Below are 57,671 nucleotides of genomic sequence, written 5' to 3' on the forward strand. Positions count from 1 at the left end.
CGGCAGCCAAAACAGCCTTTCTTACTTCACTCCTGTTTTCAGGTCGGCGTTTTTCAAAACTTTGGTCCAGGTAGGTGGCCATCACCACCCCGTCATCTGTGGCAATGCCAAATAGGGCGATAAAACCTACCCAGACTGCTACGCTCAGGTTATAGGTCTTCATCTGAAACAAATTCCTCATTTCTGTGCCCCAAACAGAGAAATCCATGAACCAGCCCTGACCATACAACCAAAGCATGAGGAATCCCCCGGCAAAGGCCATGGCAATACCCATAAAAACAAAAAGGGTGGTGAAAGCTGACCTGAATTGGAAGTACAAGAGGAGGAAAATGATGATCAGGGAGAGGGGAACCACTATCGCCAGTCTTTTCTCGGCCCTGAGCTGGTTTTCATAATTTCCCGAAAACTGGTACCGAACTCCTGAAGGTACGGTCAGCTCTCCTGAATCGATTTTTTCTTTCAGGTAGCGTTGGGCATCTTCCACTACGGTTACCTCTGCAAACCCGGGCATTTTGTCTAACAACACATAACCCACCAAAAAACTGTCTTCAGATTTGATCATATCCGGTCCTGGCCGGTAAGTGATTGCTGCCAATTGGCCTAAGGGAATAAACTCACCGCCAGGCATGGGTACCAACATGTTTTCTATGCTGGCGGGGTCATCCCGGTATTCCCTGGCATAACGTACCCGGATGGGAAAGCGCTCTCTTCCCTCCACTGTAGTGCTGACGGGCATCCCTCCAATGGCCGTTTCCACAAAATCCTGTACGTCCTTAATGTTCATACCATAGCGGCTGATCCTATCCCTGTCGATGTCTATCTCCAGATAGGGCTTCCCCACAATGCGGTCTGCAAATACCGCCTGCTCCTTTACAGAGGGGACCTCTTTAAGGTGTTTTTCCAGCTCAAAACCAAAGGCTTCTATGGTTTTCAGGTCCGGGCCAAATACCTTGATCCCCATCGGTGCCCGCATCCCGGTTTGCAACATGACCAAACGGGTTTCTATCGGTTGTAATTTTGGTGAAGAGGTCACACCGGGAAGATTTACCACTCCGATGATTTCATTCCAGATGTCATCCGGACTTTTGATATGCTCCCTCCACTGCCGGAAGTAATTTCCACCGGCATCCGGAATCAATTGTTCCCTACTGATCTTCGCCGGCTCATTGGATGCAGGATCATAGCTTTCTCCATTTTTCAGCAGGAAATGGTCATCCTCATTTACTTTAAACCTGAGCTTGTTCCCATTGATATCCGAAGCGTATTCACTTTTGTAATTGATGGTGTTTTCAAACATGGACAAGGGGGCAGGATCAATGGCTGTTTCAGCCCTTCCGGCCTTGCCCACCACCATGTCTACCTCGGGGATGGCATACACCAGCATGTCCAGTTTTTGCAGGATTTCCCTGTTGGCTTCCACTCCCGAATGAGGCATAGAAGTGGGCATCAGCAGGAAGGAACCTTCATCAAGGGAAGGCATGAATTCCTCTCCCAAGCCAGGAAAGGTATGGGAGAGGGCTGTCCAGCCGCCACTGTTTTTTATATCCCATCCCACCTTTTCGGTGGACTGGGGAACAAAGGAAAAAACCCGCTCGAAGCCCAGCCAAATGTTAAGTCCGAGGAGTATGATCAGCGCAGGGGCCAATAGAAATACCCCTTTATTATTCAGGCACCAGAGCAACATTTTGGAATAATTCCTGTAGAAGACAATAAATGTTCCCAGGACCAGGCCGATGATCAGGGCAATGAAAAGGAAGTTGACCAGCAGGCTTTGCGAAACACCCAGGGGAACCCATTCCATGGCCAGCAACCAGGCCACCGCCAGGACGGTAAAGCCTACTTTCATGATGTTGCGGTATGGCTCCGCCTTTTGGGGAAAATAATACAAGGAAAGGTTGATCAGGGCAAAGCCGGTAAGGACTATACCCGCCCATGTCCAGACGGTGAAAGCGACGAGCAGGCCAATGGTCAACAGGACGAAGTTCCAGATCAGTCCGGTTTTTTTGTTACTTTTTCTGATGGAAAATATCCAATGGGAAAAGCTGGGCATGATGACCAGCGTAAATATGACTGCCGAAATCAAGGCAAAAGTCTTGGTATAGGCCAGCGGACCAAAGAGTTTGCCCTCGGCAGCCTGAAGGGTGAATACGGGCAAAAAGCTGATAATGGTGGTGCTAACTGCCGTAAGGATGGCTGAGGCCACTTCGGTGGTGGCTTCATAGATGGTTTTTAATTTTGATTGATCTTCAGGCGCCTCTTCCAGATGGCGGAGGATATTTTCATTCAGGATAATCCCCAAATCCACCATGGTGCCAATGGCAATGGCGATACCGGAAAGGGCCACAATATTGGCGTCTACCCCAAAATACTTCATGAAGATAAAGCACATCAATACGGCCAGGGGCAGGAGAGAAGAAATCAATAGAGAAGCCCGCAGGTTAAAGACCATTACCATGATCACAATGATGGTGATCAATACCTGAAGGCTGATGGCCTGGTAAAGGGTACCCAGGGTTTCATAAATCAAACCTGTCCTGTCATAAAAGGGCACAATGCTTACTTTAGAGACCGTTCCATCTTCCAGGGTTTTGCTGGGTAAGCCCCCCGTGATTTGTTCTATTTCTTCTTTGACGGCATCAATGACGGCCAGTGGGTTTTCTCCATAGCGGGCAATGACCACCCCGCCAACGGCTTCAGCCCCCGCCTTGTCCAGGATACCGCCCATATTCCTGGGTTGGGGACCTATATTTACCCGGGCTACATCTTTGACCAAAAGGGGTACATTGTCGGTTACCTTTACTACGGCACGGTCCAGGTCATTGAGTTCTTCCACATAACCAAGTCCCCTGACAAAGTAATCTACCTTGTTGATCTCAATGGTATTGGCCCCTACATCGATATTACTGTTCCTGATTGCTTCCACCACATTCATCAGGGATACGCCATGGGCCTTTAAGGCATCCGGATCTACGTCAATTTGGTATTCTTTGATATATCCCCCTACAGAAGCCACTTCAGCAACGCCCGGTACACTGCTCAAGGCATAGCGCACATAATAATCCTGGATGGCCCGCAATTCATGCAGGTCCCATCCTCCGGCAGGTGCGCCTTCCTCGTCTATTCCCTCCAGGGTATACCAAAAGACCTGTCCCAAAGCAGTGGCATCCGGACCAAGCCTTGGCTGAACATCATCGGGAAGCAATCCTGCGGGTAAGGAGCTCAGTTTTTCCAAAACCCTGGACCGGCTCCAGTAAAATTCCACATCCTCATCAAAAATGATGTAGATGCTGGAAAAGCCAAAAGCCGAGCTACTACGGACACTGTTTACGCCAGGCAAGCCCAATAGGGCGGTGGTAAGGGGGTAGGTGATTTGGTCTTCTACATCCTGTGGGGACCTTCCCATCCACTCGGTAAAGACGATTTGTTGGTTTTCACCAATATCGGGTATGGCATCCACCGGCACGGGATCCCGGGGAATAAAGGACAAATCCCAATTAAAAGGCGCCGTGGCGACACCCCAGGCGACGATAAGTACCAAAAGGAGGACTGTAACCAGCTTGTTCTCCAAAAAGAATTTGATGATTCGATTGAGCATTTTTCAATAATTTGATGATGGAAAGCAAATACCGGGAGAAGCCCTGTGTAGATAAGGGCATAGGCATTGAGCGGCAGACAGCTCAGCATGGACCTACCATGGCGCCGACCGAAAGCATCAAATTATTATATCAAAAAGGATTGAATGAGTACTGGTATATCCTGCGGGATTAGGGGAGGGGCATAGTGCTGGTGGGGAACGGTTTCCACCAGTCCGTTATGGAATGATAAAAAGGATACAATCAAGTAAAGTACGGCCACCATTTCTGGCTGGGCCTGCTGGAAAACGGGAGCCTTGATCAATTCATCCTGGCCCTGCAGGACTAGTTTTTCCTCTTCACAGCAATCTTCCTTGCTATTTTCATCTTCCTCTCCGTGGCAGGCTTTGGTGTGCATATTGCATTTTTCGGCGGCATTAAATAAGGATACTTTTTCAATTTCTCCCATGCACAGGTGCCTATTCAACGTAAAACTCATTGAGCTGAGCAGTACCGTCAGGGTAAGAAAAAGGGTCGCTATTTTTTTAAAGGCCTTCATGCTGGCAATGAGTACCTTGTAAAGGTACATTTTATTTGACTACTGACCAAAAGCAGCCGGACCGCTTTTGGGAACCAGATAAACAAAAGTAAAAAACTTTTGTTAATTGGATTTACATAATTTTTATCAATATTTATAACCTGAGATGATAGAATAAAAAAATACCCTCCTGAAAAATCAGGGTAGGCTACATTTGCGAAAAACCATAAGAGAAAGGGGGATTTAGTATTTCTGAGGTTGACAGGAGCGTTTCTTGTTTGTATTTTTCTTTGGGCAGGTTGTTTTTAAAAGGTTAACCCAAATCCTCAGTATCATTGATTTTTCAGGGAGTGGAAGTATTTCATTTTATAAGTCCTTGACCCGAAACATTCGAAATGAAATGGCTGCCGGAACCAGGGCCCATACCAGCATGATGAGCAGACTGGCGATAAGTCCCCACCATTCGCTGAAAAATTGCCGGAATATGGCCCCACTGTAACCCATCAATGCGGCCGCTTCCGTCTGCATCAATACCATGATTCTGCCCAGGTCTACGGGATTGAGAAAAGTAATGAAAAGAACCACCTTCCCGATGGGATAATCACTGAAATTGTACATCATCAAAAGTACCAGGCCATCGAAAATCAATACAAAATAGACCCAGAGGAACAAGGCAAAACCCATTCCTCTGGCCTTGTCCCTCACCCATACCGCTACAAGAAGGGCGAGGCCAATGAATATCACTGTGAGCAGCAAAGCCACTCCCACCAGCATGAGTGCTACCGGAGTGGGATGCAAAATCCATAAGGGCAAGCCCAATCCCAATCCTACGGCAAGGCCAAAAGCAATACCTAAACCTAAAAAAATACTTGCCAGTATGCGGCTACGTTTTAAGGGTTGGGCCAATAGCAGCACCATAAATTCATACATATTGTAGTAATAGATGGTGGAAAAAATAACGGTGATCATGGGAACCAGCAGCAGTGTCAGGTTTAATACACCCAATATGGCCTTGTCACCCTGCCCTTCCAGTAAAAAGAAGCCCAGGGTAGCCAGCAGCAGAAAAACCGAATAAAGTACCAGAATCCAATTTTTGATCAGGTCTGAAACAATAAATTTGGTGATATTAAACATGGGTATCAGTATGTTTTAGTATTTGGGCAATGATCCGGTTCAGCCGGTTTTCTGCTGTCTCTGCCTTTAACTGTTCCAGGGGTTTAAAGAATTTGACCTCCCCTTCCATCAAATAGCAGACATGGGAGGTGATATCATCCAAATCATTTAAAATATGGGAACTGATCAATATCAGGCGGCCGGTTCCCAAGGATTTTTGTAGCTTTTCTTTCAGTATTTCATTGGCAATCGGGTCCAGACCTGCAGTGGGCTCATCCAATATCAACACCTTCGGATCAAAAAGGAAGGCAAGGGCTGCGCTTACTTTTTGCTTCATGCCTCCGGACAGTATTTCCAATCTTTTAGATCCCATTTGGTCAATTTCAAAGGCCCGATACAGGTCCATGTCCCTGCTCTTTTCATCTTTCCGCAACTTTTTCATCATATGGAATAGCTGGCTGACGGTCATGTTCGCAGGAAAGCGGCTCATTTGGGGCATGTATCCTATATGCTGGCGGTATAGGCTTTGTCCTGCTATGGGCCTGCCCTCAAAATAAACTTGTCCCTCTTGGGGTAAAACCATACCGAGAATGATCTTGATCAGGGTGGATTTACCGGATCCATTGGGGCCAATTAAAGCAATGGCCTGATTTTCCCTGAATTCCAGGCAAATGTCAAGTAAGACCTGGTTCCGGCCAAATTTTTTGTATAAATGGTCTATTTTAATCATTTGCCAGGGGTTTTATGCGGGGTCGCTCATCAGACAAGTGTTCGGGGATTATTTCCGGAAACATCCGTTCTGCCATGTCCAGTGCATTGACCAGAAAGCTGTGCAGGAGCATGTTGGCAGCCGGTATTTTATCCGTGATCAGGGCAAAGAGGTTGACCGGGCGATGGGGAAAATCACCTATGCCATCCTTATCCAGGTCATAACCCTTGTATTGTGCCCAGTAATTTCCTTCAAAATGATTCAGATTGGACCTTGAATTGGTCAGTACCTCAAAGGTGTTACCGATGAAATTATTGGCCAGGATTTCATTATCTATACAGTTTCCCTTGATATCCATGGCTTTTCCATTATTGATGAAATCGTTTTTTTCAATTTTTATCCTGCTGGCTCCTTCGGCGTATACGCCTATTGTATTGCGAATAAAGGTGTTTTGGGCCATGAGACCATCGCTGATTTCCTTCAGCAAAATGCCATAGGAAGAGCCGCCCCAATTCTCTTCAAAGGTGTTTTTTACCATTTTGATGTGCTTGCTGAACATCACAGCCACACCGGCACCGTTCCTTTGGAAGGTATTTTCCTCGTAGGTGTCGTAGTTGGAGAACATGAAATGCAGGCCGTACCGCATATTGTCCTGGCTGATGTTGCTGTGGATCAGGCTTTGGTCTACAAACTCAAAATAAATCCCATCCCGGTGATGGCTCAGGTGATTGTTGATTACTTCCATTTGGCTACCTTTCCAGATATGGATGGCATTTCCTGCATTTACCTCATCGTAGGCTTCTCCACGGATCGTATTGTTTTGTACCCGGCATTGAGAGGAATTTTGTAAATAAATTCCAAAAAATGTATTGATGAGGATATTTTTGTCAATGGTTACGTTTTTGGCCTCGACGATCCTGATGGCTGCCCTGTCTTTCAAATGGCTTATACCGATATTTTGAAGCGTCAATCCCTGGATCAGTACTTGATCAGCTCGTATTATGAAGATTTCATCACCTCCCTGGCTGTCGATTACAGGCTTATTAACACCTATGAGCGTTAGGGGGATGCTGATCACTAACTGGTTTTCCAGATAGGTGCCTTCGTATATGAAAATGGTATCCCCGGCACTAGCCAGCGCAACCGCCTCCTGTATGGTATCCAGGGAAGATCCCTTTTTTACGTGGAAGGTGCCTGCCTCAAGTTCATGGGTGAGCACTAAAAAAAAAGCCATTAGCCAAAGTAGAAAAAAACCTGGTTTCATCATTCCGGATAATTTGCGGGATCGAATTCAGAAAGTTGTTGTTGGAGGGCTTTCCATGTCAGGGATTCCTTGCCATCAGGGGGACTGTCCTGAAAACCCGCCAGATGGGCCCCCATAGGACTTGGGTATTCCTCCGAAATGACAAAATGGAGCTGTTTTACTGCCAATAAATTGCCAGGGTCATCATAAGCAACCCCTAAAATGTGGGCATATTCCTGCTCCTTGCTTTCATTCATATAGGGGAGCAGGCACTCCATGGCATCAAATTTATATACTTTTCCCTTGGTGGTTACCAGTTCCCCTCCGAACCTGGTGTCGGCTATGGTCATTTTACAATAGCCGCAATGGTCTTTTCCAAATGCTATGGGTTCTGGATCCGTGCTGCAGGCCGATAGGAAAACCGGAAAAAGCAGCAATGCAACGGCCATGTTGACGTATACTTTTGACTTGAAGTGTATCATTTACCGGGCTTTTAAAGCTATTTTTCTTTTCCAGATTTACTTTTGATAAATGCCAGTCCTCCAAGAAGCGTGGCCAAACCCAAAAACAACCCACCCCAATGGGGGTAGGATTGTACTTTAAAGTTAAGCAAATCCTTTTTTCCCAATAGCGGGGGCATATAGGTCATGCCTTCTACCTTAATGGGGGCTTTGGGGTCCAGGTTATGGCCATAGTCGTAGAGCCAAAGGTAAAAATCATAAAGACCTAGAATCCCCAGTAAAATCAAGACGATGGTCCAGCTTAAGAAACCGACGCTTTTATTGAGCCAGGCAAAGACCAATCCCAAGGCAATCATGAGATAATTGATCAGGGGGAAGTATTTCAGTTCGGGAATGGAGTCCGGATGAATGGGCTGCATGCCTATGTAGTGGTTTAGAATATTGATGTTCTGTATGATGTTTTTATCGGTTCCCGATACCTTATTGATCCAGATGTGCAATTGCAATCCACCAGGAAACTGCGCTGCATCCAATCGGATCTGCCATAAGGGGAAAAAGAACAATGCCGACAGACAGCCTACTGCCAATAGCATCAGAAATTTAGAAGAGGGTAATTTTTTCATAAAAGACGTATTTATCTGCCCAACAGGAAGGATAAAGCAAAAGCTACTACCAGCCGGTACGCCGGTAGTAGCTTTGAAATTATTGGGAGGCCCTGGCTTTGGCTTGCTCGTAGAAAGTATTGGCCGCTTCCTGATTGTCACTCAATTCTTCATTGAGCCCCCATTTGAGCGGAACATTTGAGCCCTGGGGAGACACCCGTGCATATCCGGACATTTCCTGGTGCAGGGCAGAGCAGAAATCGGTACAATAAAAGGCAAAAACACCAACCCTTTTTGGTTCCCAAAGCAAGGTCCTGGTTTGCCCCGGCATGACCAGTAGTTCGGCATTGGTGGCACCCTGCATGGCAAATCCATGAGGAACATCCCAATCTTGCTCTAGGTTGGTAAGGTGGAAGAATACCTTGTCCCCTACTTTGATGCCTTCAATGTTGTCCGGAGCCAGGTGACTCCTCATGGCAGTCATGTAAACGTGCACCTCATCTCCCTCACGCTCTACCCTGGAATTTCCCTCGCCCAGGGTAGCATGGGGATGGGTGTTGTCCTCAATGGGATAGAATTTTTTGGAATTGGCCATGAGCTTTTCTGCCTCTATGGCCTGGGCATAATGGGGCTCTGCCTTGGTCGGGAAATCCAAAATGAGTTTCATTTTTTCTCCGCTGATATCAAATAGCTGGGCAGAGTGCATCATTTCCGGTCCGGTAGGTAAAAACCTGTCTTTGGTGATTTTATTCATGGCTACCAGGTATTTGCCATTGGGTTTTCTGGTCTCTCCGCCAGGGATCACCAAGTGTCCCGGAGAGTAAAAGGTGGATTGGCGGTCCAGGATTTCTTTGGATTCCACATCCCATTTCACCACTTCGGAGGAGATGAAAAATGTGGTATAGGCATTTCCCCTACCATCAAACTCGGTGTGAAGTGGTCCCAAGCCTGGTTTCTGCACGATGCCATGCAGACCGGCCTCATAGTTGATAATGGGGATCCCATCAAACTCACCGTCAAAGTTTTCCTCCTCTATGGCTTGCATGATCTCGCTGAAGGAATAAACGGACATGTCTGCAGATAATTTACCATTACCGACAATGTATTCCCCGGATGGATCTATGTCACAACCATGGGGAGATTTGGGTACTGGAATAAAATAAACCATGTCCGGGCATTCCTTGGGGTCCAGAATTTTTGTGATTGTTTTTTCCTCAGAATTGACGATCCCGGAGCCTTCATCCATCAAATTGTGGTAATAGGAGGTTTCCCTTTCTGTAAATTTGCCGGCTGCAAGGTATTCTTCAGCCTTTTTCCAGTTTACAATCGCCATCAGGTCTTTGTCCATTTGAGAGGCATTTACCTCCAAGAGTGTACGGGCCTGTTCTGAGTTATAAGTAGTCAAAAAACTCCATCCATGGGATACGGCTTTCCCGTTTCTGGCCAGGTCATAATTGAATCCGGGCATTTCAATCTGGAAGGCCAAATCCATGTGTCCATGCTCCTGATCCAAAGAGACATAATTGATCAAGCCTTTGAAGTTTTCCTTGTAGGTATCAATGGGCACGTCTTCCTGCGGAATGGGTACACTGAATCTGGTTCCTGACACCAGGTATTCCGAGTTTTCGGTGATAAATGGGGAACAGTGCAGCCCGGCTACATCCGGAATTTCCAGTATTTCCACGGTTTCAAAAGTGGTAAGATCTATCCGGGCGATCCTAGGGGTATTGTTCCCATTCACAAACAGCCACCTGCCATCAAACTCTCCATTTTGCTGGGAAAGTTCGATGTGGTGGGAGTCATCCCAGGGAACGAACCCATAGGAGGTATTGAACATGTTTTTGGTTTCCTCACTGTATCCATATCCATTTTCCGGATATTGGGAGAAAACAGGAATTTCTTTAAATAGCCGGCCGGAAGGAAGTCCATAAACAGTGATTTGTCCACTGTACCCTCCCGATAAAAAGGCATAGAATTCATCGTATTCCCCCGGAGGGACATAGGCTTGCTGGGCGGCATCGCCATGGATGAGTTGACTGGAATCCCTGTTGTTGCAAGCTACCAGGCCGATCAGGAATACTGGCAGCAGGAGCAAAAGTGCATTTTTGTAAAGTATCATAGTTATTTGGGTTTAGGTTAATTATGAGTTGGCCTGGTCTTTATTTCCGGTTTTTTCTTCATCATTTTCGCGGAAAAACTCTAGTATATTTCTGGCATCTCCAACCGAAACGTTTTGATTGGGCATTCTGGTAAGGCATTCTTCCAGCATGGCCCTGGCTTCAGGGTCCTCTTCCAGCATGACATCTACATTGGTAATCATGTTCATGATCCATTCAGGTTTTCTGCGGTTGGTGACCCCCTGAAATCCGGGTCCCACCACGCGCTGGTCGGTCAGTTTGTGGCAGGCGGAGCATTTCATGTCATAAATTGATTTGCCCATTTTCACCATATCTGCATCCAATTCCTCTTCCAGATTGACTTCTTTGATCTCACCGATGCCTTTACCTTCAGCAATGGATTGAGGAACTTCAGGTTCCGAATCAGCAGGCGTGGATAAGGTGTTCCTCTCGTTGTTTCCTGAGCCACAGGAATAAAACAAGAGGGCGATGATTGACATTTTGATGAGGGTTAGATTTTTCATAAGTTGTTTGGATTTAGTTGTAAATATTTTTTGTGATGCTGGTCTTATTTATTGTCGTGTTTTTAGCATTGATTTGAAGGATAAAAAGTAAAATGGACAGGGGTAAAAAAGCCGAAAAGGCGAATAACAGTTCGTGGTAAAAGGGCAATTGGCCCCAATGCATCCAATAGGATAATCCCTGAGAAAACAGGAGGATTTCGGTGAATACAAAGCCTGTAAGAAACAGGATCAGTGCCATGATAAATTGATTTGATCCTGCCTTGAAAAACCCCATTTGGGAGGCGAAAAAGATCAGAAAGGCAGACACAAAACCCAATACCGTAAGATGAACAAAGCCCATCATCAAAGGCCGTAGGGTGGTGGCAGCAGCGGCTGCTTCAGGAAAGAGGACCAGACTTTGTATGCCGATTTTGGCCAGCCAGGATAGAAACCCAAACCCAAAGGCGAGATTTAGGCTGAATCGGTATTGTTTGAAATGAAGCCGGATACCCTCCCGGGATAAAGTTAAAAATATCCCTATGCCCATCAGTTGAAGGAGTATGCCCAGGTTGTTGATCCACCAGTAGGCATGCTCACCATAGGCCCAGAATAAAACCAGGCCAAAGGTAAGTACCGTAGAAGTGATAAATAAATAGAAAAACCAGGAGAAAACCTGGTAATTGATTTCCCATTGCTGCCGGAGTAAGCTGTCCAGCAACAAGGCCAGAATGGCAAAGGTAAACCAGCCATGGAATTGAAAATGCAGGTAAAACTGTATGGCTACCTGGTACAAAGCTGTATTTCTACCTCCCGATACGGCCAGAGGCCCCAACAGCCATACCCCAAAAGTGGAAAGGACCAAAAATACCAGTGCTGCATAAAACAACTTTTTAACGGCAGGATGAGTGATTTGCTGGTCTTTCCAAATCCGGTAACAAAACACATAGCTGGCCAGAATATGCAGGGAAGAAAAACTGATGGATACCGCTGCATAACCTTGCAGGGGAAAGCTGAGCATCATGCCTATCACGGTGGTTTGGGTAATTCAGAATAGTTTTGAATAGGTCTTGAATTTCGAGGCAGGAACAAAGCGATAACAAAAGAAGGCAAAAATGCCCATGTACACCCAGCCCAACATGGCCAGATGGGAATGAGCATGCAGCAGATTCCTGTATTCCATCCAATTGATCTCCCAGACAAAGGCAGCCCGTAGAACAAGACCAAAGAGAGCAGCAATCAAAAAATTTGAAAATGACAATAAAATCCAGAACTTTTTCATTCGGTAAGGATTTTTATTATATCCTAACAATGTAACATTTTACTTTTAAATGTACAAGTATGGCAATTTATAGCGTATGAACTGTACCAAATAGGGGGTATAATTTGCCCCCGTCCATGCTTCCTTGTATTTACCGCATTTTGTTCTGGATTTTATTTTATCAGGAAACAGGGATATTTTTCCCGTAAGCCAGTCCTTTCTCTTCCATTTCAATGGCCTTTGGGAAGAGAATATTGTTTTCAAGGTGAATGTGCTGATGCAAATCGGTTTTGAATTCATCCAGCAGGGCAAAGGTGACCCGGTAGGTACTGCAGGCATCTGCCGGAGGGGTGAAATCACCGGTAAGGGCAGCTATTTTCTCAAAGCGCTCTCCTTCATTTTCGTGCTCATCCATCATCATGCTGATGGGATTCTTCACCGTGCCAAAATGAGGTTTGGACTTTTCAGATGCCGGGCTTTCCTGGTCCTTTATCATTTTCTTCACGTAAGGAAACAAAACAAATTCTTCCTTCTTCATGTGGGCAGTCAATTCACCAGCACTTTGGTTGAAGAGTTCGGTGATTTCGAAGAGTTCCGGGTGGGCCTGTCCATGAACTTTACACAGTTTGTCCAGGTATTGCTGTAAAAGGGGTATTCGGTCTTCCACATAGCGGTGGTGCTTTTTTTCAATGTAATCAGCCAGCAGGTCAAGGGGCCAGAAATTGAAATCATGCATGCCCTCGGTGGAGGAATCCAGCATTTTATTTACCGCAGTCCACACTGTCCGGCTGCTGATTTTTTGCTTTTCGCAGGCTTCTTCTATGGATCTGTTTCCCTTGCAGCAGAAATCGATGCCGAAAGATTCAAACACCGTGGCCAGGCGATAATCCTTTGCCACCAAAGCGCCAATTGTTTCTTGATTTGTAGTTTCCATGTTGAGGTAAGATTAAGAAATATAAACGATAATCATACCCGGTACTCCTTTATTATGTTTTCAGGTTTACCGGTTTTTGTCTCATTGTGAAACAAAGGTAAGACAAAATTAATAAAAGACAAAAATGTCCTTTATTAATTTTGTTTAATTTTTAATTCAATGCAAGCTGCTGGGGGCCAAATTCTTCAAAGAAAATAACATGTTGCTGTACACCGAAAGCCAGCAGATCCTGGTATTGTTTTTCAATAAATCCGGCAGGACCGCAAATGTAGTATTGGGAATCAGGGTTGATTTTAGCTGCAGGTATTTTATTCAATGCTATTGGTCCTTCCAAAATGCCCTGTCTCTTGTCATTTTCGGTAATCCAATCGTAAAAAACATATTGCTCCAAATTGTTTTTATCCGCTTCTAATTGGCGGACTTGTTCCCCGAACGCATGAACATCCTGATTCCTGCACCCATGTATCCAGGTGATTGAGGTCTCATGGTTCTTTTCAATGGCACTTTGCAGCATGCTGATCAGGGGAGTAAGCCCTACTCCACCACTGATCAGCACCAGCGGGCTATTTGCCTTTTCATCCAAAGTGAAATTACCGGCCGGAGCGGTGAGTTCAAGCACATCTCCCACTTGCACCTGATCGTGGAGTTGGTTACTGATCATGCCATTGGTGTTGGGATATGCACCATACTCCCTTTTTACAGATATTCTGTAGAAATCTTGATTGGGACTACTGGAAATGCTGTATTGTCTGGCCTGGTTGATGCCTAAGTCAGGCAAAAAGAGCTTCAGACTAATAAATTGACCCGGCTGATGGGGGATAACCTTACCTTTATCAGCAGGGTAGAGATAAAAGGAACTGATTTCTGAAGATTCCTTTTCCTTTTTTACCACGGTAAACGGTCTCCAGCCGGTCCATCCCCCGGCTTGGGAGGTCAGTTTGCGGTACATGTCCTTTTCCAGACCAATCATCAGTTCCGCCAATTGCTCGTAGGCAGCTTCCCAGGCGTTTAAAATATCTTTGGTGGCGGCATCACCCAACACCTCCTTGATGGCGGCTAAAAGATGGTTGCCGACTATGGGATAGTGTTCCGGGCGGATTTCCAGACTCACATGCTTGTGTCCTATCCTGTTCAGGTCAGGTAAAAGGACTTCGGGATTGGAAATGTGCTCGGCATAAGCCAGTAGGGCCATGGCCAGGGCTTGCTGTTGTTTTCCATTCTTTTGGTTACCCATATTGAACATGTTCTTTAATTCCGGGTGGTGCTGGAACATCCTTTTATAGAAATGGCTGGTCAGCGACAGGCCGTGTTCTTTTAGAATGGGTGCAGTTGCAGCAATAATTTGTTGTTGATTTTTGTTGATCATTTAATCAATGAATTAGGGTTAGAAAATTTTTGATGTGAAATTGCAGGGCAGTTAGCCCTTCCAGAAGGGGCAAAGGTAGTCATTAATATAAAAGGATAAAAATACCCTTTAATATTCTATTTCGAATCAACTCTTTTTCTCTCCCAGTTGCCTGATAGAACGGAGCTTGAGGAGTATATTCTAGCTGGAAATAGTTTCTATTTTCAATACAGAATCGGGGGGTATCCCCGAAAACAGTACAGCATTTGCGAACCATCCCCGTTTATTACCATTTCAAATATCTCTAAAACCAGGTGCCATGACCATGTCGAAATTTGAATTTTTTGAGAGAAGGAAATTTGAAATTTTTCACGTCAAATGGAAGGTAATTATGGGCATGGTTTTCCTTTTATCGATTCTTGGTGCTTGCCGGGATTACGATGAAACACCCGTATTTCAGGCCGAAGGGTACCTGATTGGGCACCACCCCTGCGTTCGCGATGCTACAGTAACAACAAGTAAAGGAGAAGGCAAAGGCTATCTGGTGGCTACTACTGGTGCCAATCCCGACACCCTGATGCTGTTTGGTGTGGCAACCGATATGTTTGATGTTCCACTGGAGTGGCACAATTCTTTGGGTTATTTTTTTCCTGAAGCGGGTAGGCAAATTTTCAAAATGAGCTTTTCCTATCAGAAGTCGCAGGAAAACATTGGTTTGCAATATCCGTGTAACGCTTTTCTTCCTTTGTATCATTTATTGCGGTATGCGGATCCAGAATATATAGTCTTGAAGGCGGAAAAAATCAATTAAGCTTGGGTTCGAAGGCCTGAATAGGTCACCTGAAAGGATGAATCTTGTGATGGGACGGATCAGCTTGAAAGTAATTGCTTATTTCGGATTAAATACCCCATTTATCTCAGCGATGGAAATCCCCAGTAATTGCCGGGTGATTTTATCCAATTCATTTTCGTTTCCAGTAAAGTGGTATACATGGTGGAAATGCTCCATGCTTTCGCCCGGAGAAAGAAAGGCAGCGGGAGAAACACTCTCTAATTCGTAAAACGGCCCCATCTGGCTACCATCCTCCAATGGTCCGTCGTTGTAGGCGTTGACCACATCTCCTTTGAAGGGATCGGCTTCGGTGTTCCATTCCTGATTGAGGTAGGGTAATTCAGGAGCGATATCGAAGGTAGTAATCGTCAACACCTTGTGGAGGGGATCGTAGCTGCCTGCCATAGAAAGGGCTCTTTCGGGAAAGACACCTACTTTCCCTCTGCTTTGGCCATCGGCCTTTAGGAACAGGTGGTTGTTGGTGATGGCTATTCTTTCTTCCGGAATCGTTCCGAAATAGTTGGTGGTGAGGCCTGCTTTTGTTTCGTTTGGTTGGAGAGGTAGCACAATAGTGGTTTCCGGGCTGGGTTTGAACATGTCCAACACCCAGATGCAGGGAGCTCCGGTTTCTCGGGTCCATGGAAAGTCTCCGGTATTTTGAATGGAATTGATGGTTTCATATCCTACCATTTTGATGGAGGAGACATCGGCCGTTAATCCGGTGTTAGCTATAATACCTTCCTTTTCAAGAAGGGTAATGGTCCGTTGGATCTTCAATGCAAACTCGGTGCCCTGATAGTTGGTAATCGATGTGGATCTGGCCATGGATACGTCCCTGGGGCCCGCCTCGATTTTTTCCCAGGCTTCGTGGTCGATGGCTGCAGGGGTATGCCAGTTTTCAAATTCCATTTTTTTCCCTGGTTCGAAGAATAAAGAGAAGGTATTTCCTTCCGGTCCCAGCCATAGGCGGCTTTCGCCTCCATAGGCATTCATGTGCTTGTCCAGGGGGCCTTCAAATGCTTCGTAGTTTATCCAGCCAAAGCTTTCTCCATCGTCCCCTGCTGCGGTGGAAGTAAAAACCTTGCCCTGGTATTTGGGGGATACCAGGACTTTGGCCTGTTTGTCTTCCGTACTCAGCTCGATAAGTTGCGGATCGTATTTTTCCAAAAACGTTTTATCCTGCAAAAAATGAGTTGGTACATCTTCTGAGGTTTGATTACGGTTTTTAGGCGCTGAGCAAGCGATAGTAACGATTAAAATGCTGAGAAAAGCTAAAATAAGGGGGGATTTGTTCATTTCGGGTGAATTAATAGTCATTCTATACGCAATTATACCATTAAACCCAGATTATCCAATAGGGCTCGTAGTGGTTCCTTCAACTGACAGGAGGATTATTACTCATATTGAGTATATGAAAATTTGAATTTACAAATCGAAAAAACAAATTCCTGAACTGGCGGTGTCTTTCGGATACCTATTGAAAGTATTAAATGGTGTATATTTACAAAAAAGATTTGCGCCATGGTAGACTACAAACAGATAATCGCCATTGAACCGGGAAAGCGTGGAAGTAAACCATGCATAAGGGGAATGCGGATTATGGTAAGTGATATTTTAGGTTGGCTGGCCTCAGGAATGACGTTTCAGGATATCATTGCTGATTTTGACGAATTGACTGAAGAAGATATCTATGCTGCATTAAGTTTTGCAGCTGATAGGGAAAACAGGATATTACAATTAGCTGTATGAAGTTTTTGTTCGATCAAAATATTTCTCACAAAATATTAAAATTTATCCCCAACCAATTTTCAGCTTCCTTTTTTTGGTAGTTACCTACAATAAAAGGCAAAAAGTTAAAACCCTGAACTTACAACTCCCCAAACACCTCATCCAGATCCAATTCAAAACCAGGAAGAGCCTGTGACCTTACCCGATCCCCAAAAGTAAACAGCCGGGAAGGGCGGTATTTTCCGGCTTCCAGGGTATAGATCAGTAGGGTACGCTCGTCGGGATGAACCACCCAGTATTCCTTCACACCGGAGGTTTCGTACACTTCGTATTTTAATTGAATCTCTTTCTTGTTATTTCCCGGAGAGAGGATCTCAACGATCAGGTCCGGGGCTCCCATGCAGCCCAGTTCATCCAGTTTCTCCGGATCACAGACCACACAAAGATCCGGCTGCACCACGGTGTCAATATCCTCGTGTCGCCTTGATACTACCGGAAGCCGCACATCGAAGGGTGCCGGATATACTTTGCAAGTTTTTTCTTTCAAAAATTCATAAAACCTGTTAGCCAATATCATCGAGACTTCCTGGTGAATCCGCCTTGGGGCGGCGGCGGCCTGCCGGAAGACCTTTCCCTTGATCAGCTCCACCATCTCATCCAACTGCCAGGAGAGGTAATCCGCATAGGAATAGTGTCCATAACCGGCAATGGGTTCTTTGACGTTATCTTGGGGCTTTTCCATAGTTGCTATACCAATTGAGAACTGTTTCTAAAGATAAAAAGATTTGGGCAAATCCGCCAGAAGTAAAAACCTGACAATTCGGAATCGGCGTTGCAACTACCGAACAGCCCGATTCATCGCATCATCGAACCATCACCTGATCAAACAAACGGTTCGGTTCTGCTTTCCGAAACCTATTCACCGTGTGTTACTTTTGGCAATTACGGGGATTACAAATCCCCTGTATCTGTACCACGGAATTACAAATTCCGAGGAGCTGGGCTGTCCTACATTTTAGTGTCGAACGGCAGATGTACAATGCAGCCCCATAAAAGTGCTTCGTTAATACATGCCATCTTACCATGACATGATCAGACCATGTAATAGACAGGCTTAGGCACACAAGACAAGGTATTCAACCATCACTGGATGTTCCTTGTAATCAACGTTGACGCCCTGTGTAAAATACCTGAGAAAAACGTCGTACCTGCCAAAGGGTAAAAAATCAAACCCGGTGCAACTTATACGGATACACCCCATCGGCATTCCACTGGCAAACATACAGGTTTTTGTCCCGGTCCAGGCAAACATCGTGGCAATGCCGGAATACCGGCTGATCCTGTAGCATAAGTGTCAATTTTCCGTTTTCATATTGTGGTTCCGTACCTCCCGGATTGGAGATTACCCGGTTTTCCTTGTCCAGAATGGTCACAAATCCCCTGTTCAGTTGCATGTTATAATTGCCCTCCGTCATGCCAAAGCAGACCCCGGAATACAGGTTTTCTCCGTCCAGCACCGGCCGGCTGATAAAGGCTCCCGGCAGGTAATGTTCTTCCAAATACTCCCCGGAAAGGGTAAATCGTTTGAAGGTATTTTTGATGCGGGCAGAAACCAGTAGCGTAGGATCACCGGGACTGCGGTAGTCGATGGCCACTCCGTGCGCCTGTTTGAATTTATCGGGCTGCAGAAAACTGTCGCCTCCAAATTTCCGGATAAATTTTCCCCCCGCGTCGAATTGCAAAATGAATTGCGCCCCGTAACCATCCGCCACGTAGATGTCACCGTTTGGACCGATGGCCGTTTCCGTTGGCCGGTAGGGTAGTTTTTCATCGTAGGCACCAATGGTGGCGGGATGAGGTAGTTCCAGTAGCACCCGGCCGTCCAGGCTGCATTTGACCACCTTTCCCTGGCCGGTGTCTGTGATGAATAAAAATTGTTCCCCTCCTTCATCGGACAGGGTCAATCCATGGGCACCCGGAAAATCCAAGGTCCAGCTATCCACTAACCTTCCCGAAGGCTCGTAGATCAGGATGTTGTTTTGAGGATGATCGGTAAGGAGGATCAACCGGTTTTTCTGATCCTGCACCATCTCGTGACAGTTTTTGACCGGAAAGCGGCTGGACTCCGCCTGGCTCCATTTTTTTTCTACCCGATACCGGAAATCGCCATGGCCTAATACTTCCTCCTCCAGTTTGGGACGGCTGGGCAGGATATGAAACAGGGGTAGCCCCGATGCCATCAACGTGGTGCTTCCTGCGATTGATTGCTGAATGAATTTTCTTCGGCTGCGCATTGTATGTTGGTTTAGGCCAGGATATCATTTACCACCTGGCCGTGAACGTCCGTCAGCCGGAAGCGCCTGCCCTGGTGTTTGAAGGTAAGTTTCTCGTGGTCGATACCCAGCAGGTGAAGCAGAGTGGCCTGAAAATCATGCACGTGAACGGGGTTTTGGGCTACGTTATAGCTGAATTCGTCCGTTTCTCCATAGACCATGCCTTTTTTTACCCCGGCTCCGGCCATCCACATGGTAAAACATCCCGGATGGTGGTCCCGTCCGTAATTGTCGGCCGTCAGCCTGCCCTGGGAAAAGCTGGTGCGTCCGAACTCTCCTCCCCAGACCACCAGGGTGTCTTCCAGCAGCCCTCGCTGTTTCAGATCCTGGATTAGGCCCGCCGTAGCCTGATCGGTGCTGAGTGCCTGCCTTTTGATGCCTTTTGGTAAATTGCCGTGCTGATCCCAGCCCATGTGGTACAATTGAATAAATTTTACGTCCCGCTCAGCCAGCCTTCTGGCCTGTAGGCAATTGGAGGCATAGGTGCCGGGGGTCCGGGCATCTTCTCCGTACAATTCGTAGATGTAATCCGGTTCGTTGGAGGTGTCCACCGCATCCGGAACGGAGTTCTGCATTTTGTAGGCCATTTCGTATTGGCTGATTTTGGATTGGATTTCCGGGTCTTGCCAGATATCAAATTGCTGCTCGTTCAACTGCCGGATATGGTCCAGGGCCCGTCGCCGGTCATGGTCCTGTACGCCGTGGGGATTGTTGAGGTACAGCACCGGGTCTTTGCCCGATCGGAATTGGATGCCCTGATGGTGGGAAGGCAGGAATCCATTGCTCCAGGCAGTGGAATTCAGCGGTTGGGCGCCCGAACTCTTGGATAGCAGTACCACAAAGTTGGGCAGGTTTTCGTTGTCGCTGCCGAGCCCGTAGCTCAGCCAGGAGCCGATGGAGGGTCGACCGCTTAGCTGAGAGCCCGTCTGCATAAACATGACGGCGGGTTCGTGGTTGATGGCTTCGGTAATCATGGATTTGACGATGCAGAGCTCGTCCACCACCTGTGATGTGTAGGGAAACAAGTCGCTTACCCAAGCTCCGGATTGTCCGTATTGCTTGAAATCATAGATCGACTTCACCAGGGGAAAGGTGGATTGATCGGCCACCATACCCGAATTTCGCTGGGTGCCCTGCACGGAAGGGGGGATTTCCTTCCCGTGCCATTTGGCCAGGGAGGGCTTATAGTCAAAAGTTTCCAGCTGCGAGGGTCCACCGGATTGAAAAAGGTAGATCACGCGTTTTGCTTTGGCGGGAAAATGGGTTCCATTCAAAATGCCTCCCAGTCCCGGATCTCCCAGGCTTCCACCCAAGGCTCCCGTTTGTCCCAAGAGGCTGGAAAGGGCGATGGATCCAAAGCCCAGGGAGGCTTTTTTTAAGAATCCCCTTCTGCTTTCTCCAAATTCGGTATGATCGTATCGACTCATTTTCTTCGTGTTTATCTAATGGTATATCCGTCGCTGGTATTCATGATGCCGTTGATCACGGCAGCCAGGGCTGCCACCTGAACGGGATCCTGGTTCGGTTTGGTAGGATGACTCCCCGTGCTTAAATAGGCCAGTGCCTCATTTTTATTTCGGGAAAACCGGTCGGTCTCCTCGGTATAAAACTGGTGTAAAATCTCTTTTTCTTTGGGGTTCGGCTGTCTGCCGGTACTCAATTGGAAGGCGTTTTCAAGACGCTGTTCCGGCTCGTATGTTTCAATCAGCCTTTCTGCCGTCACCCGGGCAGCTTCCACAAATTGGGAATCATTCAGCAGCACCAGGGCTTGCAGGGGGGTACTGGTTTCGGTGCGTTTTACTTTGCATTCTGCCCGGTCCCCTACATCAAATATCATCATGGAAGGGGGACCGGAGGTTCTTTTCCAAATGGTGTAAAGGCTCCTGCGGTACAGTCCTTCTCCGGGTTCCTGCAGGTAGCGGTAGCGCCAGGACTTGGTGCTGATTTCGTCCCATAGCCCTTCCGGTTGGTAGGGGTAAGCACTTTCACCGCCGATTTTGGGGGCCAAAAGCCCGCTTATGGCCAGGGCATTGTCCCGGATCATCTCTGCCGTCATGCGAAAGCTGGGGCCCCGGGCCAACAAAACGTTTTCCGGATCTTTCTCCTGCAATTCGGGACGGGTTTTGGAAGATTGCCGGTAAGTGGCCGACATCGCTATCAACTTGTGTATTTTTTTGATGTCCCAGCCGGATTCGCGAAAGGTCACCGCCAGCCAGTCCAACAGCTCGGGATGGCTGGGCAAGCTGCCCTGGTTGCCAAAATCATCCGAGGTTTTTACCAGTCCTTTGCCAAAATGCATCTGCCAGAGGCGGTTGACAAATACCCGTGCGGTCAGTGGGTTTTTTGGTTCTATCAGCCATTGGGCCAGGCCAAGCCGGTTTTGCGGGTAATCGGAGGATTCGTCGTGCAAGACCGCCTCCGGAACGTTGGGGTAGACCTGTTCGGTAGGGGCACTGTACAGGCCCCGGTCCAGGATATAAGTGGGTCTGGGTTCCGGCAGGTCGCCCATCACCATGATTTCAGGGATGTCGTTGGTGTGCGACGCCCGTTGCTTTCGGTTTTCCCGAACCTGTTTTTGCAACGTTTTGGCCTGCTCGTTGGTAGAATTAAAAACATGCTGACGGATCAGTTCCCGCTCGGAGGTATTTTGCGGGTTTTCGATCAGGTTTTTTGTTTTTACCGGGTCGTTGGCAAATTGTACTTCCAGCGCGGTCAGCTCCCGCTTGTAAATTTTCAACTCGTCCAGGCCTCCGTTGAGAAAGGTTTTCATCTTGTCCCGCACACCCAGTACAAAGCCTCTAAAGCCATAGGTATGGATATCCGGTTCAAACAGGATGGACTTGTAAATGTGATCTGCTTCCACTTCTACCGGCACTTTTTCTCCATTCAGGTAAATGCCGATACCGGAAGCCTTTCCCATGCCATCGTAGGTAATATTGATATTGGACCATTCTTTTGGCGGGATGGGATCCCGGGTTTTTACCTGCAGGGCATTGGTGGGCCAGCTGTAGGCCATGATGAAATTGAGGCGGTTGTCTTCCAGAAACAGCGAGTACCCTTTCAGCCCCAGCCGGATATCTTCGCAGTGGGTAAACAAGACGGCTTCTTTGTAAAGGGTATCAGGAAAGACGGCGAGGGAAACGGAAAAGGGATCCGTTTGGTCAAACCAGCCTACTTTTTCGGGAAGGGAAAGGGTAGTAAAATCGTTGATAAAGACGCCCTTACCGCGTACTCCTTCGGCAATATCGGGTTCGCGTATGAGTGCCGGCCCCGGGTTTCCTGACCAGCCCGGATTTTTAAAGGACTTGCTATCCGGCTGTGGTATCAATTGGTCAAAATCGTAGGAAGCCACCAGGCCCTGGGTTTGCAGCTGCGTCAGACCCGCATGCAAAGATACTGGGCTGGGCTGCCTGGCAGTCGGGTCCGTTTCAGCCAATTCCTGTAGCTCGGATTCCGTGGTGCGAATTTGCTCGTCCAGGTAGTCCAAAAGTTTATCTTGCTCCTCATTGGTTAGCAGCAGGGAAGGACCGGGTACCTGTCCCGGGCCGTAGACGGCTGTTCCCAGTTCGTTGGTGCTATTGAAATAGGCGGAAAACTCGAAATAATCCTTCTGGCTGATGGGATCGTATTTGTGGTCGTGGCACCGGGCGCACTCCATGCTCAGCCCCAGTATGGCTTTCCCAACGGTATTGGTGCGGTCAGCCACGTACTCGGAACGGTACTCTTCAAAGACGATGCCTGCTTCTGAGTTTCGTTTATGCAGCCGGTTAAAGGCGGTAGCGAGTATGCTCTCCTGGCTGGGATTTTCGATCAGGTCTCCGGCAATTTGCCAGGTAATAAATTGATCGTAGGGCATGTTTTGGTTAAAAGCTTCGATCACCCAATCGCGGTAGGGGCTGAAATCCCGGTGTTTGTCATCCAGGTAGCCGTCTGAATCTGCATAGCGGGCCACGTCCATCCAGTCGGCCGCCATGCGTTCCCCGTAGGCTGGGGAGGCAAGCAGCCGGTCCACCAGTTTTTCATAGGCATCTTCGGAAGTATCCGAAACGAACTGCCGGATTTCCTCCAGGCTGGGGGGAAGCCCGGTCAGGTCAAAACTCAGGCGACGGATCAACATCTCTTTACTTGCCTCAGGAGCGGCTTGCAAGCCGGAGGCCTGCAGCTTTTCGGCCACAAAAGCGTCGATTTCATTCCGTGCCCAATCATTGGTTTCGAGGTTTGGCTGCTCCGCTATTTCTGGTGGGATAAAGGACCAGTGGGGTTTGTATTCGGCACCCTGCTCGACCCATTTGGTGAGGATGGCAATTTCCTCCGTGCTGAGGCTGAGGTTGGAATCCGGTGGAGGCATAACCAGTTCCTTGTCCTCCGATAAGATACGGTTTACCAGCTCGCTTTTACCGGGTTTTCCGGGCACGATGGCATGATTACCCGTGTTGCTTTTTAGTGCGGCAAAGGCAAATTCCTCCCGGTCTAGCCGGAGGTCGGCTTCCTGATTGGCTGCGTCCGGGCCATGACAGGCAAAGCATTTGTCGGAAAGGATGGGCTTCACGTGGTAATTGAAGTCGATGGCCTCCGGTAGCTCCTTATATACCTCCTGGATTTTCTCCGGCGTTTCCCAGCCGCAGCCGACCCAGCCCAGGGGCAAGGCGATGAGCGGCAAAAGATGTTTGAAGCGGCGACTTTTCATGGCTATTGGGAATTTTACTGGTTTTTTGACTTTTGGGTATTTTCCAAATATACTTGGAAAAATCCGGGCAATGCAAGGCAAAAAACCGTTTTGTTAACTGTTAAAGTTATTGATTATCTTTAAGAAATAAAAGAAAAGTACGGGATGGAGAAGGCTGTTTTTCTCCCACCGGGGATCCGGATGGCTACCATACCGATTACGGATTTATGGCCAAATTTCCGGGCCCCAACCAGAATACCGTTTACCTATTCGGTGGACTTTGGGATACCTGAGCGACGCAAAGCCTTAAAAATTTCACCGATGCGGCACTGCGGCAATCCATTGAAGCTGAAATCGCCAAGCGATTGGGGGAAGTACCTCCGTATTTTGAAGTGCTGTTTGAAGTATCCGGAATTGACCGAACCGAGCTCAGCACCCAATTGATTCATGTATTTCCACTGGAAGAACCGGCTTCTTTCTGGGTGGATCCGGGGGGTGACATCCTAAACCGTTGAGGTCTTTGGGACCTCGATAGTTTTTTTGGTGTACGTTCTGCGGAGAGACCTTCGGGGTTAGGGAAACCCCAAAGGTCAGGATCTGTTTTTCTAAGCAAAGTGTAACTATAAAAATAAATTCAAGAAATCTTTGTTAAATATATTTTATTTTCTATGTTTGTAGAGATAACTCTAAAAATATAGAAAATGAACCTTTCAAATGCCGAAGAACAACTTATGAATTTGATATGGGAAAAAGACAGGGCGTTTATGAAGGATATACTCGCCTCCTACCCGGAGCCCAAACCTGCCAGCACAACCGTTGCTACCTTACTCAAAAGATTGCAGGAAAAAGGGGCCATACGCTTTGAGGTATTTGGCAACTCCCGGGCTTACTTTCCCCTGGTAGACAAGAATGACTATTTTTCTAAAAAAGTGAATACCATGATCAAAAAATTTTTCAATGATTCACCGGCCCAATTTGCTTCGTTTTTTACAACAGAGACAGCATTGGACACAAAAGAACTGGAGGAACTAAAAAAAATTATTGAGGAACAACTTAAATCCCAAAAGCCATGATCACATTAATCCTAAAGGCTACGATTGCTTTGCTTATCTTTTATGCTTTTTATCGACTTTTTTTGATGAAGGAGCGCATGTTTGGCTTCAACCGTTTTTTCCTGATTTTTGCGCTCTGTTTTTCCCTGATGGTGCCTTTTCTTCAGGTAAACTTTAGCTTTCACATCGGAGAGGATTTATTTCCGGAAAAGGTGCCTGCTGCATTCAGCAGTGAAATAAGTTCAGGAAACGATACCTCCCCACCGCAAAGTTGGCAACAAGGTAGAGTGGAAGCTCCCCTTCCTGCACAATCGGATACTGTTGTCCCCTGGAATACCCTATTAATGGGGATTTATTTGTCTGGTCTTTTCTTTTTTTTAGTCCGGTTTATTATTCAGTTGGAACAGCTAATGCGGATGATTCGCAATAATCTTACCCTGAAAGCAAATGATTGTACCTACGTATTATTGAGGGAAAATACCCTGCCTTTTACCTTTTTACATTTTCTATTTGTCGATAAAGCATCATTCCAGTATAAGACCATAGAAAAAGAGATTTTATTTCATGAATTGACCCATATTCGGCAGCGGCACAGTTGGGACATATTGTTTGTGGAGGTGCTAAAAGTTGTCTTTTGGTTTAACCCGGTTTTTTTGCTTTACAAAAAAGCGATGCAGCTGAATCATGAATTTCTGGCCGATGCAGCTGTAATTACCAAATTCCGTAACAAAGCTGCCTACCAGTGGCTTTTATTCCATAAGATTTCAGGGAACGAGGCTGCTTTATCGATCAGTAGTCCGTTCAATTTCTCCGCCACCAAAAGAAGGTTAATCATGATGGGCCATTCCAGCGCCTACCTTAAGACCATGATGTTCAAATCAATCAGTGTTATTTTGGCGGGATTCCTGATGGTTTTTTTGTCCTCCGGCCAAAGCTCCTTTGAAAGGACCCAACAAAACCATACAGCAAATGATTATGAGCAAATCCTTGCCAGCGCATTCAAGGAAGGAAATCCCTTTGAATTGGAATTGAATAAACTGGACCTTCCGGCCCTTCGAAGTGCTTACCTCTCCATGGATGAGCAGGAGAAACAGAAAAGTACATCATTTCCCTTTTTTGATGCCCTGGCATTTGAGAAACTGGAAGCCTTGCAGCATGCCTATCCGGAAGTGAAAACGAGTATTTATTTTGAAAGGCCACCCGATAAAAAGAATATTCAGGATGATGTTTTTGACCGATGGAAAAACACCAAGAATATTTCATTCACCATTGATGATAGGGAAATAAAAGAAACCGATTTGAATGATTATCAGCCGGCAGACTTCGCCCTGTTTTCGGTACGCGAAACGGAAGAGAAAGGCTTTTTGAAGAAGGCTGCTTACCAGGTCACTTTATTGACCCATGAATATTATAATGAGAAATATTATAAATCCAGGAAAATAGTCCATTCCATTGAAGCGGAATATCCGAACGATTTCAGGGTTCGGGTAGATTATTGGTTAAAGCAAGCTGCTAAAATGGAAGAAAAATTTTCCAGTTTCATACCGTCAAATTTTGAAGCCTCAATTTTCCATCATTTACGGTTAATAGATTATACCCAGGAAGACATAGAGAACATGAACCGTAAAAAGAATGATAGCGACAATACCTTCCCGGTTTTAATTTTTAGTAATGCGGGGAAAAAGGTAAGCAGGACATTTTTGCCTGGCATTTAATTAAAAAAGTTGAATGAAGATTTCTTTTGGAGGAGGTTTGGTTGAAGTGCCAATAGCCGTTAAGGTCTTCGAGACCTCGACGGTTTTTTTGTGCAGGCCCCTGCTATCTTCACTGATGTAAACAAATAAGAAATGGGACAAGGCCATTTGCAATGGCTAAAACCAGCCGCAAATAAAGACGATATTCATTTCTTGTACGGTCTCATTGTGCCCGCATTACAAATACCTGACACCGGTAAAGCGAAAGATTTAAGGGATGTAGTTTTAAACCATATCCTGGTAACCTTTTCCGGTAGTTTGATGTCTAAAATCTCATTTTCCCAGCCCTGAAGGGGCATAATACTATAGCGATGGGTGCAGCCCATTGCAGAAAGAGAAATCGGTCCCTACAAGCCCTGTAGGGGCGGAATATTTTCGTTTATCTGAAAAAGCCCATAGGGGACAAGCAATTTTAACGCACAGAACAGTCCCTTCCTTGATGAGGAATATATCTCGCCCTTTCAGGGCTTAGCATTACGGGATCCACCATGCGATCACAGGGCTTCACCCTGCGTTTGGATGTTTCGCCCCTTCAGGGCTTGGTTTTTTTCGTGTACGGTTTGCGAAAAGACGGGGTTGGGAAAACCCCAAAGGTCAATGCCTTTCCATATTCCCCTTACCAGGAAATATCCATTCGGACAAAACCCATTTCATCCTCCAGATTTTCGAAGAGCCACAGCTTACCGTCTTTGGCAAAATAAAAAGGAGGATACTTGTTCATTGAGATAAGTCGCCCTTCACTAAGCAGATTGAAATCTTTGTCCAAAACGGTCAGGAAGACAGTTGCCCCACTGGTTTCCCGCATAAAGCGCCCTTCAGGAATGGGTTTCGAGTCATCAAACTCCATCTGGAAAGCCAGGCGATAGTATACCTGCTTTTTTTCGTCCCAAACCGGAGCGGCAAAGTTGATATCAGATTGGATTTTCTCGTGAATGACACGCATTTCGTTTTGACTACTCACCTCTGCCGGATAATCTCCGCTCTTTTCCGGAGGGAGGAGTTCGCTGGCATAGCTTACCAGGCGGAATTCTTCAGCCTCTGGATCCAGTACATAAAGCTCATGTCCTACCCCGGTTCCAAAAATAAGCTTTCCATTTTCTACCTTTCCAAACCGGTAGGTGCCCAGCCCCATTCTCATTTCCCCGTCATTGAGCATGATTTCAAATTTGGCCGCTTTCTCAATTTCAGGCGCAGGAAAGGTTGTCACTTGGTTTTCTTCCCGGTCAATGACCACCAGTTTTGCCGTTTTCTTTTCCCAATTGGTCACCATTCCGGCAAAGCGATGCCCTTCACTGCTGATGCTCAAGGGAACCTGAATGTAATCGCCTTCTTCCATTTCTCCGGAACCCTCTCCCAATTTGCCCAGATCAAATTGCTCCATTTTTTTACCCTGATCGTTTACGATATTGTCCTGACCGTAACTGCAAAATAAAAACCGATCGTCACCAATTATCTCCAGGTTGCGGAAGTTGGCTCCCAGTCCGTTCGGCCCCTCTTTGTCCAGGGTGATTTTGTGGACAAATTTCAGTTCGTCAAGGTCGATTTTCTCTATGGTATATTCCTGGTAATTGAAGTTATAGAGGTATTTTTTATCCGGGCTCAGTTTGGCCTGCCCAAGGCCCCAATTCAAAAAAAGGATCTCTTCGCCCGGATGGATCATAACCGTGTCCAGTTGGACGTCAAATTCCTGGCCAGATCCGGATTCATTGCCAGAAGATTGGCAGGAAGCGAGGGCCAGAAACAGGCCCAAAATTAAGGAGTTTTTCATCGGTAGTTAAATTTGAGACTAAAAAATTAGCCGATAAATTTTAAATTTCCTAAGAAATTAAAAGATTTTTTAATCATCTCCGGACTTTTTAGTAAAGGTAAGTAGCAGCTTGTTGCTCTCATCCCTTAGCTCCAGCGTATCCCCCTCCACCAGGTAGTACCGCACCTGTTCCAAATAGGCGAAAAAGAAATTTTCGGCTTGCATTTCGTCCTGACAGTATTTTTGGGTCCTGCCAATCTTTCCCAGTTCCAGTCCATTTCCGGTTTTAAGCTCATATACGCCGAAAAAGTTATTACAGCCTCCAAACCCGTGCAGGCGGCTACTTTCTTCCTCCAGAAAAACAAAGATCTCCCCGGCATTCCAGTCTTCATCCGGAAATTTCTCCATATCGGTGAGCACCCATTTGGCATCCAGCAAGGGGTGGTTAGTTTTGGCCACTACCTTTTTCAACACATAGTTGGCTGCCAACGCTCCGGTAATCCGGTTGCCTTCACTGTCCAGGTGAAAAAGTTGATTTTCCCCGACCAGGTACTGGTTTGGGGCATCATCAACCCCGGATAGTGAGATGGTGTTGCCAGCTGGATTCCACTCAAAGCGGCCTTCTTGCCGGAATTTTTCCTCGCTTTTTCCCAGATAGCGGGTGGTTCTCACGTATTTCCCCTCGCGGTCCAGGCTGATGGAGGTAGCGATCCCTTCGCAGTCAGCGCAGGGAAGGGTGCCTTCGTAGGTTCCTTCCCAATCCAGGGCATTTTCACTGGTATCTCCCACAGGCAGGGATTGCTGGGTTTTACAACCACTGAGGATACATATAAAACAAAAAACCGAAAGTACAGAAAGCAATGTTTTCATTGGTTTTGAATAGGTTTCAGCCAATACTTTTTCCTATAAACGGTACATTTAAGGCAAAGTTGGTAAATGAAATCAATGTTTTTTATATCGCATCATTTTACTTCTGCAATCCTTCAGTTTTGCAGACCAGATCCCACAAGGCAATGCCAATTGTGACAGAAATATTGAGGGAATGCTTGGTGCCCAGCTGGGGAATTTCCAGCACATGGTCTGCCGCAAGGACTACATCCTCCTGTACACCAAAAACCTCATTTCCGAAAACAAGGGCATAAGGCTGCCCGGGCTTTGGATGAAAGCGGTTTAAGGGGATGCTATGGGATGCCTGCTCCAGCACGCAAACCTGGTAACCATCCTGCCGGAGCTCCCTGATAAGCTCAATGGTGTTTTCGCGGTATTCCCAGGCCACGGATTCGGTAGCACCCAGGGCTGTTTTGTGAATATCCCGGTGCGGTGGTGTGCCGGTGATACCACATAGGAATATTTTTTCGACCAGGAAGGCATCTCCTGTACGGAAGGCAGCACCTACATTGTTCAAACTGCGTACGTTATCCAGTACCAGTACAATGGGATTTTTATCTGCTTTTTTAAATGCCTCAACAGAAAGGCGGTTGAGTTCATCTAAACTAAGTTTTTTCATATTCGGACAGGGTTTAAAGATGTAAAGATAAGTGCTGGCTGAAAAATTAGAAAGCCCTTATTTTTTACCTTATTTTTGTTTATCCTAAGGAAGAGGTAAATTCAGGATTTATTTGATAAAACGAGATGCTCACATGGCTAAACAGGCAGTGAAAGAAACCCCCTTGATGAAACAATACAATGCCATTAAGGCAAAACATCCCGGAGCGATATTGCTTTTCAGGGTAGGGGATTTTTATGAGACATTTGGAGAGGATGCCATCAAAGCCAGTAAGATTCTGGATATAGTACTGACCAAAAGGGCCAATGGTGCGGCTTCCCACATTGAACTGGCGGGTTTCCCCCACCATTCCCTGGATGCCTATTTGCCCAAACTGGTGCGGGCAGGAAACAGGGTGGCCATTTGTGACCAGCTGGAAGATCCCAGGGAGGTGAAGGGCATTGTGAAAAGAGGTGTAACGGAACTGGTTACTCCTGGTCTGGCTTATAGCGACAATGTACTGGATAAGCGGAGAAATAACTTTTTGGCCAGCATACACTTTGAGGGCGAACAGCTTGGAATTGCCTTTCTGGACCTTTCTACCGGGGAATTCATGTGTGCGCAGGGTAACCAATCCTACATAGAAAAACTGCTGCAGAGTTTTAATCCTTCCGAAGTGATCCATTCCAAAGCTTCCCGGACGGTAGCAGGAGCCCTGCTGAAAAATGATTTTACCACCTTTCATTGTGAAGACTGGGTGTACCAGCAGGAGTATACCTATGAAAAACTTGTCAATCATTTTGGGACCAATAACCTGAAGGGGTATGGCATAGAAAATATGGTATTGGGGACCATAGCTGCAGGGGCTGTTTTGTACTACCTGGAGGAAACCGAACACAAGGAAGTCAGGCATATTGCCTCCATTTCGAGGATTGCGGAGGAAAAATATGTCTGGTTGGATAAATTCACCATCCGCAACCTGGAATTGATTTTTTCCCAACAGGAGGGGGGAGTTCCGCTCATACAAATTCTTGACAGGACCCAAACTCCCATGGGTAGCCGGATGATGAAAAAGTGGATGGTATTGCCTTTAAAGGAAAAAGAGCCCATAGAAGAAAGGCAAAAATCAGTGAATTTTTTTTACCAGCAGGCTGAGCTGCGAGAGGAGTTGTTTTCGCATCTCAAACATATCGGAGACCTGGAAAGGCTGATCTCCAAAGTGGCGGTGGGCAGAATCAATCCCCGGGAAATGAACCACCTTAAAAAGGCCCTGAAAAGTACCCTGCCCATCAAGGAATTGCTGGGAAAACAACAACATGGCTCTCTTAAAAAACTGGCCGATCAACTGAATACCTGCTCCTACCTGCTGGAGAAAATAGATAAGGAGTTGATGGAAGATGCACCCATGCTGACGCATCAGGGAGGCATCATCAAAAACGGGGTGGATGGGGATCTGGATGAATACCGCAAGCTGGCGACTTCCGGTAAGGATTACCTGGTCCAAATCCAGCAAAGAGAAGTACAGCGCACGGGTATCAGCTCCCTGAAGGTGGCCTTCAACAAAGTATTTGGTTACTACCTGGAGGTAAGCAATACCCACAAGGACAAGGTGCCGGAAGAGTGGATCCGCAAGCAGACCCTGGTCAATGCCGAGCGATACATTACGGAGGAATTGAAGACCTATGAGGAAAAGATCCTGCATGCTGAGGAGCGGCTGGTGGCGTTGGAGCAGAAGTATTTCCAGCTGTTGGTACAGGATGCCGGAGATTATGTGACCCAGATCCAGCAAAATGCCAGGGTGCTGGCGGCTTTGGATTGCCTGTTGAGCTTTGCGGAGGTGGCAGCAGAAAACAACTACTGTGCCCCGAAAATAGCCAGTTCAGATACCATTGAAATCAGGGATGGCAGGCATCCGGTGATCGAAAGGCAACTGGCCATAGGAGAGGAATATGTGCCCAATGACATTTACCTGGACAACTCCTCCCAGCAGGTCATCATCATCACCGGACCCAATATGGCCGGTAAATCTGCTTTGCTCAGGCAGACGGCCCTGATCGTGTTGATGGCCCAGATGGGGAGCTTTGTCCCGGCTTCTTTCGCCCGCATAGGCATGGTGGATAAGGTCTTCACCCGGGTGGGGGCCTCCGATAACCTGTCCAAGGGAGAATCCACCTTTATGGTGGAAATGACCGAGACAGCCAGTATTTTGAACAACCTTTCCGACCGCAGTCTGGTGCTGATGGATGAAATCGGTAGGGGAACGTCCACCTACGACGGGATTTCCATAGCCTGGTCTATTGTAGAGTACCTGCACAACCATCCCAGGTGCAAGGCCAAAACCCTTTTTGCCACCCATTACCATGAATTGAATCAATTGGCCAATGATTTTCCGAAAGTGAAGAATTTCAATGTTTCTGTCAAAGAGATCGGAAACAAAGTGATATTTATGCGGAAGCTGGAAAAGGGGGGGAGCGAACACAGCTTTGGAATACACGTAGCGCAGATGGCCGGCATGCCCAATCCGGTGGTGTTGCGGGCTGCAGAGATCATGAAGTACCTGGAAAAGGACAAGCAGTTGCAGCAGCATCAGGAAAAGATGAAAGATATGCCCAAAAACAATTACCAGTTGAGTCTTTTTGAGATCGATCCTAAATTTAAGGAGGCCAGGGACTTGCTGGAATCCCTGGACATCAATACCATTTCTCCGGTGGAGGCCTTGTTGAAACTGAATGAAGTGAAGAAAATTTTAGAATAGTCTAGTCGCTTTAGGCTCAGGGAGCTAGGCGTAAGGATGTAAAAATTTCCTGAGGATTATTGGAGAATAGAAATTATAGCGTAAATTTGCAGTCACAAATACAGAAAGAAAAGACTTTTCGTATTACTTAACAGACCAGCGAAAGTAGCTCAGCTGGTAGAGCACGACCTTGCCAAGGTCGGGGTCGCGAGTTCGAATCTCGTCTTTCGCTCCAAGAAAAGCCCTGATGCAGGGCTTTCTTTTTTAGGGAGTAATGGTAAGGGTAAAATCCGGGATTTTACCTAACTTTGAGCTTTCTAAGGATGCCGGGATGGTGGAATAGGTAGACACGCAAGACTTAAAATCTTGTGGCCATTAGGCCGTGCGGGTTCGATTCCCGCTCCTGGTACAAATTTTGGCGAAATAGAGCTTCTCAGACATGGGAGGCTTTTTTTATTTTTTCTCCGTCGGCTATTAAATATTCAGGCGGTAGCGTATAAAATGAAGCGATATTTACCAAAAATCCCCGTAAGCAGTCGCCTCTTTTTTGCCGCTGCTTACGGGAACGCTTAAATTCAGTTAGTAGGTTAATAAAGGATTACCCGAAGGACCCTGCTAGCTTCCCGTTCGCTTTCCATTCGCAGGTAGTATGTTCCGGCACTAAATCGGTAAGCGGACAGGTCAAACTCCAGCCGGTGTCGGCCCGTTTCCAGGTTTACCCTGTCCAGGTAAGTGGAAACACCCAATGAATTGACCAGCTCAAAGCTCCATACCCCGGATTCTTTTGCTTCGAATTCCAGGTTAAGATGGTCCCTGGCGGGGTTTGGATACAGATTAACCACTTCAATCTCCTCTTCGCTGTTTGATTCCCCGAATTCTTGTTGTTCTCCCATTTGGGATTCCGTAGCCATCCTGGCCGCAGAAGCCAACGTGCCCTGACGGTACACTACGATGCCCGATAGTTTGGCCCGGTCTTTCACCGTGATCATTTCAAGACTTAGGTATCCGTCGGTTACCTGAACATCGTGAATCGTACGGACGTAGGCATGATTAGCCCCTCCATGATCTTTGTACAGGTCAATGATTTCGCTCAGGGGTTCATTTTCCAGCTGATAGCGGAACAGCCGGGCATTTTCCCGGGTCCAGTGGATTTCTGCAAAATGCAGTTCTACAGTATAGTCGCCTCTTGCCGGAACCTTGATTTCGTAGGAGAAGTCACCATTTCTTTCGGATTGGTAGATGGTGTCCAGTTCGGTATTTGAAATGGCCGCATTGGTGGAATAGATGCTACCGGTTGGATGGCGCAAATCGCCCTGCCACTGTATGTCGCCAGCATCCAGCCAGAATCCTCCAGCATTGATCCGTCGTACGACTGTCAGGGGATTTACGGTGATGGAAAAATCTGCGTAGGCGGAAAACCCTTGCTGGTCGGTCACTTTAAGTGCTATTTCGTACCGTCCTGGTGTGGAAACACTTCCACTAATATGACCGGTATCCGGGTCTAAACTTAAGGATTCAGGAAGACCTTCTGCAAAATAATGCAGGTTTTCTCCGTCAACAAGGGAATAGGCTTCTAACTGATAAGACCATTTTTGTCCTTCATTTAAGGTTTGGTCTTCCGGTTGGGAAATTGCAGGTGCGCCGGTATCCGGATCAACCGGTGCCAGGCGTATTCCTGAAACTTTAGCTTGGTTAATGGTCGGTGTAAATTCCAAATCGAATGTTCCGTCCATGACTTCCACTGTTCCGGCATTCAACATGTAAGCATGGTTTGGTTCTCCGGTCAGCTTGATCAGGTCCAGGTTTTTCAGTTCTGATTGCCCGTTTTCAATCAGCACATCAAATACCCGCTCTCCTTCTTTTTCCCAAAAAATTTCGGATAGGTAGAGCACGAGCAGATACTTTCCGGCCTTTGGAACAGGAATGTGATAATTAAATTTCCCATACCGCTCGGACTGGTGCAATTCATCCATGTCCGTTGCGCTAATAGACCTGGAATTGTCATAATGGGTTTTCCCGCCCAGGTAATATCGATCAGACAACCACTCCGTCCCCAGGTAGTAAAGTGCCTCGCCTCCGGCATTGATCCATATATCTTCGGAGGTTTCTTTTTGGGCTTGTTTGTACAGGGCGATGCCTGAAATTTTCGCCCGGTCCTTTCGACTGATAAATTCCAGATTCAAGTGGCCGTCCCTTACCTCCAGGTCCTCTATCCGTACCACTTTGGCCTTTTTCAAACCTATGTCCTTAACCAAATCAATATTGGTTCTAAAAAGGTCATTTTCCACCTTGAGGTCAAATAAACGTGCGCCGGGTTGTTCCCAGAAAATTTCTGCGAAGTGCAGTTCCAATGTATACTGCCCCGGTCTCGGTACCGGTATTTCATAGCTGAAATCACCATTGCGCTCGGTTTGGTATAAGGCATCGTTTTCAGTATTGGAAATGGGAACCTGATTGGAATAGGTGTTTCCCCCTGAAAAACGGGTGTCGGGCAGCCAGACCTCCGATCCACGATAAAGGTAGGGACCACCGGCATTGATTCGGAATACATTGTCCAGTGCGGGGGGTTGATTCACTATATCCGGAATTTGTGCGATGCGGTAGGCATTTATACCCTCGAAAGAGGTGAACGAACCACCAGCCAGGAGATTTCCTTTCGAATCGACCGCCATCGTCTTAATCTCACCATTAAAATCATAGTCCAATTTCAGTGTAGGATCCACGCTGCCATCCGGCATCAATCGGGTCAGTATGTGCGGTTGACTGTATTTGCCCCAGCTAAGTAAAGTCTTTCCGTCCGGTTGAATGGTAAAAAGTTCCATATGTCCACTTGCAGCAATTCCTGCCTTGAAACCCCTGTCCTGGGAGCCATCCGGGTGCAGGCGGATCAGTGAGGATTCGTCACCCGTAGGACCATCCGACGCGGCCAACAGGATTTTGCCGTCTTTTTGTACCAAAAGCTTTTCCGGACGAATGTCCAGTTGCTCGTTTACTTTAAAAGAAGTATCCAGGCTGCCATCAGCATTCAGCCGGGTGAGCAGTTTTACTGGATGGCCATTGAAGGAAGTAAAATTGCCAGCAAGCAATATTTTGTTTTCGGGCGTAATGGCCAGGCTAACAATGGCCCCATTAAATCCTGATCCGATATCGAAGGAGGTATCTTTTGAGCCATCGCTGTTGAGCCGGATCAGGCCAGGAATGGGTTCCCCGTTAAAATCCTCTCCGGCCACAATAATTTTACCATCTTTTTGTAAAGCTGCCGGAAAGTTAGAACCTGGATCAAATCCAGAGCCTGCATCAAACTCCATGTCCTTTTTTCCATCAGGGAGTAACCGGACTATTCCTCCGGCCGGGGAGTCATTGTAGGATGTGAAATTGCCAAAGAGGAGTATTTTTCCGTCCTCCTGTGGGAGGATCGAAAGGCTCGGTTCGAAAAAAGGATGATACAGACCTGTTCCAGCATCAAAGGACTCGTCCAATGTACCATCGGGATGAATGCGGGCCAGACCTTTGGCGACTCTGCCGTTATAGCGGCTGAATTTTCCAGCGACCAGGATTTTTCCATCTGCCTGAAGGGTCAGGGTGTGAACTTCCTGGTTAAATTCAGGAAAGGGATTATAGCTTCGGTCCAGGGACCCATCCATATTGAAACGGAACATCACGGTCTGATCGTTCCTGATTCCTCCCACAAGGAGTTTGCCATCCGTCTGAAAACCCAAGCGCTTACCCAGGGACTGCAACTCATCCGAGGGAATTTCCTCCGGGTGTACAAAGTTCCCGTCTTGCCTTCCATCAGGAAGGATGCGTTGCAGTTCCCGAAGTGTACCGGCATAGGGGCTTCTGGATGTATAAACAAATCCATCCCCGCCTTTTACAAAATAATACGGACGGAGGTCAGCAAAGCCAATTTCTTCGTTTGGGGAATAAAAGGATTCGTCTACCGAGCCATCCGGAAACAAACGCAGTTGCGATACCATCCCTTTCAGACTTTTTTGCATGAATCCACTAAGCCAGATTTTTCCGTTTTCTTCCAAAAGAATGGAGTATACGTCAAATTGATAATCTATCGTTCCGTAATCGGGATCTGTATACGTTTCTCCAAAGGGTACTGCAAGTTGAAAGCTGGCGTCAAGAGAGCCATCCGGATGCAGGCGAAAAAAATCATTCCCGGCGTTTACCAGAATTTTTCCGTCTTCCTGAAGGGCAAAAATCCTGGTAAGGTTTTCCGAATTACTTTGTGGGTTAAACGAAGGGTCCCGGGATCCATCGGGATGTATCCGAATCAGGGAGGGAACTGGTTCATCCTGGTAGCTTGTGAAATGACCACTAACCAGGATTTTTCCATCTGATTGGAGTACTACTGTCGTTACCTCCTTATCAAACCCTACACCGATCTGAAAGGAAAGATCCCTGCTGCCGTCAGGGTTTAGGCGTATCAACCTGTTGGCCTCCAAACCATTATAGGCAGTAAACTTTCCACCAACCAACAATTTGCCATCTGACTGAACCTGTATGGATCTGACAAAATGATTTTCTCCTTCGGTAGTTTGAAAGCCGGTTCCCGTTTGAAAGGCTGGATCTATCTGCCCATCTGAAAGCAGGCGGACAAGTCCACTGGCAGGTTTGCCGTTGTAGGTAGCAAAACTACCACCCACCAACTGCTTTCCATCATCCAGGATCTGCAAGTCACCTAAGGAACCGTCAAAGCCCGTCCCGGTATTTCTGTCCAGGTAATGGAAGGACGGATCAATAGGAATATCCTGTGCAAGGAGCGGAAAGCAGGCAAATAAAATGAAGATAAGCGGGAGTAAGGCGGATTTCATGACGAGTAGGGTAAATGAAGGTGGAAAAAGAAGCAGTTTATTCCTGCGAAAAGGGTCAAGATCAAATTTATTCAGGTTTTCCCGCCACTCCCAACCCTTCTGGATAGGTGTTCCCTCCCAACTGCTATTTCCATTAGAATGTTGCGACAAATTACCATTCAATGGAAGTATTGGTTTTTTCTGATAAAATGTGGTCAAGCCTTATTTTTCAGGCTTAAAATGCTACTTATACCTAATAAAACTAAGAAATAAAATTCAAATAAAAAAGATGATTCTGGTCAGATAGAAACATGTGTTTTTATCATAAAGTATTGGTAAACAGGATGAATGCCGGAGTTAAGATCTGTCGAAAACCCGAAAGGAACCTCAAGGGAGTAGTTCTGCCCTTTATTTAGTAGGCTTGGGAAGATGGATTATTTTCTATGTTCAAGAAGTCGGATAAAATGGAACAATCCGTGCAGGTGGTCGATGTGGTCGGGAGCGGTATTGCCGGCAAAGGCGAGAATTTTGAGTTTTCCTTGGGTCGATTCGCCCAGCTGCTGCATGCCAAGTGGCCCTTCTTTCAGAACAGGCCTGCGGGGAGTACCCGTAGCTGCCAGCAGGAAGTCGGCACTTTCAGTGGTACTCACAAAGGTGCCGGGAAAAATACTGCTATGGGTAAAAACAAATGCCTTGGTACCGGAGGTAGCGTCTTCTGCCAATTTTTGAAATGCCGACAGGTCCTCATGGTTGATGCGCCCTCCCCTGGAGATCGGAGTTTGGGCCGGAATATAGCTGGCGTGGAGGCCGTCCAGTAGCATTACGCCGTCTATGATGGCGTAGTTGCTGGTTTTTAAAATGGAACGAATGGCTCCATATCCGGCGCTGAAGCCGGACAGGTACAGCTTCCGGATGGGCTGCTGCAGGTGCTGCCGGGCAGCTTGTAGCAGGGAGTCAAAGCGTTCCGGAGCTTTCAGCGGCTCTCCATAGGCACTGGATCCATTTCCCAGGTTTACCGCTACAGCTGCCCAGCCCTCATTTTCTGCCATTGCATGGGCTACCACGCTTTCCTCGCCATGAAAATGAATGAGCAGGTTTACCGAATCCTGAGAAAAGTCGTTACGCATCAATAGCAGAGGGTCTTTGTCAAAAATGCCCGGGAGGGGAATTTTCTTTCCATCAAACCCCGAGTCGTCCACCCTGCCATGGGGGCGGATGTGTTCCTCCATGGGGGAGGGGTTTTGTGCCATCATGCTGTTTTTATTGGCGACTTTACAGGAAAGGCAGATTGCTAGGGCGGAAAGAAAAATAATTCGGTGCATGGGTTTCAGTAAATTTCCGGGAAAATAGCTAAAAAACCCGCCTGGTGTTCATAGTTTGGCGGGTTTTTATGATCGGATTTCCAGCGTTCTATTTTATTTTACCCATGTAGTCTTTCTGGTATTTCTTCAACAGAAGCCTGGTAATTACCGATACCGTGGTGGCCTGTAGGATGCATAGATAAAATTCCACTTGCAAATAATCAAAGGTACCAAATGGCATCAGCCACATAAACAGGACTGACATCCAAACGATATCAAAAGGAAGACTGAATACAACTTTAATAATTGGTTTCATTGTCGAATTTGTTTATCTAAAACAACTTCCCAAAATTTTGGCCTACCCATAATGAACTAGTAAAGCATTATGTCCTTTACTTATTCTTACCCATGTAATCCTTTTGGTATTTCTTTAGAAAGAACTTAATACTGAATTCCAAACTAACTGCAAGTGCAATACTAAGATAGAAACCAAATTGAGTCATTCTGAAAGTACCAAAAGGCATGAGCCACATGAACAAAATGCTCATTGAAACTATTCCAATCATATGTTTTGACAAAAACTTCAACATTTTTTTCAATTTCTTTAAATTATCTGAAACAACTACCTAGCAATTCTGAGACTATACCTGCTCCAATACCTTCTATATAACCTAAAGCACCCCCAAATACTGCACCGCCAACACAACCCCCGGCTGTACCCAACACTGGAAATACAACTGTACCTCCAGTACATCCAATTACCGCACCCCGAGTTCCTCCTATGCCCAAACCAACAACACCGGCAAGTAAAACATTTCTGGTATTTACAGAACAACCTAGGGTTCGTACTTCGCCATCATAATCGATAATCAACCTTTCTTTCAATTTTTCTATCCCGTCATTAAGAACAAAATCGGAAAAGACAATGGTGCCGGAACTGATCGACAATAGGGATATTTTTTCCTCATAATTTAAAGAGGGTGAATTTATTATCTGGTCTTGCAAGGAATGGGCCATATTTTTAGCAATTATTGGGTTATCCGTATACTCCAAAGCGTTTATAAAGGGAGTCAAAATTTCTTTTTGTTGTAATGAGAAGGAATTATCCCAATTTAACAAATCTCCTCGGGTCCGGCCTTGGCTATTGTTTCCAATACCAATAATTCTTTCAAAACCAACGTGGAGCTCATGTTCCTCGCTGTTTTCGAAGACCTTCATTTCCTTGGCCATCATATTGACGATATTAATAAACAGTTCCTCTCCCTTAACATAAGGATCAACAGATTTGGACTCGTTCATTTTTTTGTCGAGAATCTCAAAGGTTAAATCAAACCCATGTTCATAAAAACTCATGAGTTCCTCGATTTCATCCATATAAGATTGGGATTGAGGGAGGATATTATCCTGTGAAGTTTCAAAATTTTCACAAGAAACAAATAGTAGTAGGGGAATACAGAATTTTAACTTTTTCATTTTATCCGTAATATTAATAGAATAAGACCTTAATAGTTGTTCTTTCAAAAATACTCCTCCATTAAAGGAGGTTCCACATTACAGCCTGACCTTACTATATAACGATTAAGAAACCCACCTATAGGGATATACGATTATCAGGCAGATAAATTAATGGCCTAATTCAAAGTTTAAAACTTGATTAAAGAAAATAATAATCCGTTGAAACGGAACCGGGATCTAAAAACTGGTTTAAACCAATGTTCTGATGAACAGCTGTTTATAAAGTGAAAATATTTATTTTTTATAATAATTCAAAAAAAATTCATAAAAAAATTCATAAAAAAATTGGAAAAAAAAATTGAAAAAAAAGAGTACCGAATCTATCTCAATCTGGCACCTAATTGACCAATTCGAAGTTTCCCAGTGTCATCTAGGTAGCAAATGTGCCATACAACAGTAAAAGCATTTAGCTTTCCCAATTTTTGCGATATAGGCTGGTTGGTAAGAAAGCAAACAGCACGATGGTTGCCCCTGTGTGGCAGTCCCGTTTTACTATGTTCTCTCCGCACATACCCTCTCTAGGAGCCCCGGAATGAAAGTTTTATTTTGATAATAGGTCAAGCGTACGTTTAAATAGTCGCACTCCATCTGTTGTAGTCCAAGAGGGCGGAACCGAATAAATATAAAAATCAGTATCTTTAGGAATGTGAAAAGCCTCAAGACCTTATACCCTGTTTTCATTCTTTTAACAACTCTTGGCATTTTAACCGGTTGCGATTTCAATAGTCCCGGTCCGGATGACCATGAAGAACAACAGAACGAACCCTATGAAGGGTTGATCCCGGATTTTCAGGGTCCGACCTATTCTGACGATTATACCCCTATTTTCAGATGGAGTGATCGTTCCATCTGGAACCTGGCAAATGTTCATGACCCAACCGTGATAAAGGATGATGACTATTTTTACATGTATCAGACAAATGCCTCCTATGGAAATGTTCATGAGGCTGGTGGGAATTATCCCGCCCGGCGGTCCAAAGACCTGGTAAACTGGGAGTATCTTGGTGCTGTCTTTGATTCGGATCCCGCCTGGGTGAAAAATGCGCTGAATAAGATACGGGCTGATATGGACCCGGCGTTACCACCCCTTGAAAACCCGGAATACGGGTTTTGGGCTCCGCATATCACAAAAGTTGCAAATACCTTCAGGCTGTACTACAGTGTAGTGGTGCTTAACCCGATTTTGGGAAATGACGGAAATGAATATTGGACAGAACGTGCCTTTATCGGCCTTGCCGAATCTACCGATCTCTCTGGCAATAATTGGGAAGATAAAGGAATGGTGATCCACTCGGTGGCTGATGGTGAAGAAACCTATGCGCGTGATGGGGGTTCCGACTGGAGCGGGTATTTTAAGTTCAATGCGATTGATCCATCCTATGTAGTCACCCCGGAAGGTGAACACTGGCTCATTTACGGTTCCTGGCATTCGGGGCTGGCAGCAGTTGAGGTGGATCCTGTCACCGGCAAACCCATGGAGTTGAATACCCTTCCCGATTTTGGCGTCCGAATAGCCGCCCGCGGCCATGTACATGCTAACAGATGGCAGGCACTTGAAGCGCCTGAAATCATCTATAATGAGGATACGGGGTATTATTACCTGTTTCTGTCCTACGATGAGTTAGCAGAGGCGTATAATACACGGGTGGCCCGGTCAGAAGATATAACCGGTCCTTATTATGGTTTGGATGGCGGAAATGTCACAGCGGGAGCGGAGGCTTATCCTGTACTCACACATCCCTATAAATTTGCAGACAGTTATGGATGGGTTGGAATTTCACACCCCGCAATTTTCCAGGATCCGGATTCTGGAAAATGGTTTTATGCATCGCAAGGGCGTTTACCGCCGGGTATTGCAGGAATTAATGTTTCTAATGCCGTTATGATGGGGCATGTGCGGGAAATATACTGGACGGAAGATGGCTGGCCTGTGGTTGCTCCCGAACGGTATGCGGATGTTCCGGATGTTACCATAACGGAAGCGGATCTCACAGGTAAATGGGAAGAAATTATCCTCAGATATGAATACCAAGCGATGCAGCTTTCTGAAATGATCACCTTACATGAAGATTATTCAGTAAAGGGGTACCTGAATGGAACCTGGTCTTTTGATGAGGGCTCCCAAACACTCACGATAAATGGCACGAAACTATTGGTTGACAGTGCCTGGGACTGGGAAGTTTCTCCGAGACGTACCACGGTTACCTATGCAGGCATCTCATCGGCAGGTTTTTCGATCTGGGGTAAGAAAGTTGGAAACTAATAGTTGATTGTTAACTGAATCTGAATGAGGGGGAACCCGGTGCAATTGCATAATCCCTGGGAAAAAAGTCTGATCCCGATGGACAGGCATTTCCACGGGACAGGCTGCCCAGACAGCATCAGGGTTACCCCTGCGCTTAAGGGTACCGAAAGAAATCGGCACATGTTTCGCCCGTTGGAACGGTCAACTTTTTGACCTATATTCACCATTCCAGGAACATAAATTGTATATAAGAATTAGGCAAAATATCCGTAAATCGAAGGGTTTTAGCTCGTATCAAATGCTGTGCTTAACAGAAGGTTTGGTGCTTCCCAATCGCCTAATTTCATATACTAACCGTTAGCGGTAATGTTTGCTTAACACCCTAAAAGAAACCGTAAATATGAACAAGAAAAGAAGAAATTTATTACGTAGCGCGGCACTCGCACCGATTTTATTAGGTTCTCGCCACCTGTTCTCAAGCCCATTAATGAATACCTTGGCCCCGTCCAGATTACAATATAGCATCAATGCCTATACTTTCAATTCCTTGCTAAGAAGTGGTGAAATGACCTTTTTTGATATGATGGAGTTTGCCGCTACGCTCGGTTTAAATGCAGTTGACTTAACAGGCTATTATTTTTCTGATTATCCTGAAATACCAGACGATAAAACATTGTTTCAGTTAAAGAAGAAAGCATTACAATTAGGGTTAAATATTTCATGGACAGGGGTAAGGAATAACTTTGTAAATCCGGATAAAAATTCAAGAGCATCTGATATTGAATTGATAAAAAATTGGTTGCAAGTATCATCAAAGCTTGGAGCTTCCATTATGCGCATTTTTGCCGGAAATGGAAAACACGAAGGATACTCCAGAGACGAAGTGAAAGAATGGATGGTGTCAGACTTTAAAGCCTGTGCCAGATATGCCGAAGAAACAGGCGTTATGGCAGGCATGCAACACCACAATGATTTTTTATACGAAGCGGATGAAATTATCGATATTTTAAAAAGAGTGGACTCGGATTGGTTTGGATTAATTTTGGATATTGGTAGTTTAAGAAGAGGTGATCCGTATAAAGAAATTCAAAAATTGGCGCCTTATGCAAATTACTGGTTTATTAAAGAATTGGTTTATGTGGATGGGATTGCGGAACCTGTTGATATGAAAAAGATTGCAAAAATATTAAAAGACGTAAATTATACCGGTTACATTTCTTTCGAAAGCTTGACCGACGGCGACCCCAAACAAATTGTAACCTCTATGTATAATGATTTTAGAACAGCGTATGAAAAGCGCTGAAATGAAACCAATTACCACCTATAGAAATATACCGCTAATGAATGGTGTAGACGGCCCGGCCAGATTCCTCTGACGGGGAGCGCCTGATATACCATTGGGGTTTGGGCCTCGTAGCCTCCCAGGTCCCGGCCCTTCGCTAAAGGGATCATTTCTTTACGCTCAGTCCCAGTTCACTGGATTATATGTTGCTTATTGATGTAATAGGAAAGCATGGATTCAAAAGCCTTCGCATTCAGCTTTTCAATAGTCACCACCTCATAGATGCAGTATTGTTGACAACCAATATTTTGACGTTAAAAAAATGAGGACAAACTGTTGTTGGTCTTAAAAAATACCGTTTTTTGATAGACACGGTTGGTTAATGGTGGTTCCACTCCCTCTAAAATCAAAAACAACCGGTACTGAACTTTCAACCCAAGCAGTTGGAAAAACATCGTCTAGTAAGTCAATAACAAAAACCCTTTTTTGTCCGTGACTCGAAATTCCTTTTTTCCTTTAAGGAAACGAGGGTAATCTCGTTTTAAGCGTGTGCCATCTACTACCCAAACCATATTGCGGTAAAACTTTTCTCGGGTCTCCCGCTCCTTTGGGTCAATAGGGGAGTGTTGAAACTCAATCACAAGACTATGAGCACTTCGGATATCCGCAATATGTTTTTCGCCTGTATTTTCGTCTAGTAAGGAGACTTCTTGCCATTCTATGGGGTAATTATTTTTCCAGGAGCGATGCCACTCAGTTTCCGGTTCCCACCATGGGTTACAGTTTCGAGATGCTTGATGTGCCCAATGATTAATTTTACGTTCCCCGCATTTTGCAATTAATTCTGCACTGCAACTGGGGCAAATTCCATTAACCCCTTTAGTAGCTTCAGCTTTAGTACCATTTACTATTGCAAACTTCATTGTTTCTTTTTGATCGGAGCCAGTAACAGATAAAAAATCCAGGCAAACCAAGATATAAAAATCACAGCTAATACCCAAGCCAATTTCTCGCTTCCAGTGGTTTTACTGGAGCTGATTACGATTATTATCGGGAATAGCCAGATTAATCCAATTATTGTTAAAAACGCCAATCCATCAAGCCCTGAATTTTCCATCTCTTATTGTTTTTAAAATTTAGGGTACCTCACCAGCTTTGTTGTCCATTCATTTTTTTACCCGTAGATTGTTTGGTGTTTTCAAAACTTCGTTCTTAAAAGTAATACCTCTATCCAAAAATAGCAAGATCATACGTTTGAATTGATTGACTTAAAAACGAACCCTAAAAAAATATGCACATCAATACCAGGGCATATTAAGGCCATAAGGAGTCAAGTAGAGCAAAGGTCATCTGGAATCTTTTAGAGTTCTCATGCCTTGTTTTAGGGCAATCGGGAGGAACTGTAAGGAGGATTCTCTATTATAGCTAGTTGGTAGGTCCTATGTAAAACACCCATTTCTTGATTAAATACCTAGGGATGGCTACAAACAAAAAAAGCCACAGAAATTAATCTGTAGTTCTCTTTAGGTTTTAAAATGATGACAGATAATAAAAAAAATTACTCTTTACCCATACAACATTTTGGCCAACATTTTACGAAAAATGTTTCTTTATAGTAGTTGATTGTCCCAGTCTTAGGCCCTAACTAAAGCCCCTTCAAGACTGAGGAGAATCAGATGCTCCCCCTCATTTTTTCCATCCGTTCAGAATGATTTCTCGGATAAATTTTCTGGATTTTTGACTTTTAATGAATCTTTCCGCTTTGATTGCTTCGGTGCGTGAGGGAAAGGCTATTGAAATTTTCACCACCCATGGAATACCGCATTGCGTCCAGATGTTGTTCTTTTCGGGATCATTGTGGAAACTGAGTCTATTACCCGTGTCTTCCGTTTGACCAACGTAATACTTGTCGATGGTTTCAGAATAAAGGATATATACTTAATGCTGATCCACGCATAAATATATAAAAAAACCTGCCATTGGCAGGTTTTTGCTCCTCCTCTTGGGCTCGAACCAAGGACCCTCTGATTAACAGTCATAAAATACACACAAACTAAAAATATAAAAAATATTAATAAGTATCACTCAAGGCCCTCAAAACCTTTAATTTATCCCTTTTATTTTCCTTAATGCTTGTTGTTTACTTTGCGTTATTATGCTAACTTTGTGTTACAAACGTGTTACATTTTAACTCAAGGTTATGAAAACAGCCGAAGCAAATATTTATTTGGATGAACTGAGACCAAAGAAAAACGGCAAATGTTCCGTTAAAATCAAAATCACATTCAACCGGAAACGCAGATACTTTTCAACCGGGATTGATTTAACACCTGAGGAATTTCATAAGGTGATGGAGAACAAACGAAGGAATGTGGAGCAGAAAGAAATTCATTTGAAACTAAACTATTTTTATACCAAGGCGGTGAATACCTTGAAAAACCTCAATGTATTTACTTTTGATGCTTTTGAAGAACAGTTTTTTGAGCAGCGTAACACGCAAAATAGCGTTTCCTTTGCATTTGAAAAGTATATCGACCAATTGAAGGCTGAAAAAAGGTTGGGGACCGCTGTAAGCTATGAATGTGCAAAAAACAGCTTAGCGGGTTACAAAAAGGATTTGACTTTCGCAGAGGTAACACCAAGCCTTTTGAAAAAATATGAAAGTTGGATGCTTGAACGCAACAAAAGCGTTTCTACCGTTGGCATCTACCTTAGAAGTTTAAAAGCCGTTTACAATGTTCAAAATATTGACAAAAGCATTTATCCATTTGGTGAAGGGAAGAATAAATATTCTATCCCAACAGGTAGGAATATTAAAAAAGCATTGACCGTTGAAGAAATAGCAAAAATTTACAATTATGAGGCCAAACCTGGAACTACTAAAGAAATGGCAAAAGATTATTGGCTCTTTCTTTATTTGTGCAATGGCATGAATGTGAAAGACTTTTGTTTGCTAAAATGGGAAAACATTGACGGTGATATGCTGACTTATAGAAGGGCGAAAACCGTAAGAAGCAAAAAACAAAGCAAATCCATTTCGGTAGCATTAAAACCAGAAACCCTGGAAATCATAAAAAAATGGGGGGTGCCTTCACTTTCAAGTGAGGCTTATATTTTTCCACACCTTCAGCCCGGAATGAGTGCAGAAAAAGAACGGGGAACGTACCAGCAGTTAACTAAAACCATAAATAAGTACATCAAACAAATAGCTTCTGAATTGAAAATAAATAAAAATGTAACTACCTACTATGCCCGGCATAGCTTTGCTACTGTACTAAAGCGTTCAGGAGCTAAAATTGAAATGATTAGCGAGCTATTGGGCCACAGCTCCGTAGATGTTACAGAAAGTTATTTGGATAGCTTTGAAAAGGAGCAAATTCAAAAGGAAACAGATGTTCTCACGTTCGGTTTCAGAAAGGCAAATTAGGGTTAAAAAGGCAGTTTCTACTTTTGGACCAGGTAAATGGATTGGCCTTGCTGGCGGTGAAAAGGAAAGTAAATGTTTATACATAACTAACTAATCAAATGTTGTAAAATACTGACATTTAAAATCTAGAATCTTTATGCCAAACGGAATGAGTTTTGAAAAGCATTTCACTTTTATTGTTAGAAAAAATAAATCGAAAAATTGTTACGTCAAGTTATGAGCGAAGGAGGGTTGAATATAAATATTTCGAAAAATGAATGATTTACCATTATTTGTTTCTCTTTTTGTAGAAATCATAGAGATTTAGTATGGGTAGTATTTTTGACCCTACTTCTTCAAGAGAAATATTATTTGGGTGTTTTTTGAGTTAATCCAAAAATTAAACGAAGACGTTCGAAAAAATAAGTATCCAAAATTCTTTCCAAATTGACTAAAATTATTTAGAACTAATCTAAATTAAGTATATAATAAAAAAAAGTAATAAAAGCCTCGTTAAAAGGCAAAAAAAAATGTCAAAGAATAATAACTTATGAAGTTAGTATATTTAGTGGTAGGGGAGGATCATACGACAAATTGGAATAAATACAACCCAGGTCCACGCCAAAATTGTGGACTAAACCAATGGAAATTCCTCCAATAAAATCCAGATAGGTCTATGAGCGAAAAACCTGAATTCGAAGAACTTCTATTTAAATATATAGAATTCTATGAGCAAGAACAGAAGGAGATAGTTAAAGAGGATAAGGAAAGATTAGAGAATTCGCCAGATATTATTTCTGATTTCATAGAAATGTTTAATGAATCCATGTCTTTAAGACAAGACTCAAGATTTTTTTGGCTAATAATTAGGTATGGGGCACCCAATAATTTCAAATTGCTTCTTGAATGGTTAACCCATGAATTGGCTACCAATAAATCCGTTGAAAAACAAGATAACCTGGGACAGAGCCAGGAAAATATAATTCGTTTTTTAATTGAAAAGGGTGTATTACAAACCCAAGACATTCAAAAGATGATCACAGTACTGAAGAGACGAGAAATTAGCGGCTACCCAGATCGTCCACGAAAACTTCTTGAGTTTCATTTACATGAAATTGAAAAAGTAGATCGTCTTGATACTGAAAATATTTCATACATCGAGAACAAAATTAGATTCAGTGCAAAGCATTATGTTTTGGCATTTATTTTTGATTCGTACGCCACAGGAAAAATTCTTCCGAATGGACAGAAGCAAAAATTAGAACAAATAGGCAATTCCCGTATAGGAATAGGGAAAGGAAATCGCTTTTATAAAGCCTTTAATGAGATAATAACCAAAGACCTAAACTCGAAAACCAATCTTAAAAATATCGGGGGAGACGATTGGAGAAATGCAGTCATTAGACTTTCAAAAGTCCCTGATTTAGTTGAAAAATACTTAATAAAAAAAGGTCTTTAATTAAGGGCAAACAAAGGGCACTGCCCCGAAGTGCGCCGAAAAATGCCCCTTGATTTTTGTGCATCATTCAAAACCATTTGATTATGCACAATTTAGTATTAAGTCCAATTGACCCGGAAGTACTTATACGCAAAATATCGGATCAGGTAACCGAGAATATCCTAAAAGCAATTAGGTCCGAACGAGGCCCAGAGGAGGAACAGGAAAAACTTTTGACGGTACAGGAAGCAGCCGAATTCCTTAACCTAAAGGTACCCACCATTTATTCCAAAGTTAGCCGGGGTGAATTGCCAGTGATGAAAAGATCCAAACGACTTTATTTCTCTAGAAATGAGCTGATGGGTTACTTGAAGAAGGGGGCCAGAAAATCTAATTTCGCTATTCAAGATGAGGCTGAAAACTTTCTCAAAAACAAAGCAAAATCCTAATGCTTTGTGGTATCAAGTTAAAATTGGATTCCAGAGCCATTTCTCAGCTTCTAAGTAATCCGGGTCTTGAATTCCAGCAAACAGTAAACTGCCAGACGGGAGAAGTTAACTCAAAGAGATTCTGGGATGAAGATGGTATTTCCATTTTGATTAAAAGCCTGGGGTACGGCTATCTTAAAGGAAGCCTACACAAATATAAGAATAATGGCTTTCATAACTATGATGATTTTACTTGGCCAGAAGTTTTTGAAACAATTCAAAGGCTTTCCGATAGGACAAAGTTAAATATAATAAACCTGGGCCTGATTCAACTTGAATGGGGATTAAATATAACCCTGGATTTTGATCCCAACCTACTTTTATCCGGGCTTGTTAGGCATTATGGTAGTCCATTCAAAAGAATGTACGTATTTCCAGGATGCCATTACGTGGCAAACCATAATGATTATGATGTGAAAATCTACAACAAATCTGCTCAAAATAGTCTTTCTTCCCATCTTTTGAGGTATGAGCTATCATCCAATAAAGCTCGATACTTTAACCATTTTGGAATTAATTGCCTGGGAAATCTCGAAAATAAACACCATCAATGCCAGCTATTTCACTCCCTTCTAAATGAATGGAAAAACATCTTGTTGATTGACCCCCTAATTAACAGCTACGAAGCAAAATCTAAGAATGAAAAGTTAAGATTGGCAAACTGGAAAAACCCTTCATTCTGGAATCATTCAAGTAGAAGGGTAAGGTCATACCACCTAGAACAATATGAAAAATTTTTACTCCAAAAAGGTATGTGTATTAAGGGGGATCTTGGAGAGCTATTAAAGGAAAAGTTTATTCACCTGTAACGATTTCACACTACATCCTAGGAGTGAATTCGTTACGAAGATTAAAAGAAGCATTGAATTATGAAAAGTCAAATCAGTTTTGGCCATAAAAAAATTCTTTTAGCTGACAAAGAGCTCTAATTTGTGGAGCACTGCTGATGCGAAAATGAATGCAACTGAAGCGGCAATACTTGCAGGGTATAGTGAGCATTCTGTAAGGCAACAAGGATATAAAAATCTTACAATACCTGATATTTTTAAGTACATTCAACTTAATACCAAGTAAACTAATTGCAGAAATCCCAATTTCATGATCTATTGATAATCGATTATATCTTATTATCGCATACCGATCGGGTGCGATCCTACCCGATAGGTATCGATGGTTAGCGAATGGTTGCGATAAACATGAATTGGTTTTTTGCAAGAAAAACGAATTCCCTGTATGTTTGGGGCCCATCCTTAGAGAAATTCAGTAAATATCTAACATCAATAATAATATGGCATGCCTGATTTAACTAGAAATGAGATTGTAGAGCTATTATCCAGACATGGAAGTGGTGTAAATTTACAAAATAAAGATCTAAGAGGACTCGATTTAAGTCAATTATCCTTTTTAGGAGCTAATTATGAAGATTTAGATATTCAACACGCAAAATGTTTTGGAGCAAATCTGAGAGAAGCTAATCTAAATGGAACAAACTTAGAGGGAGCAAATCTGAAAGGTGCGGATCTTATGGGTGCGGATCTTAGAGGGGCAAACCTTCGAGGAACAAATCTTTCAGAAGCATACCTACGAGGAGCAGACCTTAGAGAAGCAAAATTGAAAGGATCAGATTTTCTTTACACTAACTTTGAAAGAGCAAATTTAAAAGAAGTTAATTTTGAAGGAGAGATACTTAGGGATACTTATTTTATATGGTCAAACCTAGAAGGAGCAAACTTTGATGGAGCGGACCTTACAAGAGCTGATTTTTCGTTTGCCAACCTTCAAGGAGCAACTTTAAGAAGAGCACATTTTTACAGGGCAGAACTAACAGGAGCCGTGCTTCATAGAGCGGATTTTAGAGATGCTAACCTTAAAGGAGTAGATTTCTTCAGGGTTAACATTACAGGAGCAAACATTGCTGGAGCTAAATTTGATGAGCTTTCATTCTAAGAAAGAAATATCAAAATATAAATGTAGTTTGAACTTATTACGAATATTAAAAAGGAAAAAAACTGTATTCACAGAGTTTGATATATACCAGGAGAAGTCTATTTAACCACCAAAGAACTTCACTTTGCTGAGCACTATCTTGGTGAAGCAAAAATGAATGCTACAGAAGCGGCGAAACTTGCGGGGTACAGTGAACATTCTGCAAGACAACAAGCGCATGAGAACCTTACAAAACCTTAAAAAACCTTACATTCAGGCAAAGGATCAAAAATTCTTGAAAAAATTGAGGTAACGCAGGAAAAGGTATTGACAGAAATCGCAAAAATTAACATTTCCGATATCACTGAATTTTTTAATGATGACTGGTCTTTAAAGGCACTCAGTCCGGTTGATCCAAATACAACGAGCGCCGTCAAGTCCTTCAAAAAAACAGAATCCGGTTTTGCTATCCAATCACAAGATAAAATTAAAGCCTTGATGTTGCTATGGGAATTAGTAACAAGTGATGATGTTAATCAATAGTCAATACCCCTATTGAAAAATATCCTTTGAAATTTTTTTTTTTTATTCGCAATAATCATTGGATTTCAGTAGCACCAAGTTTAAATTTTCATTTTTACGATGAATAACCAAATATTTTTAGAATATTTAAGGGTCAACTAAATTTTTGTGGGCACATTATTATTCTTTCCTGTTGAATGGTATATTTGACAATGTTGTCTAAACTAATGTGTCAAAATGAAGAATGCTGATTTCGGACAATATTTGAGGACGCTACGTGAGGATAAAGGTATCCCCCAACGAAAGGTTGCTCAGCGTCTCGATATTGATACAAGTACGCTCTCAAAGATCGAACTAGGAGAAAGACCGTTATTACTTTCAATGCTTGCAGGATTAGCGGAGGTTTTGGATGTTGACTTCAAAGAACTTCAAATCAAGTATATTTCAGAAAGCATATTGTTTACCTTTGAAGGGCAGCTCTATTTAAAAGAGGCTTTAAAAAAGACGTTAAAAAGCATGTAAATGTCAACAGACCTAACCTTTTTCACTAACGAGAAAAATCACTCGCTTTTAGATAGATTCAAAGCAACCCTCAACAACACCAAATATTTTGATATTTTGGTTGGCTATTTCAGGTCTAGCGGGTTTTACCAGTTATATCAGTCCCTGGAAGAGATTGAGAAAATTAGAGTATTGGTTGGTCTTAATGTGGACAAGAATGCCTTCGATTTGATGACGGCTCAGGAAGAGCGAGGACTGCTAGATTTTGAATCTCACAAAAGAACCAAAGAACAATTCCAAAAGAACCTTATTCAAGAAATTGAAAATTCCCCGGAAGATGATGAACGGTTACAGTTGGGAGTTCAAAAGTTTGTTGAATTTCTATCAAGAGAATGTTCTAACAATGGGCTTGATCCTAAACACTTTGGAAATGGGAAGAAGCTGGAAATACGTGCTTATCCGTCCAAAAACCTTCATGCGAAAGTATACATCAGCAGATATGACGAATCAGTAAGCAACATTCAATATGGATCAGTAATAACTGGCTCCAGTAATTTTTCAGAATCTGGTTTTGTAGCACAAAGAGAGTTCAATGTTGAACTCAAGAATCGTACAGATGTAAATTTCGCTTTAGAACAATTCGAAGCGCTTTGGAGTGAATCAGTAGATATTTCGGAAGATTTTATTGATGCCGCCACTAATAAGACTTGGCTAAATGACAAAATTGATCCCTATGACCTATACTTAAAATGTATCTACGAATACTTGGAAGAAGATATCAATCTGGAAGAAGATTGGGAACCTTATCTTCCAGAGGGTTTCATGGAGCTTCGTTACCAGAAACAAGCTGCAACAAACGCAAAAAAGATTCTGGAAACCTACAATGGCGTTTTCTTGGCCGATGTGGTAGGTCTTGGGAAAACCTTCATTTCTGCTTTGCTTCTACAGCAGTTGCAGGGTCACGTCCTGATCGTATGTCCACCTGTGCTCAAAGACTATTGGGAAGAGTCACTGAGAGATTTTGGTGTGCGTAGTTTTAAAGTTGAATCCTTAGGGAAACTGGAAAACATTGTAAATGGCGACATTTCTAAATACAAATACATCTTAGTAGATGAAGCCCATAGGTTCAGAAATGAAGGCACGCAGGCTTATGCACATTTGTTAGATATTTGCCGGGGCAAGAAAGTCATTCTGGTTACGGCTACACCTATCAACAATACCGTTGATGATATTTTCGCCCAGCTCAAACTATTCCAGCCGCCGAAGAATTCCACAATTCCTGGTGTTCCCGATTTACAAAAGTTTTTCAATGACTTAAAGAAGAGGCTCAAGGCGGCAAAACCTAAAAAGACGAACGCTATCGAATTGATCGATTATGATTTGGAAATCGAAAAACAAGAATACAAAAATGCAGTCAAAGAAGTTTCTGATTCTATACGAGGCAAGATTTTGAAGTTTGTAATGGTTAGACGTACCCGTACGGACGTAAAGAAATTCTTCAAAGACGATGTCAATAAACAGGGTCTGGTTTTTCCTGATGTTTCAGACCCCGGAAGAATAGTCTATCAATTTGAAGACGAACTTGAAACGATCTTTCATCAAACCATAGAGCTATTGCACAAATTCAAATATACTCGATACATCCCTCTACTTTACTACGCTGGTAACAAAGAACTGACAGAGTTTGAAAGACAGCAGCAGCGAAACATAGGAGGCTTTATGAAAGGTATCCTAGTCAAACGTCTAGAGAGCAGCTTCTATGCTTTTAAAATGAGCATTTCTAGGTTCATTGAATCCTATGAGAAATTTATAGCAATGTACAAGCAGGGCACGGTTTACATAAGCAAAAAGGCCAACGTATACGATCTGATTGAAAACGATGATTTCAGTACTCTAGAAGTTTTGGTTGAGAAAGACAAAGCTCAGAAATACATTTCCGAAGATTTTACTGAGAATTTTCAGTCTAATTTGGAATATGATATAACCATCCTCAAACAAATTAAAGAGCTATGGAAGGGAGTGAATGAAGATCCAAAGATTGACAAATTCATTCATGAACTTCAAAAAAGACCTGAACTAAAGAAACAAAAGATTGTCATTTTCACCGAGTCTAAAGAAACAGGTGACTATTTATTTGAGAAGATGTTGAAAGCATTTCCGAAAAAGGTTATGTTCTACAGCTCAAAAGGTGGTCGTCATGAAAACCTGAAGTTGGTTTCAAAAAATGCCATCGCCCGGGACCTTATTCGAGACAACTTTGATCCGAATCAAAAATCTACCTATCAGGTAGATAACATCAAATATCTGATTACAACAGACGTGCTTGCTGAAGGAATCAACCTACATCGATCAAATGTATTGATTAACTATGACTTGCCCTGGAACCCTACTAGAGTACTACAGCGTGCTGGTCGAGTCAACCGCCTAGGCTCTAAGTTCAAAAACGTTCATATTTTCAATTTCTTCCCCACCACTCATTCAGATGTACACTTGGGATTAGAGGCGAACATTACTAACAAGCTCCAGATGTTTCATTACATCATGGGTGAGGATGCTAAATACCTCACAGATGGTGAAGAAATTGGTACTCAGGAACTCTTCAACACCCTAAATAGCAAAACGGCCTACACAGGTGAAGATGGTGAGGAATCTTCTGAGCTGAAGTATCTCGAAATGATGCGTACTCTACGGGACGAAAACCCTGATAAATTTGATCAGATTAAGAAGCTCCCCAAAAAAGCAAGGTCAGGTAAGAAGACACAAAAAATTGAAAACAATGAGTTGGTTACCTTCTTTCGATTAGGGAAGCTAAAGAAATTTTATAGGTATCAGGAGCGAAAATCGCAGGAAATCAACTTTTTCGATGCTGTGGAGCTATTAGAGTGTAAACCCGAAACCCCTAGACAGAGAATACCCCAGGAATATTTCAAACTGCTCAATGTCAACAAGGCAAGGTTTGAAATTGATACCACGCAGGGACAGGAACCGACTAAAACCGGAGGTGGCAGATCAAATACTGCGTTCATTGAGCGGATCTTGAAAGACAAGCTATTCAAAAACTTTAAGAAATTCACTGACACTGACGATGAGTTTTTGGAAGAAGTAAAGAAACAACTAGCCGATGGGTTGATCGCTAAGAAAACAGCCCAGGTGGTTAAAAAAGAAATCGAACAGGCGGTAAGCAAACAAGGTATAATAGACCCTATGAAAGTACTATTTATCCTTCAGAAACACATCAAGATAACGACTTCGCATGATGTCAAACAGTCAAGCAGCTATCATAAGCGTGAAGTCATTCTCTCCGGGTATTTAATAAATCATAATCAGTGATTCTAACAATATGAAGCGACCAGAGGCTATAAAACTAATAGAATCCACCTTCAACCAGGCGTTTGATGAGGACAGATTTACACTTTTCATCAAAAACTTCCTGAATGATATTGATACAAACAGGTACAACGAGTTCAAAGGAGCGTATGTAAAAGAAGCATATAGAGATCATGTTACACAATACAAGCGCATTGGCAAATACATAGATCCTGAAGGTGAAGCACTGGATGTCCTGATTGTAGAACTCAAAGACCAAAGCAAACTTGATCGTACTAGAACGGCACTTAGAAATTTCGTACTCACTCATCTTGAACAAAGGGAAAAGGACTATGCGCTGGTTGCATTTTATAGCAAATCTGACAATGGTGCGGACTGGCGTTTCTCTTTCGTAAAGCTCGAGTACCGAACTGAGGTCAACAAAGGCAAGCTCAAGCAGAAAAAACAGCTAACACCTGCCAAGAGGTATTCTTTCTTGGTAGGTGAACATGAGAAGGCACACACAGCCAAGTCTCAGTTGATCCCACTGCTGCAGAACATCTACAACAACCCCACCATTGAGCAGATTGAGGAGGCATTCAGCATTGAGACGGTTACCGACGAATTCTTCGAGCAGTACAAACTACTGTTTGGTAAGTTGGTTGAGCAGTTTGATAAGGATAGCACGCTATTGGTTGAACTAAAAAGTAGCAACATTGACACATCCCGATTTGCTAAAAAATTATTGGGGCAAATCGTATTCCTCTACTTCCTTCAAAAGAAAGGCTGGATGGGTGTAGACAAAGAGCAACCTTGGGGCAAGGGTAACAAGCGATTTATCCAGAGTCTTTATGACAGGGCACTGAGCGAAAACAAAAACTTCTTCAATACCTCCTTGCAAACACTCTTTTACAAGGCATTGGCTAAGGAACACAACGACCATGGAATTAAAGGGTATTTCGCAGAACTCAAATGCAGAATACCATTCCTGAATGGCGGATTGTTTGAGGCGGACTATGATTGGCAAAAAGCCAACATTTCTATTCCTAATGGTCTGTTTAGAAATGATGAAAAACTAAAATCCGGTGATGAAGGAACAGGTATCCTGGATGTCTTTGACCGGTACAACTTCACGATCAAAGAAGACGAACCACTGGAAAAAGAAGTGGCTGTTGATCCTGAGATGTTGGGTAAGGTGTTTGAAAACATGCTGGAAGTCACGGAGCGTAAAAGTAAGGGTGCGTTCTACACGCCTAGGGAGATCGTTCACTACATGTGTCAGGAGTCGCTGATTAATTACCTGGACAACTCCATCAACAACTACACTCCTACCTATCAGGGATTGGGGAACGACCAGCTGTCCATTACACCAGATGAGAAGAAAGGCCAGCAACTGCTTAACATTGAGCACTCCAATGTGAACGTGCCATTGGTGGATCTGGAAGAGTTTATTCGCAAGGGCTTCTTCATGCTGGAAAACGACCTGAGGGTACTCAGGGAAGGGAAAGAAACCCGCACCTATAAGTTTCAACTTCCTGAGTCCATTCGAACACATGCCGATGCGCTGGACAAATATATTTCCAAAATTAAAATCTGCGATCCGGCCATTGGTTCCGGGGCATTCCCTGTAGGGCTCCTTCTGGAGCTGGTCAATGCACAGCTCGTACTCAAGCAATACCTCAGCCCTAGGTACTTCAAAGAAAAGCTCAAGACAATTGGACTGACACAAGAAGAATATGAATCTAATGAAAGCCGCTATATCTACCGGCTCAAACGTCACACCATACAGGAAAGTATCTATGGAGTAGATATAGACGCTTCGGCTATAGATGTGGCCAGGCTCAGGCTCTGGCTCTCGTTGGTGGTGGATGAAGAAGACCTGGACAACATTGAAGCCCTTCCAAATCTAGACTATAAAATTGTTTGTGGTAATTCGTTGATCGGGTTGCCGTCACAGGGTGTCGCTCGTTACCCCACTTTGAGCAATGAGTTAGAAGAATTGAAAGCTAAATTCTTTAAAGAAACCAATCAGGATGAAAAGGAATCGCTGAGGAATCAAATCAATGAGAAAATCGCTCATGTACTAAGAGCAGCTGAAGATTTTGAAGGATATAAAATTGACTTTGATTTTACTCTATTCTTTTCGGAAGTATGGCGTGAAAAAGGAGGTTTTGATGTGGTAATTGGAAATCCACCGTATTTGAGAATTCAA

Annotated in this window: 45 protein-coding genes, 2 tRNA genes and 1 pseudogene (2 of these 48 running past the window's edge); 20 read left to right on the top strand and 28 right to left on the bottom strand. The window is 44.2% G+C overall.

The features are described from left to right. The 13 genes from GL182_RS01295 to hmpA form a co-directional block, all read right to left on the bottom strand. Nucleotides 1-3,595 carry the 5' portion of an efflux RND transporter permease subunit gene (locus GL182_RS01295; RefSeq protein WP_163377760.1) on the bottom strand. The gene continues 230 nt to the left of window position 1, outside the view, so only the first 3,595 of its 3,825 coding nucleotides appear in the window; the start codon lies at nt 3,593-3,595; its stop codon lies beyond the left edge, outside the window. 125 nt (nt 3,596-3,720) lie between these two features. After that, the gene (locus GL182_RS01300) at nt 3,721-4,161 is read right to left on the bottom strand and encodes an HYC_CC_PP family protein (protein WP_163377761.1); all 441 of its coding nucleotides are present in this window, start codon (nt 4,159-4,161) and stop codon (nt 3,721-3,723) included. 315 nt (nt 4,162-4,476) lie between these two features. Then, complete coding sequence (locus GL182_RS01305) at nt 4,477-5,244, bottom strand: ABC transporter permease subunit (RefSeq protein ID WP_163377762.1); 768 nt, start codon at nt 5,242-5,244, stop codon at nt 4,477-4,479. Then, a complete protein-coding gene (locus GL182_RS01310; RefSeq protein ID WP_163377763.1) occupies nt 5,237-5,953 on the bottom strand; it encodes an ABC transporter ATP-binding protein in 717 nt (238 codons plus the stop codon). Before GL182_RS01310 ends, GL182_RS01305 begins: the two co-directional genes overlap by 8 nt. Beyond that, the gene (gene nosD / locus GL182_RS01315) at nt 5,946-7,199 is read right to left on the bottom strand and encodes a nitrous oxide reductase family maturation protein NosD (protein ID WP_240469504.1); all 1,254 of its coding nucleotides are present in this window, start codon (nt 7,197-7,199) and stop codon (nt 5,946-5,948) included. Before nosD ends, GL182_RS01310 begins: the two co-directional genes overlap by 8 nt. Next, entirely contained in the window at nt 7,196-7,657 is a 462-nt protein-coding gene (locus tag GL182_RS01320; protein ID WP_163377764.1) for a nitrous oxide reductase accessory protein NosL, read from the bottom strand. Before GL182_RS01320 ends, nosD begins: the two co-directional genes overlap by 4 nt. Before the next feature lie 17 nt (nt 7,658-7,674). Next, nucleotides 7,675-8,259, bottom strand: coding sequence for a hypothetical protein (locus GL182_RS01325; RefSeq protein WP_163377765.1), 585 nt, complete (start codon nt 8,257-8,259; stop codon nt 7,675-7,677). 79 nt (nt 8,260-8,338) lie between these two features. Continuing rightward, nucleotides 8,339-10,357, bottom strand: coding sequence for a Sec-dependent nitrous-oxide reductase (gene nosZ / locus GL182_RS01330; RefSeq protein ID WP_163377766.1), 2,019 nt, complete (start codon nt 10,355-10,357; stop codon nt 8,339-8,341). Nucleotides 10,358-10,378: 21 nt separating this feature from the next. Beyond that, complete coding sequence (locus GL182_RS01335) at nt 10,379-10,879, bottom strand: c-type cytochrome (RefSeq protein WP_163377767.1); 501 nt, start codon at nt 10,877-10,879, stop codon at nt 10,379-10,381. A 13-nt stretch (nt 10,880-10,892) separates the two neighbouring features. Next, the gene (locus GL182_RS01340) at nt 10,893-11,879 is read right to left on the bottom strand and encodes a hypothetical protein (protein WP_163377768.1); all 987 of its coding nucleotides are present in this window, start codon (nt 11,877-11,879) and stop codon (nt 10,893-10,895) included. 24 nt (nt 11,880-11,903) lie between these two features. Beyond that, on the bottom strand, nt 11,904-12,137 hold the full coding sequence (locus tag GL182_RS01345) for a hypothetical protein (RefSeq protein WP_163377769.1): 234 nt from the start codon (nt 12,135-12,137) through the stop codon (nt 11,904-11,906). A 160-nt stretch (nt 12,138-12,297) separates the two neighbouring features. Continuing rightward, complete coding sequence (gene ric / locus GL182_RS01350) at nt 12,298-13,050, bottom strand: iron-sulfur cluster repair di-iron protein (RefSeq protein ID WP_163377770.1); 753 nt, start codon at nt 13,048-13,050, stop codon at nt 12,298-12,300. A gap of 151 nt (nt 13,051-13,201) precedes the next feature. Continuing rightward, nucleotides 13,202-14,416, bottom strand: coding sequence for an NO-inducible flavohemoprotein (gene hmpA / locus GL182_RS01355; RefSeq protein ID WP_163377771.1), 1,215 nt, complete (start codon nt 14,414-14,416; stop codon nt 13,202-13,204). A 304-nt stretch (nt 14,417-14,720) separates the two neighbouring features. Between hmpA and GL182_RS01360 the strand changes: the two genes are divergently transcribed. Next, entirely contained in the window at nt 14,721-15,206 is a 486-nt protein-coding gene (locus tag GL182_RS01360) for a hypothetical protein (RefSeq protein WP_163377772.1), read from the top strand. A gap of 78 nt (nt 15,207-15,284) precedes the next feature. Here GL182_RS01360 and GL182_RS01365 read toward each other — a convergent pair whose 3' ends face one another. Then, nucleotides 15,285-16,523 (bottom strand): DUF6786 family protein, encoded by a 1,239-nt coding sequence (locus GL182_RS01365; RefSeq protein WP_163377773.1) that lies wholly within the window; start codon nt 16,521-16,523, stop codon nt 15,285-15,287. Between the two features lie 225 nt (nt 16,524-16,748). Between GL182_RS01365 and GL182_RS01370 the strand changes: the two genes are divergently transcribed. Continuing rightward, a complete protein-coding gene (locus GL182_RS01370; RefSeq protein WP_163377774.1) occupies nt 16,749-16,976 on the top strand; it encodes a DUF433 domain-containing protein in 228 nt (75 codons plus the stop codon). A 118-nt stretch (nt 16,977-17,094) separates the two neighbouring features. Here GL182_RS01370 and GL182_RS01375 read toward each other — a convergent pair whose 3' ends face one another. The 4 genes from GL182_RS01375 to GL182_RS01390 form a co-directional block, all read right to left on the bottom strand. Then, complete coding sequence (locus tag GL182_RS01375; protein WP_163377775.1) at nt 17,095-17,697, bottom strand: Uma2 family endonuclease; 603 nt, start codon at nt 17,695-17,697, stop codon at nt 17,095-17,097. 484 nt (nt 17,698-18,181) lie between these two features. Beyond that, complete coding sequence (locus tag GL182_RS01380; protein ID WP_163377776.1) at nt 18,182-19,249, bottom strand: 6-bladed beta-propeller; 1,068 nt, start codon at nt 19,247-19,249, stop codon at nt 18,182-18,184. Between the two features lie 11 nt (nt 19,250-19,260). Continuing rightward, complete coding sequence (locus tag GL182_RS01385; RefSeq protein WP_163377777.1) at nt 19,261-20,715, bottom strand: DUF1501 domain-containing protein; 1,455 nt, start codon at nt 20,713-20,715, stop codon at nt 19,261-19,263. A gap of 11 nt (nt 20,716-20,726) precedes the next feature. Beyond that, on the bottom strand, nt 20,727-23,975 hold the full coding sequence (locus tag GL182_RS01390) for a DUF1553 domain-containing protein (protein ID WP_163377778.1): 3,249 nt from the start codon (nt 23,973-23,975) through the stop codon (nt 20,727-20,729). Between the two features lie 344 nt (nt 23,976-24,319). On the opposite strand from GL182_RS01390, the gene GL182_RS01395 reads away from it, so the two are divergent. The 3 genes from GL182_RS01395 to GL182_RS01405 all read left to right on the top strand — a co-directional run bounded on the left by GL182_RS01395 (nt 24,320) and on the right by GL182_RS01405 (nt 26,721). Further along, nucleotides 24,320-24,469, top strand: coding sequence for a hypothetical protein (locus GL182_RS01395; protein ID WP_163377779.1), 150 nt, complete (start codon nt 24,320-24,322; stop codon nt 24,467-24,469). Between the two features lie 186 nt (nt 24,470-24,655). Next, the gene (locus tag GL182_RS01400) at nt 24,656-25,027 is read left to right on the top strand and encodes a BlaI/MecI/CopY family transcriptional regulator (RefSeq protein ID WP_163377780.1); all 372 of its coding nucleotides are present in this window, start codon (nt 24,656-24,658) and stop codon (nt 25,025-25,027) included. Further along, on the top strand, nt 25,024-26,721 hold the full coding sequence (locus tag GL182_RS01405) for a M56 family metallopeptidase (RefSeq protein WP_163377781.1): 1,698 nt from the start codon (nt 25,024-25,026) through the stop codon (nt 26,719-26,721). Before GL182_RS01400 ends, GL182_RS01405 begins: the two co-directional genes overlap by 4 nt. A 655-nt stretch (nt 26,722-27,376) precedes the next feature. Here the strand turns inward: GL182_RS01405 and GL182_RS01410 are convergent. The 3 genes from GL182_RS01410 to GL182_RS01420 all read right to left on the bottom strand — a co-directional run bounded on the left by GL182_RS01410 (nt 27,377) and on the right by GL182_RS01420 (nt 30,014). Then, nucleotides 27,377-28,528: a DUF4221 family protein gene (locus tag GL182_RS01410; RefSeq protein WP_163377782.1), complete on the bottom strand. Its 1,152-nt coding sequence runs from the start codon at nt 28,526-28,528 to the stop codon at nt 27,377-27,379. 69 nt (nt 28,529-28,597) lie between these two features. Beyond that, nucleotides 28,598-29,377, bottom strand: coding sequence for a copper resistance protein NlpE N-terminal domain-containing protein (locus tag GL182_RS01415; RefSeq protein WP_163377783.1), 780 nt, complete (start codon nt 29,375-29,377; stop codon nt 28,598-28,600). A gap of 97 nt (nt 29,378-29,474) precedes the next feature. Continuing rightward, a complete protein-coding gene (locus GL182_RS01420) occupies nt 29,475-30,014 on the bottom strand; it encodes an RNA methyltransferase (protein ID WP_163377784.1) in 540 nt (179 codons plus the stop codon). Between the two features lie 133 nt (nt 30,015-30,147). On the opposite strand from GL182_RS01420, the gene mutS reads away from it, so the two are divergent. The 3 genes from mutS (at nt 30,148) to GL182_RS01435 (ending at nt 33,136) form a co-directional block, all read left to right on the top strand. Beyond that, nucleotides 30,148-32,748, top strand: coding sequence for a DNA mismatch repair protein MutS (gene mutS, locus GL182_RS01425; RefSeq protein ID WP_163377785.1), 2,601 nt, complete (start codon nt 30,148-30,150; stop codon nt 32,746-32,748). A 138-nt stretch (nt 32,749-32,886) separates the two neighbouring features. Next, nucleotides 32,887-32,962, top strand: a tRNA-Gly gene (locus tag GL182_RS01430). Nucleotides 32,963-33,052: 90 nt separating this feature from the next. Continuing rightward, nucleotides 33,053-33,136, top strand: a tRNA-Leu gene (locus GL182_RS01435). A gap of 178 nt (nt 33,137-33,314) precedes the next feature. Here the strand turns inward: GL182_RS01435 and GL182_RS01440 are convergent. From GL182_RS01440 to GL182_RS01455, 4 genes are all read right to left on the bottom strand, one after another. Further along, nucleotides 33,315-37,712, bottom strand: a complete 4,398-nt coding sequence (locus tag GL182_RS01440; RefSeq protein WP_163377786.1) for a malectin domain-containing carbohydrate-binding protein — start codon at nt 37,710-37,712, stop codon at nt 33,315-33,317. A 251-nt stretch (nt 37,713-37,963) separates the two neighbouring features. Beyond that, nucleotides 37,964-38,782 carry a hypothetical protein gene (locus GL182_RS01445; protein WP_240469507.1) on the bottom strand — a complete coding sequence of 273 codons (819 nt, stop codon included), beginning with the start codon at nt 38,780-38,782 and terminating at the stop codon, nt 37,964-37,966. Nucleotides 38,783-38,939: 157 nt separating this feature from the next. Then, nucleotides 38,940-39,146, bottom strand: a complete 207-nt coding sequence (locus tag GL182_RS01450; protein WP_163377788.1) for a hypothetical protein — start codon at nt 39,144-39,146, stop codon at nt 38,940-38,942. 293 nt (nt 39,147-39,439) lie between these two features. Continuing rightward, the gene (locus GL182_RS01455) at nt 39,440-40,303 is read right to left on the bottom strand and encodes a hypothetical protein (protein WP_163377789.1); all 864 of its coding nucleotides are present in this window, start codon (nt 40,301-40,303) and stop codon (nt 39,440-39,442) included. A gap of 688 nt (nt 40,304-40,991) precedes the next feature. On the opposite strand from GL182_RS01455, the gene GL182_RS01460 reads away from it, so the two are divergent. Beyond that, the gene (locus GL182_RS01460) at nt 40,992-42,608 is read left to right on the top strand and encodes an arabinan endo-1,5-alpha-L-arabinosidase (protein WP_163377790.1); all 1,617 of its coding nucleotides are present in this window, start codon (nt 40,992-40,994) and stop codon (nt 42,606-42,608) included. 382 nt (nt 42,609-42,990) lie between these two features. Beyond that, nucleotides 42,991-43,893, top strand: coding sequence for a sugar phosphate isomerase/epimerase family protein (locus GL182_RS01465; protein WP_163377791.1), 903 nt, complete (start codon nt 42,991-42,993; stop codon nt 43,891-43,893). A 437-nt stretch (nt 43,894-44,330) separates the two neighbouring features. On the opposite strand, the gene GL182_RS01470 is transcribed toward GL182_RS01465, so the two are convergent. The 3 genes from GL182_RS01470 to GL182_RS01480 all read right to left on the bottom strand — a co-directional run bounded on the left by GL182_RS01470 (nt 44,331) and on the right by GL182_RS01480 (nt 45,804). Then, on the bottom strand, nt 44,331-44,795 hold the full coding sequence (locus tag GL182_RS01470; protein ID WP_205603562.1) for a competence protein CoiA: 465 nt from the start codon (nt 44,793-44,795) through the stop codon (nt 44,331-44,333). Next, nucleotides 44,792-44,989, bottom strand: a complete 198-nt coding sequence (locus tag GL182_RS01475) for a hypothetical protein (protein WP_163377522.1) — start codon at nt 44,987-44,989, stop codon at nt 44,792-44,794. Before GL182_RS01475 ends, GL182_RS01470 begins: the two co-directional genes overlap by 4 nt. A gap of 569 nt (nt 44,990-45,558) precedes the next feature. After that, nucleotides 45,559-45,804: a GIY-YIG nuclease family protein gene (locus tag GL182_RS01480; RefSeq protein ID WP_262889318.1), complete on the bottom strand. Its 246-nt coding sequence runs from the start codon at nt 45,802-45,804 to the stop codon at nt 45,559-45,561. A gap of 268 nt (nt 45,805-46,072) precedes the next feature. Between GL182_RS01480 and GL182_RS01485 the strand changes: the two genes are divergently transcribed. From GL182_RS01485 to GL182_RS01535, 10 genes and pseudogenes are all read left to right on the top strand, one after another. Continuing rightward, nucleotides 46,073-47,299: a site-specific integrase gene (locus GL182_RS01485; RefSeq protein ID WP_163377792.1), complete on the top strand. Its 1,227-nt coding sequence runs from the start codon at nt 46,073-46,075 to the stop codon at nt 47,297-47,299. A 655-nt stretch (nt 47,300-47,954) separates the two neighbouring features. After that, nucleotides 47,955-48,737, top strand: coding sequence for a hypothetical protein (locus GL182_RS01490; RefSeq protein WP_163377793.1), 783 nt, complete (start codon nt 47,955-47,957; stop codon nt 48,735-48,737). A gap of 83 nt (nt 48,738-48,820) precedes the next feature. Beyond that, nucleotides 48,821-49,165, top strand: coding sequence for a helix-turn-helix domain-containing protein (locus GL182_RS01495; RefSeq protein ID WP_240469508.1), 345 nt, complete (start codon nt 48,821-48,823; stop codon nt 49,163-49,165). 23 nt (nt 49,166-49,188) lie between these two features. Beyond that, the gene (locus GL182_RS01500) at nt 49,189-50,013 is read left to right on the top strand and encodes a hypothetical protein (RefSeq protein ID WP_163377795.1); all 825 of its coding nucleotides are present in this window, start codon (nt 49,189-49,191) and stop codon (nt 50,011-50,013) included. A 145-nt stretch (nt 50,014-50,158) separates the two neighbouring features. Beyond that, nucleotides 50,159-50,278 carry a terminase small subunit gene (locus tag GL182_RS24425; RefSeq protein WP_163378488.1) on the top strand — a complete coding sequence of 40 codons (120 nt, stop codon included), beginning with the start codon at nt 50,159-50,161 and terminating at the stop codon, nt 50,276-50,278. A gap of 219 nt (nt 50,279-50,497) precedes the next feature. Further along, nucleotides 50,498-51,151 (top strand): pentapeptide repeat-containing protein, encoded by a 654-nt coding sequence (locus GL182_RS01510; protein WP_163377796.1) that lies wholly within the window; start codon nt 50,498-50,500, stop codon nt 51,149-51,151. 84 nt (nt 51,152-51,235) lie between these two features. Continuing rightward, a pseudogene (locus tag GL182_RS24190) lies at nt 51,236-51,673 on the top strand (terminase small subunit). Between the two features lie 216 nt (nt 51,674-51,889). Further along, complete coding sequence (locus GL182_RS01525; protein ID WP_163377798.1) at nt 51,890-52,174, top strand: helix-turn-helix domain-containing protein; 285 nt, start codon at nt 51,890-51,892, stop codon at nt 52,172-52,174. Further along, nucleotides 52,175-55,483: a helicase-related protein gene (locus tag GL182_RS01530; protein WP_163377799.1), complete on the top strand. Its 3,309-nt coding sequence runs from the start codon at nt 52,175-52,177 to the stop codon at nt 55,481-55,483. 10 nt (nt 55,484-55,493) lie between these two features. Next, nucleotides 55,494-57,671, top strand: partial view of an Eco57I restriction-modification methylase domain-containing protein gene (locus GL182_RS01535; RefSeq protein ID WP_163377800.1) — the 5' portion only. The gene runs 1,482 nt beyond the window's last position; only the first 2,178 of its 3,660 coding nucleotides appear in the window; the start codon lies at nt 55,494-55,496; its stop codon lies beyond the right edge, outside the window.

The sequence above is a fragment of the Cyclobacterium sp. SYSU L10401 genome (assembly GCF_010993705.1).
GTDB lineage: Bacteria > Bacteroidota > Bacteroidia > Cytophagales > Cyclobacteriaceae > Cyclobacterium.

What these genes read in the sequence shown, in the direction of transcription:
- GL182_RS01450 (WP_163377788.1), bottom strand. Translation starts at nt 39,146, where the DNA reads ATGAAACCAATTATTAAAGTTGTATTCAGTCTTCCTTTTGATATCGTT.
- GL182_RS01475 (WP_163377522.1), bottom strand. Translation starts at nt 44,989, where the DNA reads ATGGAAAATTCAGGGCTTGATGGATTGGCGTTTTTAACAATAATTGGA.
- GL182_RS01370 (WP_163377774.1), top strand. Translation starts at nt 16,749, where the DNA reads ATGGTAGACTACAAACAGATAATCGCCATTGAACCGGGAAAGCGTGGA.
- GL182_RS01300 (WP_163377761.1), bottom strand. Translation starts at nt 4,161, where the DNA reads ATGTACCTTTACAAGGTACTCATTGCCAGCATGAAGGCCTTTAAAAAA.
- GL182_RS01445 (WP_240469507.1), bottom strand. Translation starts at nt 38,782, where the DNA reads ATGATGGCACAAAACCCCTCCCCCATGGAGGAACACATCCGCCCCCAT.
- hmpA (WP_163377771.1), bottom strand. Translation starts at nt 14,416, where the DNA reads ATGATCAACAAAAATCAACAACAAATTATTGCTGCAACTGCACCCATT.
- GL182_RS01510 (WP_163377796.1), top strand. Translation starts at nt 50,498, where the DNA reads ATGCCTGATTTAACTAGAAATGAGATTGTAGAGCTATTATCCAGACAT.
- GL182_RS01385 (WP_163377777.1), bottom strand. Translation starts at nt 20,715, where the DNA reads ATGAGTCGATACGATCATACCGAATTTGGAGAAAGCAGAAGGGGATTC.
- GL182_RS01305 (WP_163377762.1), bottom strand. Translation starts at nt 5,244, where the DNA reads ATGTTTAATATCACCAAATTTATTGTTTCAGACCTGATCAAAAATTGG.
- GL182_RS01375 (WP_163377775.1), bottom strand. Translation starts at nt 17,697, where the DNA reads ATGGAAAAGCCCCAAGATAACGTCAAAGAACCCATTGCCGGTTATGGA.
- nosD (WP_240469504.1), bottom strand. Translation starts at nt 7,199, where the DNA reads ATGATGAAACCAGGTTTTTTTCTACTTTGGCTAATGGCTTTTTTTTTA.
- GL182_RS01420 (WP_163377784.1), bottom strand. Translation starts at nt 30,014, where the DNA reads ATGAAAAAACTTAGTTTAGATGAACTCAACCGCCTTTCTGTTGAGGCA.
- GL182_RS01415 (WP_163377783.1), bottom strand. Translation starts at nt 29,377, where the DNA reads ATGAAAACATTGCTTTCTGTACTTTCGGTTTTTTGTTTTATATGTATC.
- GL182_RS01530 (WP_163377799.1), top strand. Translation starts at nt 52,175, where the DNA reads ATGTCAACAGACCTAACCTTTTTCACTAACGAGAAAAATCACTCGCTT.
- GL182_RS01400 (WP_163377780.1), top strand. Translation starts at nt 24,656, where the DNA reads ATGAACCTTTCAAATGCCGAAGAACAACTTATGAATTTGATATGGGAA.
- GL182_RS01495 (WP_240469508.1), top strand. Translation starts at nt 48,821, where the DNA reads ATGCACAATTTAGTATTAAGTCCAATTGACCCGGAAGTACTTATACGC.
- GL182_RS01325 (WP_163377765.1), bottom strand. Translation starts at nt 8,259, where the DNA reads ATGAAAAAATTACCCTCTTCTAAATTTCTGATGCTATTGGCAGTAGGC.
- GL182_RS01380 (WP_163377776.1), bottom strand. Translation starts at nt 19,249, where the DNA reads ATGCGCAGCCGAAGAAAATTCATTCAGCAATCAATCGCAGGAAGCACC.
- mutS (WP_163377785.1), top strand. Translation starts at nt 30,148, where the DNA reads ATGGCTAAACAGGCAGTGAAAGAAACCCCCTTGATGAAACAATACAAT.
- GL182_RS01335 (WP_163377767.1), bottom strand. Translation starts at nt 10,879, where the DNA reads ATGAAAAATCTAACCCTCATCAAAATGTCAATCATCGCCCTCTTGTTT.
- GL182_RS01360 (WP_163377772.1), top strand. Translation starts at nt 14,721, where the DNA reads ATGTCGAAATTTGAATTTTTTGAGAGAAGGAAATTTGAAATTTTTCAC.
- ric (WP_163377770.1), bottom strand. Translation starts at nt 13,050, where the DNA reads ATGGAAACTACAAATCAAGAAACAATTGGCGCTTTGGTGGCAAAGGAT.
- GL182_RS01365 (WP_163377773.1), bottom strand. Translation starts at nt 16,523, where the DNA reads ATGAACAAATCCCCCCTTATTTTAGCTTTTCTCAGCATTTTAATCGTT.
- GL182_RS01320 (WP_163377764.1), bottom strand. Translation starts at nt 7,657, where the DNA reads ATGATACACTTCAAGTCAAAAGTATACGTCAACATGGCCGTTGCATTG.
- GL182_RS01340 (WP_163377768.1), bottom strand. Translation starts at nt 11,879, where the DNA reads ATGATGCTCAGCTTTCCCCTGCAAGGTTATGCAGCGGTATCCATCAGT.
- GL182_RS01455 (WP_163377789.1), bottom strand. Translation starts at nt 40,303, where the DNA reads ATGAAAAAGTTAAAATTCTGTATTCCCCTACTACTATTTGTTTCTTGT.
- GL182_RS01490 (WP_163377793.1), top strand. Translation starts at nt 47,955, where the DNA reads ATGAGCGAAAAACCTGAATTCGAAGAACTTCTATTTAAATATATAGAA.
- GL182_RS01465 (WP_163377791.1), top strand. Translation starts at nt 42,991, where the DNA reads ATGAACAAGAAAAGAAGAAATTTATTACGTAGCGCGGCACTCGCACCG.
- GL182_RS01410 (WP_163377782.1), bottom strand. Translation starts at nt 28,528, where the DNA reads ATGAAAAACTCCTTAATTTTGGGCCTGTTTCTGGCCCTCGCTTCCTGC.
- GL182_RS01470 (WP_205603562.1), bottom strand. Translation starts at nt 44,795, where the DNA reads ATGAAGTTTGCAATAGTAAATGGTACTAAAGCTGAAGCTACTAAAGGG.
- nosZ (WP_163377766.1), bottom strand. Translation starts at nt 10,357, where the DNA reads ATGATACTTTACAAAAATGCACTTTTGCTCCTGCTGCCAGTATTCCTG.
- GL182_RS01345 (WP_163377769.1), bottom strand. Translation starts at nt 12,137, where the DNA reads ATGAAAAAGTTCTGGATTTTATTGTCATTTTCAAATTTTTTGATTGCT.
- GL182_RS01390 (WP_163377778.1), bottom strand. Translation starts at nt 23,975, where the DNA reads ATGAAAAGTCGCCGCTTCAAACATCTTTTGCCGCTCATCGCCTTGCCC.
- GL182_RS01405 (WP_163377781.1), top strand. Translation starts at nt 25,024, where the DNA reads ATGATCACATTAATCCTAAAGGCTACGATTGCTTTGCTTATCTTTTAT.
- GL182_RS01310 (WP_163377763.1), bottom strand. Translation starts at nt 5,953, where the DNA reads ATGATTAAAATAGACCATTTATACAAAAAATTTGGCCGGAACCAGGTC.
- GL182_RS01525 (WP_163377798.1), top strand. Translation starts at nt 51,890, where the DNA reads ATGAAGAATGCTGATTTCGGACAATATTTGAGGACGCTACGTGAGGAT.
- GL182_RS01485 (WP_163377792.1), top strand. Translation starts at nt 46,073, where the DNA reads ATGAAAACAGCCGAAGCAAATATTTATTTGGATGAACTGAGACCAAAG.
- GL182_RS24425 (WP_163378488.1), top strand. Translation starts at nt 50,159, where the DNA reads ATGAATGCAACTGAAGCGGCAATACTTGCAGGGTATAGTGAGCATTCT.